The sequence below is a fragment of the Cellulosimicrobium sp. GQ32 genome, from assembly GCF_059758455.1.
The window spans coordinates 748,615-806,285 of sequence record NZ_JCAXEP010000001.1; the positions used below are offsets into that span (position 1 = coordinate 748,615).

At 75.0% G+C, this 57,671-nt stretch carries 49 protein-coding genes and 1 pseudogene (2 of these 50 only partly in view); 21 read left to right on the plus strand and 29 right to left on the minus strand.

Annotated features, from left to right (window positions below):
- Window positions 1-1,461 carry the 5' portion of a bifunctional copper resistance protein CopD/cytochrome c oxidase assembly protein gene (locus AC6CH9_RS03180; RefSeq protein ID WP_498153611.1) on the minus strand. The gene continues 687 nt to the left of window position 1, outside the view, so only the first 1,461 of its 2,148 coding nucleotides appear in the window; it begins with the start codon at window positions 1,459-1,461; the stop codon falls past the left edge of the window.
- 140 nt (window positions 1,462-1,601) lie between these two features.
- On the minus strand, window positions 1,602-2,108 hold the full coding sequence (locus tag AC6CH9_RS03185; RefSeq protein ID WP_498153612.1) for a PPOX class F420-dependent oxidoreductase: 507 nt from the start codon (window positions 2,106-2,108) through the stop codon (window positions 1,602-1,604).
- Window positions 2,109-2,343: 235 nt separating this feature from the next.
- Here AC6CH9_RS03185 and AC6CH9_RS03190 point away from each other — a divergent pair, with 235 nt between their 5' ends.
- The 8 genes from AC6CH9_RS03190 to AC6CH9_RS03225 all read left to right on the plus strand — a co-directional run bounded on the left by AC6CH9_RS03190 (window position 2,344) and on the right by AC6CH9_RS03225 (window position 9,891).
- Entirely contained in the window at window positions 2,344-3,342 is a 999-nt protein-coding gene (locus tag AC6CH9_RS03190; protein WP_047231854.1) for an AAA family ATPase, read from the plus strand.
- Window positions 3,343-3,374: 32 nt separating this feature from the next.
- Window positions 3,375-4,277: a DUF58 domain-containing protein gene (locus tag AC6CH9_RS03195; RefSeq protein ID WP_498153613.1), complete on the plus strand. Its 903-nt coding sequence runs from the start codon at window positions 3,375-3,377 to the stop codon at window positions 4,275-4,277.
- Complete coding sequence (locus tag AC6CH9_RS03200) at window positions 4,264-4,767, plus strand: hypothetical protein (protein WP_498153614.1); 504 nt, start codon at window positions 4,264-4,266, stop codon at window positions 4,765-4,767. The genes AC6CH9_RS03195 and AC6CH9_RS03200 overlap by 14 nt, the downstream gene beginning before the upstream one ends.
- Entirely contained in the window at window positions 4,761-5,855 is a 1,095-nt protein-coding gene (locus AC6CH9_RS03205) for a vWA domain-containing protein (protein WP_498153615.1), read from the plus strand. The genes AC6CH9_RS03200 and AC6CH9_RS03205 overlap by 7 nt, the downstream gene beginning before the upstream one ends.
- Window positions 5,856-5,862: 7 nt before the next feature.
- A complete protein-coding gene (locus AC6CH9_RS03210) occupies window positions 5,863-7,047 on the plus strand; it encodes a vWA domain-containing protein (protein ID WP_498153616.1) in 1,185 nt (394 codons plus the stop codon).
- Window positions 7,044-8,087, plus strand: coding sequence for a hypothetical protein (locus AC6CH9_RS03215; RefSeq protein ID WP_498153617.1), 1,044 nt, complete (start codon window positions 7,044-7,046; stop codon window positions 8,085-8,087). Before AC6CH9_RS03210 ends, AC6CH9_RS03215 begins: the two co-directional genes overlap by 4 nt.
- A 336-nt stretch (window positions 8,088-8,423) precedes the next feature.
- The gene (locus AC6CH9_RS03220) at window positions 8,424-9,059 is read left to right on the plus strand and encodes a nitroreductase family protein (protein ID WP_498153618.1); all 636 of its coding nucleotides are present in this window, start codon (window positions 8,424-8,426) and stop codon (window positions 9,057-9,059) included.
- Between the two features lie 109 nt (window positions 9,060-9,168).
- Window positions 9,169-9,891, plus strand: coding sequence for a GNAT family N-acetyltransferase (locus tag AC6CH9_RS03225; RefSeq protein WP_498153619.1), 723 nt, complete (start codon window positions 9,169-9,171; stop codon window positions 9,889-9,891).
- 7 nt (window positions 9,892-9,898) lie between these two features.
- Here AC6CH9_RS03225 and soxR read toward each other — a convergent pair whose 3' ends face one another.
- Window positions 9,899-10,369 carry a redox-sensitive transcriptional activator SoxR gene (gene soxR, locus AC6CH9_RS03230; protein ID WP_498153620.1) on the minus strand — a complete coding sequence of 157 codons (471 nt, stop codon included), beginning with the start codon at window positions 10,367-10,369 and terminating at the stop codon, window positions 9,899-9,901.
- 146 nt (window positions 10,370-10,515) lie between these two features.
- Here soxR and AC6CH9_RS03235 point away from each other — a divergent pair, with 146 nt between their 5' ends.
- Both AC6CH9_RS03235 and AC6CH9_RS03240 read left to right on the plus strand, forming a co-directional pair.
- Entirely contained in the window at window positions 10,516-11,523 is a 1,008-nt protein-coding gene (locus AC6CH9_RS03235; RefSeq protein WP_498153621.1) for a zinc-binding dehydrogenase, read from the plus strand.
- Window positions 11,520-13,004 (plus strand): MFS transporter, encoded by a 1,485-nt coding sequence (locus AC6CH9_RS03240; RefSeq protein ID WP_498153622.1) that lies wholly within the window; start codon window positions 11,520-11,522, stop codon window positions 13,002-13,004. The genes AC6CH9_RS03235 and AC6CH9_RS03240 overlap by 4 nt, the downstream gene beginning before the upstream one ends.
- A 31-nt stretch (window positions 13,005-13,035) precedes the next feature.
- Here the strand turns inward: AC6CH9_RS03240 and AC6CH9_RS03245 are convergent, their stop codons facing one another.
- The 18 genes from AC6CH9_RS03245 to hisC all read right to left on the minus strand — a co-directional run bounded on the left by AC6CH9_RS03245 (window position 13,036) and on the right by hisC (window position 35,578).
- Window positions 13,036-13,893: a sirohydrochlorin chelatase gene (locus AC6CH9_RS03245; protein WP_498153623.1), complete on the minus strand. Its 858-nt coding sequence runs from the start codon at window positions 13,891-13,893 to the stop codon at window positions 13,036-13,038.
- Window positions 13,890-14,981 carry a uroporphyrinogen-III synthase gene (locus AC6CH9_RS03250; RefSeq protein ID WP_498153707.1) on the minus strand — a complete coding sequence of 364 codons (1,092 nt, stop codon included), beginning with the start codon at window positions 14,979-14,981 and terminating at the stop codon, window positions 13,890-13,892. Before AC6CH9_RS03250 ends, AC6CH9_RS03245 begins: the two co-directional genes overlap by 4 nt.
- Before the next feature lie 125 nt (window positions 14,982-15,106).
- The gene (cobA, locus tag AC6CH9_RS03255; RefSeq protein ID WP_498153624.1) at window positions 15,107-16,408 is read right to left on the minus strand and encodes a uroporphyrinogen-III C-methyltransferase; all 1,302 of its coding nucleotides are present in this window, start codon (window positions 16,406-16,408) and stop codon (window positions 15,107-15,109) included.
- Entirely contained in the window at window positions 16,405-16,866 is a 462-nt protein-coding gene (gene nirD, locus AC6CH9_RS03260; RefSeq protein WP_498153625.1) for a nitrite reductase small subunit NirD, read from the minus strand. Before nirD ends, cobA begins: the two co-directional genes overlap by 4 nt.
- On the minus strand, window positions 16,863-19,592 hold the full coding sequence (gene nirB, locus AC6CH9_RS03265; protein WP_498153626.1) for a nitrite reductase large subunit NirB: 2,730 nt from the start codon (window positions 19,590-19,592) through the stop codon (window positions 16,863-16,865). Before nirB ends, nirD begins: the two co-directional genes overlap by 4 nt.
- A 255-nt stretch (window positions 19,593-19,847) precedes the next feature.
- On the minus strand, window positions 19,848-21,575 hold the full coding sequence (locus tag AC6CH9_RS03270) for an FAD-dependent oxidoreductase (protein WP_498153627.1): 1,728 nt from the start codon (window positions 21,573-21,575) through the stop codon (window positions 19,848-19,850).
- Complete coding sequence (locus tag AC6CH9_RS03275; protein ID WP_498153628.1) at window positions 21,572-23,866, minus strand: molybdopterin oxidoreductase family protein; 2,295 nt, start codon at window positions 23,864-23,866, stop codon at window positions 21,572-21,574. Before AC6CH9_RS03275 ends, AC6CH9_RS03270 begins: the two co-directional genes overlap by 4 nt.
- 13 nt (window positions 23,867-23,879) lie before the next feature.
- Window positions 23,880-25,388, minus strand: a complete 1,509-nt coding sequence (locus AC6CH9_RS03280; protein WP_498153629.1) for an MFS transporter — start codon at window positions 25,386-25,388, stop codon at window positions 23,880-23,882.
- Between the two features lie 187 nt (window positions 25,389-25,575).
- Entirely contained in the window at window positions 25,576-26,277 is a 702-nt protein-coding gene (locus AC6CH9_RS03285; protein WP_498153630.1) for a DUF6766 family protein, read from the minus strand.
- Between the two features lie 85 nt (window positions 26,278-26,362).
- Window positions 26,363-26,851, minus strand: a complete 489-nt coding sequence (locus tag AC6CH9_RS03290) for a hypothetical protein (RefSeq protein ID WP_498153631.1) — start codon at window positions 26,849-26,851, stop codon at window positions 26,363-26,365.
- Between the two features lie 97 nt (window positions 26,852-26,948).
- Window positions 26,949-28,412, minus strand: coding sequence for a dihydrolipoamide acetyltransferase family protein (locus AC6CH9_RS03295; protein ID WP_498153632.1), 1,464 nt, complete (start codon window positions 28,410-28,412; stop codon window positions 26,949-26,951).
- A gap of 54 nt (window positions 28,413-28,466) precedes the next feature.
- A complete protein-coding gene (locus tag AC6CH9_RS03300; protein ID WP_498153633.1) occupies window positions 28,467-29,459 on the minus strand; it encodes an alpha-ketoacid dehydrogenase subunit beta in 993 nt (330 codons plus the stop codon).
- Window positions 29,456-30,661 carry a pyruvate dehydrogenase (acetyl-transferring) E1 component subunit alpha gene (gene pdhA, locus AC6CH9_RS03305; RefSeq protein WP_498153634.1) on the minus strand — a complete coding sequence of 402 codons (1,206 nt, stop codon included), beginning with the start codon at window positions 30,659-30,661 and terminating at the stop codon, window positions 29,456-29,458. The genes AC6CH9_RS03300 and pdhA overlap by 4 nt, the downstream gene beginning before the upstream one ends.
- Before the next feature lie 220 nt (window positions 30,662-30,881).
- Window positions 30,882-31,148: a DUF805 domain-containing protein gene (locus AC6CH9_RS03310; RefSeq protein WP_498153635.1), complete on the minus strand. Its 267-nt coding sequence runs from the start codon at window positions 31,146-31,148 to the stop codon at window positions 30,882-30,884.
- Window positions 31,149-31,281: 133 nt separating this feature from the next.
- Window positions 31,282-31,977, minus strand: a complete 696-nt coding sequence (locus AC6CH9_RS03315) for an ABC transporter ATP-binding protein (protein WP_498153636.1) — start codon at window positions 31,975-31,977, stop codon at window positions 31,282-31,284.
- Between the two features lie 10 nt (window positions 31,978-31,987).
- A complete protein-coding gene (locus AC6CH9_RS03320) occupies window positions 31,988-34,033 on the minus strand; it encodes a bacteriocin-associated integral membrane family protein (RefSeq protein WP_498153637.1) in 2,046 nt (681 codons plus the stop codon).
- A 62-nt stretch (window positions 34,034-34,095) separates the two neighbouring features.
- Entirely contained in the window at window positions 34,096-34,386 is a 291-nt protein-coding gene (locus AC6CH9_RS03325) for a lactococcin 972 family bacteriocin (RefSeq protein WP_498153638.1), read from the minus strand.
- A 112-nt stretch (window positions 34,387-34,498) separates the two neighbouring features.
- Complete coding sequence (hisC, locus tag AC6CH9_RS03330) at window positions 34,499-35,578, minus strand: histidinol-phosphate transaminase (RefSeq protein ID WP_498153639.1); 1,080 nt, start codon at window positions 35,576-35,578, stop codon at window positions 34,499-34,501.
- Window positions 35,579-35,670: 92 nt separating this feature from the next.
- Here hisC and AC6CH9_RS03335 point away from each other — a divergent pair, with 92 nt between their 5' ends.
- A complete protein-coding gene (locus tag AC6CH9_RS03335; protein ID WP_498153640.1) occupies window positions 35,671-36,060 on the plus strand; it encodes a phage holin family protein in 390 nt (129 codons plus the stop codon).
- A gap of 35 nt (window positions 36,061-36,095) precedes the next feature.
- Here the strand turns inward: AC6CH9_RS03335 and AC6CH9_RS03340 are convergent, their stop codons facing one another.
- Together AC6CH9_RS03340 and AC6CH9_RS03345 are read right to left on the minus strand one after the other, a co-directional pair.
- Window positions 36,096-37,790 carry an esterase/lipase family protein gene (locus AC6CH9_RS03340; RefSeq protein ID WP_498153641.1) on the minus strand — a complete coding sequence of 565 codons (1,695 nt, stop codon included), beginning with the start codon at window positions 37,788-37,790 and terminating at the stop codon, window positions 36,096-36,098.
- Window positions 37,787-38,101, minus strand: a complete 315-nt coding sequence (locus tag AC6CH9_RS03345) for a hypothetical protein (protein WP_498153642.1) — start codon at window positions 38,099-38,101, stop codon at window positions 37,787-37,789. Before AC6CH9_RS03345 ends, AC6CH9_RS03340 begins: the two co-directional genes overlap by 4 nt.
- A gap of 184 nt (window positions 38,102-38,285) precedes the next feature.
- Between AC6CH9_RS03345 and purB the strand changes: the two genes are divergently transcribed.
- Window positions 38,286-39,773 carry an adenylosuccinate lyase gene (gene purB / locus AC6CH9_RS03350; protein ID WP_498153643.1) on the plus strand — a complete coding sequence of 496 codons (1,488 nt, stop codon included), beginning with the start codon at window positions 38,286-38,288 and terminating at the stop codon, window positions 39,771-39,773.
- Window positions 39,774-39,874: 101 nt separating this feature from the next.
- Here purB and AC6CH9_RS03355 read toward each other — a convergent pair whose 3' ends face one another.
- Together AC6CH9_RS03355 and AC6CH9_RS03360 are read right to left on the minus strand one after the other, a co-directional pair.
- Entirely contained in the window at window positions 39,875-41,038 is a 1,164-nt protein-coding gene (locus AC6CH9_RS03355; protein WP_498153644.1) for a hypothetical protein, read from the minus strand.
- Window positions 41,035-41,439: a PadR family transcriptional regulator gene (locus tag AC6CH9_RS03360; protein ID WP_498153645.1), complete on the minus strand. Its 405-nt coding sequence runs from the start codon at window positions 41,437-41,439 to the stop codon at window positions 41,035-41,037. Before AC6CH9_RS03360 ends, AC6CH9_RS03355 begins: the two co-directional genes overlap by 4 nt.
- A gap of 136 nt (window positions 41,440-41,575) precedes the next feature.
- Here AC6CH9_RS03360 and AC6CH9_RS03365 point away from each other — a divergent pair, with 136 nt between their 5' ends.
- The 4 genes from AC6CH9_RS03365 to AC6CH9_RS03380 all read left to right on the plus strand — a co-directional run bounded on the left by AC6CH9_RS03365 (window position 41,576) and on the right by AC6CH9_RS03380 (window position 47,312).
- Window positions 41,576-42,919 (plus strand): glycoside hydrolase family 6 protein, encoded by a 1,344-nt coding sequence (locus tag AC6CH9_RS03365; protein WP_498153646.1) that lies wholly within the window; start codon window positions 41,576-41,578, stop codon window positions 42,917-42,919.
- A gap of 192 nt (window positions 42,920-43,111) precedes the next feature.
- A complete protein-coding gene (locus tag AC6CH9_RS03370; RefSeq protein WP_498153647.1) occupies window positions 43,112-44,758 on the plus strand; it encodes a glycoside hydrolase family 10-like protein in 1,647 nt (548 codons plus the stop codon).
- Between the two features lie 185 nt (window positions 44,759-44,943).
- Window positions 44,944-45,396, plus strand: coding sequence for an NUDIX hydrolase (locus tag AC6CH9_RS03375; protein ID WP_498153648.1), 453 nt, complete (start codon window positions 44,944-44,946; stop codon window positions 45,394-45,396).
- A gap of 128 nt (window positions 45,397-45,524) precedes the next feature.
- The gene (locus tag AC6CH9_RS03380) at window positions 45,525-47,312 is read left to right on the plus strand and encodes a hypothetical protein (RefSeq protein WP_498153649.1); all 1,788 of its coding nucleotides are present in this window, start codon (window positions 45,525-45,527) and stop codon (window positions 47,310-47,312) included.
- A gap of 21 nt (window positions 47,313-47,333) precedes the next feature.
- Here the strand turns inward: AC6CH9_RS03380 and AC6CH9_RS03385 are convergent, their stop codons facing one another.
- The gene (locus tag AC6CH9_RS03385) at window positions 47,334-48,542 is read right to left on the minus strand and encodes an SH3 domain-containing protein (protein ID WP_498153708.1); all 1,209 of its coding nucleotides are present in this window, start codon (window positions 48,540-48,542) and stop codon (window positions 47,334-47,336) included.
- 186 nt (window positions 48,543-48,728) lie between these two features.
- On the opposite strand from AC6CH9_RS03385, the gene AC6CH9_RS03390 reads away from it, so the two are divergent.
- Window positions 48,729-50,063 (plus strand): CoA transferase, encoded by a 1,335-nt coding sequence (locus AC6CH9_RS03390; RefSeq protein WP_498153650.1) that lies wholly within the window; start codon window positions 48,729-48,731, stop codon window positions 50,061-50,063.
- Window positions 50,064-50,123: 60 nt separating this feature from the next.
- On the opposite strand, the gene AC6CH9_RS03395 is transcribed toward AC6CH9_RS03390, so the two are convergent.
- The 3 genes and pseudogenes from AC6CH9_RS03395 to AC6CH9_RS03405 form a co-directional block, all read right to left on the minus strand.
- Window positions 50,124-51,059: a Ppx/GppA phosphatase family protein gene (locus tag AC6CH9_RS03395; protein ID WP_498153651.1), complete on the minus strand. Its 936-nt coding sequence runs from the start codon at window positions 51,057-51,059 to the stop codon at window positions 50,124-50,126.
- 98 nt (window positions 51,060-51,157) lie between these two features.
- Window positions 51,158-51,913, minus strand: a pseudogene (locus tag AC6CH9_RS03400) (glycoside hydrolase domain-containing protein); the annotation flags it as partial.
- A gap of 100 nt (window positions 51,914-52,013) precedes the next feature.
- Entirely contained in the window at window positions 52,014-53,435 is a 1,422-nt protein-coding gene (locus tag AC6CH9_RS03405; RefSeq protein WP_498153652.1) for a glutamyl-tRNA reductase, read from the minus strand.
- Window positions 53,436-53,485: 50 nt separating this feature from the next.
- Between AC6CH9_RS03405 and hemE the strand changes: the two genes are divergently transcribed.
- The 4 genes from hemE to AC6CH9_RS03425 all read left to right on the plus strand — a co-directional run.
- Window positions 53,486-54,646, plus strand: coding sequence for a uroporphyrinogen decarboxylase (gene hemE / locus AC6CH9_RS03410; protein ID WP_498153653.1), 1,161 nt, complete (start codon window positions 53,486-53,488; stop codon window positions 54,644-54,646).
- A complete protein-coding gene (locus tag AC6CH9_RS03415; protein WP_498153654.1) occupies window positions 54,643-56,124 on the plus strand; it encodes a protoporphyrinogen/coproporphyrinogen oxidase in 1,482 nt (493 codons plus the stop codon). The genes hemE and AC6CH9_RS03415 overlap by 4 nt, the downstream gene beginning before the upstream one ends.
- A 174-nt stretch (window positions 56,125-56,298) precedes the next feature.
- Window positions 56,299-57,417, plus strand: a complete 1,119-nt coding sequence (gene hemC / locus AC6CH9_RS03420) for a hydroxymethylbilane synthase (protein ID WP_498153655.1) — start codon at window positions 56,299-56,301, stop codon at window positions 57,415-57,417.
- A protein-coding gene (locus tag AC6CH9_RS03425) for a uroporphyrinogen-III synthase (protein WP_498153656.1) crosses the window boundary here: on the plus strand, window positions 57,414-57,671 show its 5' portion. Its footprint extends 783 nt past the window's final position; 258 of the gene's 1,041 nt are visible here — the first part of the coding sequence; it begins with the start codon at window positions 57,414-57,416; its stop codon lies off the right edge, out of view. The genes hemC and AC6CH9_RS03425 overlap by 4 nt, the downstream gene beginning before the upstream one ends.

A 57,671-nucleotide genomic window follows, 5' to 3' on the forward strand; every position in this document is an offset into this window, starting at 1 on the left:
CATGTGCGCGCTGAACAGCACGTGCCCGTACATGGCCGGCCCGCCCGAGGTCACCCAGAAGAGGATGAGGATGCCGATGCACCACGAGACCGTGCGGCCCACCGACCAGGAGTCGCCGCGCTTCGCGAGGCGACGCACCCAGCGCAGGTAGACGACGAGCGCCGCGACGCACGCGAACGCGGGCAGCAGGTCCCAGCGCCACTCGGTGAACCAGCGCGCGAGCGTCGGCTCCGGCGGCAGCGCGTGCCCCGTCACCTGGTACGCGGCGGAGGTGTCGAGCGGCTCCTCCTGCGGCACGGGCGGCGCGGTCGACCCGAGCGCGACGGCGACGCCGGACACCGCGCCCATGATCGCGAGCTCGACCGCGACGAGGCGCCAGAACAGCCAGCGCGTGCCCTCCGCGGCGGCGCCCTTCGCGCCGGTGGACGACGACGTCGCCGCCTTGCTCGACGAGCCGTTCGACGAGACCTTCGCCGCGGGCTTCGAGGAGCCCGTCGACGAGGCACGGTCGGCGCCCGGCCGAGCGACCGCCGTCGGGCCGGCGAGCCGCCGCACGACGAGCTCGCGGTGCGCGAACCCGACGGCCCCCAGGACGAGCAGGAGCGCGAGCTTGGTGAGGAGGAGGATGCCGTAGTCGGTGGTGAGGCCCGCGAGCGTGTCGACGCGGATGCTCGCGTTCGCGATCCCCGAGACGGCGACGGCGACGTAGCACCACAGCGCGATCGCGGAGTACCGCGCGACGGACGCCGCGAAGTCCGCGCGTCCCAGCCCGCCGCGCACGCGCACGACGGCGAGCGTCCCCAGGCCGCCGACCCACAGGGCTGCACCGGCGAGGTGGAGGAACATCGAGGAGACGGCGAGCTCGTGGCTCACCGCGCCCGCGGCGTGCCCCGTGTTGGCCTGCATCGCGATCGCGACGAGCGCGAGCGCGGCCGTCCACATCGCGCCCGTCGCGCCGCGCACCGCGAGCGCGGCGGCGGACGTCAGCGCCGCGACGACGATGATCGCGAGGTAGTTGCGCCCGAGGCTGACCTGCGAGACGAACAGGCCGAGCTGGTCGCCGAAGGTCGGGCCCGTGATGGGCGTGCTCGAGATCGAGGAGTAGCGCAGCACGACCTGCACGACCGACAGGACGGCCCACGTCGCCGCCGACGCGCCCGCGACACCGAGCGCCTTGCGGACCGGCGTCCCGGCGGGCAGCACGCACGCCGCGAGGACGAGCGAGCCGAGCGTCAGCGCGACGGCGAGCTCGGTGAGGACCGTCACGACGGGGGTGCCGAGACGCGCGAGCGCGCCCGGGTCGGGGAAGCCGGCGGGCACGGTGAACGCGGCCGAGAACGCGCCGGCGGCGAGCACCGCCACGACGGCGACGACGACGGCGAACGGACCGGCGAGGACGAGCCACCACGGGTTCGCGGGTCGGGCGTCCGACGGCGCGCGGCGCAGGGCAGTCGTGGTCACCGCACCAGGGTATCGAGCGCGCGGACCCCTCCGGTCATCGCCTGTGGACGACCCGGTCACAGGGGTGGACCGGCAGCCGGAGACGCGTCCGATCGACCTCACGGCCACGGCGTCACGACCGCGTCGACGGCCTCACCGGGTCACGGCTGCGGGAGCCGGGCCATCCCGTAGACCCGCGTCGCGCGCACGCGCAGCACCTGCCGACGGTCGGCGACCATCGCGCGCCGGAACTCCTCCCAGTCGGGGTGCTCGCTCCCGGACGCGGCGCGGAACGTCTCGACGAGCTCGTCGGCGGCGGCGTCGTGCGGGTCCAGCGCGACCGCGCCCAGCTCGGCGTCGCCCTCGACGACGGCGTAGCTCCAGAAGTCCTCGGCGCTCACCTGGAGCGAGACGCGCGGGTCGCGCGCGGCGTTGCGGGTCTTGGCGCGGTCCGCCGTGACGGAGACGCGTGCGACGCCCGCTTCCGCGTCCCACGCGTACAGCACGTTGGAGAGCTGTGGTCGGCCGTCCTTCTTGACGGTCGCCAGGACGCCCTGGTGACGAGCGGCGACGAGGTCGAGGAGCGCGGGCTCCCCGAGCCCGGCGGCGACGTCGGGAGAGGTGGCGGCGGCTCTGGCGTCGGTCGTGCCGACGGCGTCGGTGCTCATGACAGCCCAACCCCGCGGCGCCCGCACGACATTCCCGACATGCCCGTGCCGTCCGCGACGCACCCGCCGGGTGGGGACCTCTCCCCACCCGGACCTGTGGACGACGCCCGGTCCGGTGGGGGTCGCGCTGGCATACTGGGCCGGGTTCGCCGGGGGCTCGCGACGCTCCGTCCACCCTTCCGGCCGCGCACGGGACCACACCCGCACGACCCACGCACGACCCGGAGGACGATCGATGGCCGCAGGGCACGGCAGCATCTCGACGCAGGACCTCGACCGCGCGAGCCACCTGCTCAAGCGCGTCGGCCAGGTCTTCGACCAGCGCGTCGTCGGCCAGGACGCGCTGCGCACCGCGCTCGTCAGCTCGCTCCTCGCGGGCGGCCACATCCTGCTCGAGTCCGTGCCGGGGCTCGCCAAGACGACGGCGGCCCAGACGCTCGCCGCGGCGGTCGACGGGTCGTTCCACCGCATCCAGTGCACGCCCGACCTCATGCCGAACGACATCGTCGGCACGCAGATCTTCAACTACGCGACCGGCGAGTTCACGACCCAGCTCGGCCCGGTGCACGCCAACGTCGTGCTGCTCGACGAGATCAACCGCTCGTCCGCCAAGACGCAGTCGGCGATGCTCGAGGCGATGCAGGAGAAGCAGACGTCGATCGGTGGGGAGAACTTCGCGCTCCCGGACCCGTTCATGGTGCTCGCGACGCAGAACCCCATCGAGGAGGAGGGCACGTACGTGCTGCCCGAGGCCCAGATGGACCGCTTCCTCATGAAGGAGGTGCTCACCTACCCGACGCCGCCGCAGGAGCTCGAGATCCTCCAGCGCATCGCGACCGGGCAGATGACGCAGCCCCTCACCGCCCAGCCGATCTCGCTCGACGACGTCCGCTTCCTGCGCGGCCTGGTCGACGACGTGTACGTGGACGACTCGATCAAGCGGTACGTCGTCGACCTCATCAACACGACGCGCCTCTCCGGCCCGCGCCCGATCCCCGGCCTCGACCGCCACGTGCGCGTGGGCGCGTCCCCGCGCGGCGGCATCGCGCTCATGCGCGTGGGCCAGGCGCTCGCGATCCTCGCGGGCCGCGCGTACGTCATCCCGGACGACATCAAGGCCGTGCGCTACTCGGTGCTGCGCCACCGCCTGGTGCGCACGTTCGACGCGCTCGCGAACAACGTGCCGCCGGAGCAGCTCGTGGACGCGGTGTTCGACGCCGTCCCGACGCCCTGAGCGACCCCCTCACCTTCTCGAGAGAGCACCACGTGCCCGACGTCTCCCGTCTCGCCCAGGTCCGGGCCCGGCTCGACCTCCCGGTCGCGCGCCGGGCGTCCGGCCTGCTCGAGGGACGGCACCGGTCGGTGTTCAAGGGGCACGGCCAGGACTTCGACGACCTGCACCTGTACGCGCCCGGCGAGGACGTCGGCGACATCGACTGGAAGTCGTCGGCGCGCGCGGGCCTCCCGATCATCCGCCGGTTCGTGCGCGAGTCGAACCTCAACCTCGTGCTCGTCGTCGACACCGGCCGCACGATGGGCGCGACCGCCCCGAGCGGCGAGACCAAGGCTGAGGTCGCGAGCTTCTGCTGCGCGCTCGTCGCGTACCTCGCGCGCGACCGCGGCGACCGGGTCGCGCTCGTCGCGGGAGACGCCCGGCGGCTGGTCCAGCTCCCGCCCCGCGCGAGCACGCAGGACCTCGAGGTGCTGCTGCGCACGGTGGAGGACCTGTGGCGGCCTGACGCCCCCGCGAGCGACCTCTCACGCCCGCTCGACCGCGCGAGGTCCGCGTTCCGGCGCCGCTCGCTGGTCGTGGTCGTGACCGACGAGGCGCGGCCCGGGGCCGAGCACGAGCAGCTCCTGCGGTCGTTGCGCGTGCGCCACGAGGTCATGGTCGTCCAGGTGGCAGACCTGTCCCCCGTCGGTGCGGGCGCGGGGCCGCACGCCACCGGGGAGGTCGCGGACGTCGACGGGACGCTGCGCCTGCCGGCGTTCCTGCGCGGGCGGGCCGCGCTCGCCGAGCCCGCGGCCCAGGCCCTCGCCGCGCGGCGGGCCGAGGTCGCGGAGCGGCTGCGCACCCTCCAGGTCGAGGGCGTGCTCGTCGAGGGGTCGGACGACGTGGTGCAGCGGTTCGTCGAGCTCCTGGGGAGGCAGAAGCGTGCCCGTCGATGAGCTCGTCGACCCCGTGGGCTACTCGGGGTGGTGGACCGTCCTGGGGATCGTGCTGATCCTCGCGGCGGCCGCCGTCGTGTTCCTGGTCGTCTGGCTGACGCGCGCGAGCGCGGCGGAAAAGGCCGCGCCGCCGCCCGCGCCCCTGCTCCCCACGGGCCCGTACGACCCGTACGCGTCGCTGCGCGCCGAGTACGAGCAGCGGCTCGATGCCGTCGCCGAGCGGTTCCGCGCGGGCGAGCTCGACGAGCGCGGGCTGCACCTCGCGCTCTCGGCCGAGATGCGCGGCTTCGCGACCGGCAGGCTGGGTCAGGACGCGTCGTCCATGACGCTCTCGGAGATCCAGCAGATCGGCGAGGCCGGCCGCCTCACCCAGCTCATCGCGCGGTACTACCGGCCGTCGTTCGCGGACCACGACAACGACCCCGCGGCCCGGGCGACCGACGCCGAGGACTCGATCGACCGCGCGCGATCGGTGGTGCGCGGATGGTGAGGCACGCGCTCGCGACGAGCACCGCCGTCGTCCCCGGGCCGCAGGGCGCTTCCATCCTGTGGCCGTGGCTGTGGGGCGCGCTCGTCGTCGCCGTCCTCGCCGCGGGCGCGGTCGCCTGGTGGCTCGCCCGGCGCCGCCGGGCGCGCGACGCCGACGCCGACCTGCTCTGGGTCGCGAACTCCGACTACCTCGCGCGCGTGCCGGCGTTCGCCGCGTGGGTGCGGCGCTACCGCGTGCTCCAGGGGCTCACGGCCGCGGGGCTGCTCGTCGCGGTCGTCGGCGCGGGCGCGGTCGCGGCGCGGCCGGTCGAGACGGACGTCGTCGTCGACCGGCTCGGCACGCGCGACATCGTGCTGTGCCTGGACGTGTCGGGCTCGATGATCGAGTACGACGGCGCGGTGCTCAAGGTGTTCCAGGAGCTCGTGGACAACTTCGAGGGCGAGCGGATCGCGCTGTCGATCTTCAACTCCTCGTCGCGCACGGTCTTTCCCCTCACGGACGACTACACGCTCGTGCGGGAGGAGCTCCAGGCGGGGATCGACGCGCTCGACAAGGACCCGGCCACGTTCGACTACACGGGCGGGTCGGACGACGCGGAGATCCTCGAGTACGCGCAGTTCACCGCCGGGACGACGGCGAACCTCTCCGGGGCGAGCCTCATCGGCGACGGGCTCGCGAGCTGCGCGCTCCAGTTCGACGCGGAGGGCACCGAGCGCTCGCGCTCGATCATCCTCGCGACCGACAACTACGTCTCCGGCGAGCCGATCTACACGCTCCCCCAGGCGGCCGACCTCGTCGCGTCGCGCGACATCACGCTGCACGGGATCTTCGGCGGGTCGCAGCGCTACGAGGGCACTCCCGAGGAGAGCGAGTACCGCAGCACGGTCGAGGACGGCGGCGGGCTCTACTTCCTCGCCGACGACCCGGCCGCGGTGCAGGGCATGGTCGACGACGTCGTCGCGCAGCAGGCCGTCGAGCTCGACGCGTCGCCCGAGGTGATCGTCACGGACCGGCCCGCGGGCTGGTTCCTCGTCGCGGTCCTCGGCGTCGCGCTGCTGCTCGTCGTCGCGTGGCGGGTGAAGGAGTGACGGGCCGATGAACCTCGCCGGACTGACGCTCCAGCCGCTCGTGCCCCTCTGGGCGCTCGCGCTGCTCGTCCTGCCGCTGCTCGGCCTCGCCGTGTGGCAGGCCGTCGTGGCCGGACGCCCCGGGCCCGACGGCGCCGCGCGACCGGGCGCCCCGCGCGCGGCCTGGCTGCGCCGCGCCGGTGCGGTCGTGCTGCTCGGGATCATCGGGCTCGCGCCGTCGGTCGCGTCGACGGACCGCGACACGTCGGTCGCGAACGTCGACATGTTCTTCGTCGTCGACCGCACGGGCTCGATGGCGGCCGAGGACTACGGGCCCGAGGGCGGCCAGGAGCGGCTCGACGGCGTGCGACATGACATCGCGAGCCTCACCGAGGCGATCCCGGGCGCCCGCTACTCGATCATCTCGTTCGACTCGCAGGCCTCGCGCCAGCTCCCCCTGACGACGGACGCGCGCGCGATCACGTCGTGGGCCGACACGTTCCACCGCGAGATCACGCGGTACTCGCAGGGATCGCTCACGGACCGGCCCCTCGACGAGCTGCGGTCCGCGCTCCAGGGGTCCGCGGAGCAGCATCCGGCGAACGTGCGCCTCGTCTTCTTCCTCACCGACGGGGAGCAGACGGCGGAGGGCGAGCCGCGCTCCCTCGCCGAGCTGGCCCCGCTCGTCGACGGCGGCGCGGTGCTCGGCTACGGCACCGCCGAGGGCGGGCGCATGAAGGAGTACGACCCCGACGTGGACCCCGAGGACGCGGAGTACATCATCGACTGGTCGCAGCCGAGCCAGGACGGCGAGCCGGTCGAGGCGCTCTCCGTGCTCGACGAGGAGTCGCTCACCGCGCTCGCGGACCAGCTCGGCGTGCCGTACGTGCACCGGCAGGAGCCGTCGGAGACGGCGTCGCTCGTCGCGGGCGTCGACCCGCAGCAGGTCGCGGCCGACGGACGACGCGACGTCACGGCGTACCGACCCGTCGTCTGGCCGTTCGCGCTGGCGCTCGTCGCGCTGCTCGGCCTCGAGGCGTGGTTCTGGTCGCGCTCGGCCAGCCGCTCGCTCGTGCTCCCGGCGACCGCCCGGCCGTCGGCGAGCGGCGGACCGGCGCCCGGCCTGGGTGCCGGGGAACCGGACGGGAAGGGCGACGGCGACCGGCCGGCGCCGGGCACGCCCACGGCGGGCCGGGCGGAGGCGCGCCGATGACCTGGACCCCGCCCCCGACACCGCCGACCAGCACGCGCAAGCCCCGCCCCACGGGGGTCGCCGCGCTGCGTGCCGCACGTCTGCGCCGGCGCACGTGGTGGCTCCTCGGCACGCTGCCCGTGGTGCTCGCGCTCCTCGTCCTCGGGGTCAAGCTGGCGCTCCTCGCCCCGATCGCGGCGACGGGCAAGGACCGCTACGACGGCGGGGACGCGACGACCGCGGCCGACTACTACGGGATCCAGCGGGTCCTCAACATCGTCGAGCCGTGGAAGGCGCACTACAACCACGGGACGGCCCTCGCCCGGTCCGAGGACTCGTGGGCGCTGTACGACGCGATCACGTCCCTGGACCGCGCGTACGACCTCGCGGAGCACGAGAGCCCCGAGGAACGCTGCATGATCCAGACGAACCTGTCGCTCGCGTACGAGATCCAGGGCGACGGCGACATGGCGTACGCGGACGGCAAGGCGGCGGAGCTCGCGCTCGTCGAGGAGGCGATCGCCGCCCGCGACGCGGGGTTGCCGTACGACGAGGAGGTCCTCGACCCGTACGGCGACGGGAGCGAGGAGCCCGACCCGGAGGAGCTGCGCCAGGACGTCCAGGACTGGTACGAGTACGCGGAGCAGGAGTACGCGACCGCCGAGCAGATCCGGGGCTGGCCCGACTGCGGGGAGTCCGAGCAGACCCCCGAGCAGGAGCAGCAGGACGAGGCCGCGCAGCAGCGCCTCCAGGACAAGCAGCAGCAGGCGCAGGAGTCCCAGCCGGAGAACCAGGGCGGCGGCGACACCCCGGAGGGTGAGGGCTCGGAGGGCGACGAGCAGTCCGAGGCCTCGGGCGGAGAGGGCTCCGAGGGCGAGGACCAGCAGAGCCAGGCCGAGCGCGAGGAGCAGCAGCGCCAGGAGGAGCTCGAGGAGCAGGGCTCCGAGGCGCGCGACGAGCAGGAGCGCCTCGAGCAGGAGTACCGCGACCTCTACGGCGACCAGCCCGGCACCGGCACCGACCCGGGCGACGGCAGCGGGAGCGGCACCAAGAACTGGTGAGCGCTGCCGTGCGCTCGCGCGTGCGCGGCGTCGTCGACCACGTCGAGCCACCATCCTGCCCGCCCGCGGGAGACGCGGTCGAGGCTGGAGAGCTGGTTGGACAGGTGGAACGGCTCGGCGTGCACGGGGTCGACGACGGCCACGAGGCCGACGCGCTCGGTCCACTCCGCCGCGAAGGCACCCGGCCTCGACCGCGGTGAGCCCGCCCTCGGGGCCGGGTGCGAAGGTCAGCGCGTGCGGTCTGTGGGTCAGGACGCGCCACGGGTGTGACCACCCTGCGAGACGGCGGCCGGGACCCGCGAACGCGCCGGATGGTAGCCCGTACCCTCGGCGACCGTGACCACACCTGAGGATCTGTCCATCCTTCGAGCGCTCCACTCCACGCCGTCGCGTCGGTACCTCTCGCCGGAGCCGGTGCCGGACGACGTGCTCGACGCGATCCTCGACGCCGCGGTCCGCGGCCCCAGCGGGGGCAACCGCCAGCAGTGGGCGTGGGTCGTCGTGCGGGACCCCGCGACCAAGGCGCAGATCGCCGAGTGGTACCGCGAGGGCTGGCGCGCCGCGTACGGGGACCGCCGCGACGCCGTCCTCGGGGCCGCGACCGACGACGCGGGCGTGAGCGACGCGGGCTTCCGCGCCGTCGAGCACCTGGCCCTGCATCTGGAGGAGGCGCCGGTGTGGGTCGTGCCGGTGCTGCGGAACGCGGCGGGCTCGTCGGACCCCCGGCTCGGCGCCTCGATCTACGGCGCGGTGCAGAACCTCGTGCTCGCCGCGCGCGCCTACGGGATCGGGACGACGCTCACGACCTTCCACACGGTCCGCGAGACCGACGTCGCCACGCTGCTCGGCCTGCCCGACGACGCGTTGACGATGGGCCTGGTCCCGCTCGGCTACCCGGCGCGCGGGCGCTGGTCCGAGCCGCGTCGACGGCCCCTCGCGGAGGTCGTCCACCGGGACCGGTGGGAGGGCTGAGCGCACGTGGAAGAGGCACGCGCCCGCGAGCGTTCGCGCCCAAGGGCACGCACGGCCGCACGACCGTGACGACGGCACGCACCCGGGCGACCGGGCGAGGAGGAGCACGATGACCGCGACGAGCACGCAGACCGACGCCACCGGCGTCGACGACGCCGCCCTGGACAACCCGTCGTGGAGCGCCCTCACCGGCGCCCACGCGCACCTCGCCGAGGGCGACGACCTCGCGCGCCGCTACCCGGCCGACGTCTCGCCCATCACGGGCGTGCGCTCGTGGGACGAGCCCGGGGTGTGGGACGCGATCGCCGCGCTCGTCGGGCCGGGCGGCCGCTTCTCCGCGCCGCCCGAGGGCGTCGAGCTGCCGGAGGGCTGGACGCTCGAGGCCCGTGTCGAAGGGGTCCAGCTCGTCGAGACCGAGCGCCTGGTCACCCGGCCCGACCCGGAGGCGGTCGTGCTCGGCGCGGCCGACGTGCCGGACATGCTCACGCTCGTGGAGCGCGGCCGCCCCGGGCCGTTCGAGGCCCGCACCTACCTGCTCGGGCGCTACGTCGGGTTCCGGGACGACGCCGGCCGGCTCGTCGCGATGGCGGGCGAGCGCCTGCACCCCACGGGCTGGACGGAGATCAGCGCCGTCACGACCGACCCCGCGCACCGGGGACGTGGCCTCGCCTCGCGCCTCGTGCGCGACGTCGCGTTCCACGTGCAGGAGCGGGGCGACCGCGCGTTCCTGCACGCCGCGGCCGAGAACGTCGGCGCGATCGGCGTGTACGAGCGGCTGGGGTTCGGGCTGCGCCGCCGCACGAGCTTCGGGTCGTTGCTCGCGCCGAACTGACTCCCGCTCAGTCCTCGATCCCCTCCACGAGCAGGGTCCGCGGGCCGGGCCCCTCGTCGGCGAGCGCGTCGTGCGGGTTGACGAGCACGCACCGGCGCAGCGACAGGCACCCGCAACCGATGCAGTCGGTGAGGTGGTCACGCAGGCGCGTGAGCTGTTCGATGCGCGCGTCGAGGTCGGCGTGCCACCCGGCCGAGAGGCGGTGCCAGTCCTTGGCGGTGGGCGTCCGGTCGCCGGGCAGCGTCGCGAGCGCGGCGCGGATGCGCGCGAGCGGGATGCCGACGCGCTGGGACGCGCGCACGAACGCGACCCGGCGCAGCGTCTCGCGCGCGAAGCGCCGCTGGTTCCCTGGGGTCCGGCGGCTCGCGATGAGCCCCTCGCGCTCGTAGAAGTGCAGCGCGGACACGGCGACGCCGCTGCGCGCGGCGAGCTGGCCGACGGTGAGCTCGTCGCTCGGGGACGGGACGACGTCGGGCACGCGGGCTCCTCGCCGGACGGCCGCGACGAGGACGCGCGGCGGGGTGCTTGACCTCAACAAATGTTGAGGTTCGAGACTAGCAGGGCGCGCCCGACCGGGTCGCGTGCCGCCGCCCCGGCGCGGCCCCCAGCCCCTGAGGAGCACCCGTGGACGCCATCCGCCTGCACGCGTTCGGACCGCCCGAGAACCTCGTCCTCGACCAGGTCCCCGACCCCGTCCCCGGGCCGGGCCAGGTGCTCGTCGCCGTGCGCGCGCACGGTGTGCACCTGCTCGACACGACCCTGCGCCGGGGCGAGGCCGCGGGCGGCCCCCTGCCGCTCCCCGTGCTCCCGACCATCCCCGGGCGCGAGGTCGCCGGGGTCGTGGCCGCCGTCGGGCCGGGGGTCGACGCCGCGTGGCGCGGCCGCCGCGTCGCGGCCCACCTCGGCGCCACCCCCGACGGCGGCGGGTACGCGCGCCTGGCCGTCGTGCCGGTCGAGGCGCTGCACCGCGTCCCCGACCACGTCACCGCGCCCGACGCGATCGCGATGATCGGGACCGGCCGCACCGCCGTCGGCATCCTCGACCTCGCCGAGCTCGACGCGACCGACACCGTGCTCGTCACCGCCGCGGCCGGCGGGCTCGGCACGCTCCTCGTGCAGAGCGCGCTCGCGGCCGGGGCGCGGGTCGTCGCGCTCGCGGGCGGCCCGGAGAAGGTCGCGCTCGTGCGCTCGCTCGCCGGGGAGGCGCACGCCGATCGGCTCGTGGTGATCGACTACCGGGCCGAGGGCTGGCTCGACGACGCGCGGGCCGCCGTCCGGCAGCACGCCCCCGGCGGTGCGACCGTCCTGCTCGACGGCGTGGGCGGTGACCCGGGGACGGCCGCGGCGAGTCTCGTCGCGCCGGGCGGACGGCTCGTGCTCTTCGGGTGGTCGTCGGGCGAGCGCAACCGCGCGGCGGACGACCCCGGCGACGGCGGCCCCGAGGTGCGGTGGGCCGTCGGGCCTCAGGCCCGCCCGTGGGGCGACCTCTTCACCCTCCAGGAGCGCGCGCTCGCCCTCGCCGCGGACGGGACCTGGCACGTCGTCACGCACCAGGTGCCCCTCGCGGAGGCCGCCCGGGCGCACCGCGAGCTCGAGGAGCGCGCGACGACCGGGAAGGTCGTGCTCGTATGACGCGCACCCCCGCCTCGGTGCCCGCCGCCACGTACGACGCGGACGCGCCCGCGCCCGGACCGGAGCCCGCGACGCCGCGCGCCGACGGACTCCCCGGCGCCGGCGAACGTCCCGCCACGCTGCCGGCCGCGACCCAGCGCGTCGTCATGTCCGGGATGTTCGCGCTCGTGCTCCTCGGGGCGTTCGAGGCGCTCGCCGTCGCGACCGCCATGCCCACGGTCGCGTCCGCGCTCGACGGCCTGTCCCTGTACGCCGTCGCCTTCGCCGGCACGATCGCGGCGAGCGTGGTCGGGATGGTCGTCGGCGGTCGCTGGGGCGACCGGTCGGGGCCGACGGCGCCCCTGCTCACCGGCGTCGGCCTGTTCCTCGTCGGCCTGCTCGTCGCGGGGCTCGCGCCCAGCATGGAGGTGTTCGTCGCCGGGCGCGTGCTCCAGGGTCTCGGCTCCGGGACCTACCTCGTGGCGCTGTACGTCCTCGTCGCGCGCGTCTACCCCGAGGACCGACGGCCCCGCGTCTTCGCCGCGTTCGCCGCGGCGTGGATGGTCCCGTCGATCGTCGGCCCCGCGATCGCGGGGCTCGTCGTGCAGCACGCAGGCTGGCGCTGGGTCTTCCTCGCCGTGCCGGTCCTCGCCCTCCCCGCCCTCGCCCTCATGTGGCCCGGGTTGCGGGCCGTGTCCGCGGCGCGCGCACCCCGGGAGGCGACCGACGCCGCGCCCTCCGCCCGGGCGACCGGTCGCGCGCCCCTGTGGTGGGCGATCTGCGCGGCGGCAGGGGTCGGGCTGCTGCACGTCGCGGGCCAGCACGAGGGGCCGTTGCTCCCCGTCCTCCTCGTCGTCGCGCTCGGGGTGATCGCCGCTGCCGTCCCCCGCCTGCTCCCGCGCGGGACCCCCCGTGCGGCGTCGGGCCTGCCCGCGGTGATCGCGATCGGCGCCCTCATCGGTGCGGCCTTCACGGGGACCGAGGTCCTCCTGCCGCTCCTCCTCTCGCACGAGCGCGGCCTGTCCCCCGCCGCGGCAGGCGCGGTGCTGACGTTCGGGGCGGTCGGGTGGTCCGCCGCCGCGTGGGTGCGCGGGCACGCGCGCTGGGCCTGGCCGCACGTCGCGTACGTCCGGCTCGGGACGGCGCTCATCACCCTCGGCGTCGGTGCCGTCACGCTGCTGGCCCTGCCCGGCGTACCGACGATCGTCGGCATGCTCGCCTGGACCGTCGCCGGCACGGGCATGGGCTTCGTCAGCCCCACGGTCTCGGTCCTCACCCTGGAGCTGTCCGCGATGCACGAAGAGGGTGCCAACAGCTCCGCCCTCCAGGTCGCGAACGCCCTGGCCGCCGCCGTCGCGCTCGCGATCACCGGCTCCCTGCTGTGGTCCCTGCGCGACGCGCTCGGCCTCGGCGCGTACGTCGTGTGCTTCGGGATCACCGCGGCGGTCGCGCTCACGGCGTTCCTCGTCGCGCCGCGCACCCGACCGACACCGGCGAGGTAGGACCCCGCTTCTCCCGCGGGCGGGCCCGGGGTCACCTCGGCGGGGCGAGGGTGGCCGCGGCAGTGGCGTAGCGGTCGAGGACGATCGCGGTGAGGCGCGGGTCGGGGGCGAGCGGGGCGGTGACGACGTCGCCGCCCGCCTCGAGGACGCGGTCGTAGAAGAAGCCCGGCGCGAGGAGGTAGGCCGCGACGACGACGCGTCCGCCCGGGGCGAGATCGGCGCGGGCGGCGGCGACGGCGTCGGGCACGGAGGGCTTGGCCATCGCGCCGTAGCCGACCGTCACCGGGCCGGGCACGCGCTCGCGCAGGCCCGCGGCGAGCTCCTCGACGTCGCGCGCGGCACCCGGGCGGCTCGACCCGGCGGCGGCGATCACGACGGCGTCGTCCGCACGCAGGCCGACGTCGGCCAGCCGGTCGGCGAGCAGGTCCACGAGGCGGGGGTCCGGACCGAGCGGGGTCGACGCGGCGGCGCGACCGGCGCCGGGGCCGCGGTCCTTGACCGCCGCCGCGACGTCGACGCTCACGTGGAACCCGCCGGAGAGCAGCAGCGGCACGACGACGGCGTCCCCGGGGTGCGCGGAGCCGTCCGGGTCGTCCGTCGCTGCGGCCGGGGCGACGACCGACGTCACGACGTCCGCGACCTCGGGCTGCTGCACGTCGACGAACGCCTCCCGCACGTCGAGGTCGGGCCGCGCCGCGCGGACGTCGTCGAGCAGCGCGCGGATCACGTCGCGACCCGTGAGGTCGTTCGTGCCGTGCGAGCAGCCGACCAGCACGGGCGCGGCTCCGGACCTCCCGCCGTCGGCAGCCTCCGGCCCGGGGTCGGACGACGCCGCCCCCGAGGGGTCGGACGACGCTCCCGAGGGGAAGGCCAAGATCTCCGCGCTCATGCGAGCTCCAATCGGTATCCGCGCTTGACGACGGTCTTGACGAGGTCGCGCCGACCGGTCGCCTCGCGCAGGCGGGCGACGGCGACCTCGGCGGCGTGCGGGTCGCGCGAGTCGCCGGGAAGGACGTCGAGGACGTCGTCGCGCGTGACGACCTCGCCACGGCGCGCGGCGAGGAGGCGCAGCACCTCGAGGCTGCTGGGCGAGAGGGGCAGCACGTCGCCGTCGAGCACGGCGACGCGCGAGCGGATCTGGAGCGCGCCGGCGACGGTCGCGAGCGCGACGGTCTCGGCCTGCTCGTAGTGTGCGACGAGCGTCCGCACGAGCGCGCCGAGGCGTCCGCGCTCGGGTTGGAGCGGCGTGACGCCGCGGTGCTCGAGCGGCTTCGCGGTGATCGGCCCGACGGCTGCCGCGACCATGGACCCGTCCTGGAACCGCGACACGACGAGGCGGCCCACGCCGTGCTCCTCCGCGGCGCTCAGCCACGCCTCGGCGCCGGGGGCAGAGGTGAACACGACGGCGTCGATCTCCCCGACGGCCGCGGCCTCGACGGACGCACGCAGCGCCTCGGGGTCGGGCGGCGGCCCCCAACGATAGACGACGAGGCTCGCGACCTCGGCGCCCGCCTCCGCGAACACGACGTCGAGGCCGTCGGCACCGGCGCCGTGGTGCTGGACGGCGATGCGCAGCCCGGCGACGCCCTCGCCGAGCAGCACGTCGGCGATCTCCGCGGACGTCTCGGACTCGGCGACCCAGTCGGCGGTGAGACCGGCGGCCTGGATCGCGCCGCGCGCCTTGGGCCCGCGCGCGACGATCCGCGCGTCGGCGAGCACCTCGAGCAGGCGGTCGGCGAGGCCGTGCGCGTCCGCGGCCTCGACCCAGGAGCGGAAGCCGATGCCCGTGGTGACGACGACGACGTCAGGCGGGTGCTCGACGAGGTCGCGCGTCCCCGCGAGGAGGTGCTCGTCGTCGGCGTGCGGGATCATGCTCAGCGCGGGCGCGTGGCGGACCTCGGCACCTCTGCGCTGCAGGGCGGCGGCGAGCTCGCTCTTGCGGCGGTCGGCCGTGACGAGCACGGTGCACCCGGCCATGACCTGGCCGAGGGCGGGGCGATCGACGTCGGGGACGGACGCGAGACCGACCCGAGCGTCCGAGATCGGCCCTCCGTGGGTCGACGTCGCGACGGGCGGGTCGATCTCGGTGCTGCCGGTGCCGGTCACGCGACCGTCGCCGGGTCGAGCCGTCCCTCGGCGGCGACGTCGCCCACCACGATGATCGCCGGGGCCCGGACCCCGACCTGGGCGGCGCGCTCGACGACCTCGCCGAGCGGCGCCCGCGTGACGCGCTGGCGCGGCGTCGAGCCGCTCTCCACGATCGCGACGGGCAGCGCGGGGTCGGCCCCGGCGCCGAGGGCCTGGGCCGTGATGCGTGCGAGCTGCGAGACACCCATGAGGACCACCAGCGTAGCCGTGCGGTCGCGCACCCCGGCGAGCGCGGCCGCGTCGAGCCCGTCGTGCCCGCTGGTCACGTGGAACGCCGCGACCGTCCCCCGGTGCGTGAGCGGGATGCCCGCGAGCGCCGGCACGCTCAGCGCGCTGGACACGCCCGGCACGACGTCCACCGGCACGCCCGCCTCCCGGCACGCGACGACCTCCTCGCCGCCGCGCCCGTAGACGAACGGGTCCCCGCCCTTGAGCCGCACGACGCGCCGGCCGCGCCGCGCCTGCTCCACGAGGATCGCGTTGATCTCGTGCTGCGGCACGGGGTGGCTCCCGGGCGTCTTGCCGACGTCGACCACCTCGACGCCGGGCGCGAGCTCGTCGAGCACGTCGACGGGTCCGAGCCGGTCCGCGACGACGACGTCCGCCTCCGCGAGCGCCCGACGGCCCCGGACGGTGAGCAGGTCGACGGCGCCCGGTCCCCCGCCGACGAGCGTCACGCTCCCGAGCCCGCCGGACGCCGGACGGCGGCGCCGCTGGTCGGCCCCGCCGGAGCGCAGGTGCTCGGCGATCGCGTCGCGCACCGCACGCGCCCGCCGCGGGTCCGCGCCGCTCCGCTCGACCGAGCCGTCGGCCGCTCGTCGCGCCCGAGCGCGGCCGTCCGCCGACGGACGGGTCGGGGGGACGTCCGTGACGACCCCGACGAGCACGTCGCCGCTGTGGGTCGTCGCAGGCGTGCGCGCGGTGCCCTCGTGGGCGGCCCCGGCGTTGACGCACCAGGTGCGGCGCGCGGCGGCCCACGCCGCGACGTCGCGGTTGGTCCCCGAGTCGTCCGTCGCCGCGAGCACGAGCCACGCGTCCTCGACGTCCGACTCACGGACCTCGCGCGGCACCCAGGTGACTCCCCCTCCGCCGAGTGCGGCGACGAGGTCGCGCAGGTCCTCGCAGACCTGCGGCGCGACGACACGGACGTGCGCGCCGTCGTCGGCCATCGCCCGGGCGCGGCGGGCGGCGACGGGGCCGCCACCCGCGACGAGGACCGTGCGCCCGGCGAGGTCGAGGCCCAGGAGCGTGGTCACGGCGCACCGTCCGCGGCCTCTGTGCCGGCACCGGCCTCGGCCAGGACGCGCGGCCGCGCACCCACGTGCACGACGCCGTCGCGCACCTCGACGGGCCACGTCACCAGGTCCGGGGCGAGGCCCTGGACGGGCACGTACCCGGCGGCCTCGAGGCACCGGCCGGTCGCGAGGTCGAAGACCTGCTTGTACATGGGCCCGGCGACCGTGGGCACGCCCCCGCGCGTTCCGACGATGCCGCGTGACATGACGTTCGCGCCCGAGTACGGGTCGCGCTGCTGCACGACGCGCACTGTGTCGTCGGGGAGGCGGAACAGCGCGACCTGCACCCCGCCCACGAGGGCGGCGGCGCCGCGCTCGACGAGGAGGTCGCGCAGGAGGCACACGCGCTCCCACCCCGCCGCGTCCGACGTCGCCGTCTCCCCGGGGTGCACGGCCTGCTCTGCTGACACGACGCTCATCGACGGACCTCCAGGGTCGTGCCGGCGATCACCACGGGGCCGGCGGGGACGGTGGCGAGACCCGCGGCGCGGGCCTCGTCGAGGGCGGCGCGCTCGTCCGCCGTCGCGGGCCGGATCTGGCCGCGCTCGGTGACGTACGCGAGGTCGGGGTCGGGCTCGGCGGGCGCGTTGACGAACGAGCCGAAGCGGCGCAGCTTCTCCGGGTCCTCGAGGACCGCGCGCCACTCGTCCTCGTAGTCGCCGACGTGGCGGGCCATCGCGGCGTCGAGGTCGGCGCCGAGGCCGAGCGAGTCCTCGACGACCACCTCGCGGATCGCGTCGAGGCCGCCCTCGTAGTCCTCGACCCACGCCGCCGTGCGCTGCAGGCGGTCGGCCGTGCGGACGTAGTACATGAGGAAGCGGTCGATGGTGCGGACGAGCGCCTCGTCGTCCAGGTCCTCGGCGAGGAGCTGCGCGTGCCGGGGCGTGAACCCGCCGTTGCCGCCGACGTACACGTTCCAGCCCTTGTCCGTCGCGATGACGCCGACGTCCTTGCCGCGTGCCTCGGCGCACTCGCGCGCGCACCCGGAGACGCCGAGCTTGAGCTTGTGCGGGGAGCGCAGGCCGCGGTACCGGAGCTCGAGCTCGACCGCCATGCCCACCGAGTCCTGCACGCCGAACCGGCACCACGTGGACCCGACGCACGACTTCACGGTCCGCAGCGACTTGCCGTACGCGTGCCCGGACTCGAACCCGTGCTCGACGAGCCGGCGCCAGATGTGCGGGAGCTGCTCGATGCGCGCGCCGAACATGTCGATGCGCTGGCCGCCCGTGATCTTCGTGTAGAGCCCGAAGTCCTTGGCGACCTGGCCGATGACGAGCAGACCGTCGGGCGTGATCTCGCCGCCGGGGATGCGCGGGACGACGGAGTACGTGCCGTCCTTCTGCATGTTCGCCATGACGTGGTCGTTGGTGTCCTGGAGCGTCGCCTGCTCGCCGTCGAGGATGTGCCCGTTGCCGAGCGAGGCGAGGATCGACGCGATCGTGGGCTTGCAGATGTCGCAGCCGCGCCCGGCGTCGCGCACCAGCACCGCGCCCTGCGTGTCGGTGACCGGCTCGGGCACCCGGCCGAACCGCCCGACGATCTCGCTGAACGTGTGGAGGTCCGCGACGCGCACGGCGTCGAAGAGCTGCGCGCGAGAGAGGTCGAAGTGCTCGCACAGCGCGTTCGAGACCTCGACACCGGCCCGGGCGAGCTCGGTCGTGGTGATCTTCTTGACGAGCGGCAGGCACGACCCGCAGCTGGTCCCCGCGCGCGTGCACGCTTTGACGCCCGCGAGGTCGGTGCACCCGTGCTCGGTGACCGCGCCGCGGATCGTGCCCGCGCTGACGTTGTTGCACGAGCAGACCGTGGCGTCGTCGGGCAGCTCCAGGCTCGGCGCCCCGCCCCCGGACCCCTCGGGGAGCAGGAACAGCCCCGGGTCGCCGGGGAGCTCCGTGCCGAGCATCGGCCGCAGCGACGCGTACGGCGCGGCGTCGCCCACGAACACGCCGCCCAGGAGCGTGCGCGCGTCGTCGGAGAGGACGAGCTTCTTGTAGACGCCCGCGACCGGGTCGGCCCAGACGAGCTCCATCGCACCCTCGGTCCGGCCGAACGCGTCGCCGAAGCTCGCGACGTCGACGCCCTGGAGCTTGAGCTTGGTGGCGGTGTCCGCACCGGGGAACGTGGCCCCGCCGCCCAGCAGGCGGTCCGCGACGACCTCCGCCATGGCGTAGCCCGGCGCGACGAGGCCGATGCAGCGGCCCTCGATGCACGCGACCTCGCCGATCGCCCACACGTGCGGGTCCTCGGTGCGGCACGCGAGGTCCACGACCGCCCCGCCGCGCTCGCCGACCGCCAGCCCCGCTGCGCGCGCGAGCTCGTCGCGCGGCCGCACACCCGTCGCCATGACGACGACGTCCACGTCGAGCCGCCCGCCGTCGGCGAAGTCGAGCCGGCCCACGTGCCCGGTCTTGCGGGAGACCTTCATCTCCTTGGTCCCGGTGCTGCACCGGACCGCGATGCCCATGTCGTTGATGAGGCGCTTGAGGGCCTCGCCGCCGCCCAGGTCGATCTGCGCGTCCATCAGGTGCGTGCCGAACTGGACGACCGTGGCCTGCGCGCCGAGGGCCTTGAGCGCTCCCGCGGCCTCGAGGCCCAGGAGGCCGCCGCCGATGACGGCGCCGCGCACCGGGCGCTCCCAGCCACCCTCGGTCGTGGCGTGGCGCCGCTTCTCCTCGACCCAGCCGCGCAGGGCCGCGACGTCGTCGATCGTGCGGTAGACGAACACACCGGGCAGCTCGTTGCCGGGGATCGGGGGGCGCGCGGCGTTCGAACCGGTCGCGAGGACGAGCTCGTCGTAGGCGTGCACGCGCCCGAGCCGGTCGGTGACGGTCCGGGCCTCGCGGTCGATCGACGTCACCGCGCAGTCGCGGTGCAGCGTGACCAGCGGGTCGTCCCACAGGGCCGGGTCGCCGAGCGTGAGCTCCTCGGCGTCGCGCGCCGAGAAGTAGCTCGTCAGCGCGACGCGGTCGTACGGCTTGCGCGGCTCCTCGGCGAAGAGCGAGACGCGCCACGCGCCGTCGACGTCGCGCGCGCGCAGCGCCTCGACGAGCCGCTGCGCCACCATGCCGCCGCCGACGACGACGAGGTGCCGGGGCGCGCCGGGGGCCGGGGCGGGGGCGGGATCGGTCTGAGGTCCGGTCACGGCGGGCTCCTGGGGGCGTCGGGGCGGATCGGTCACCGTCCGCGGGGTCCGACGAGAGCGAGGAGAGGCCCCGGGACGGTGCTGACGACGCTACGGACGGGCGGTTTCGCGACCGTGCCCCGTCCGTTGCCCGTCCGTAACGGTGTTCTCACCCGGCCGCGCACCGCCGTGTGAGGTCGGCGGAGCGGAACGAGATCGGCAGGTCGTGCCGAGTTCGGCGGTCGTGACTGCCGATGACGGCAGGGCCCGCCGACCTCACGCGCTGAGGCCGGCGCGCGCCGGGGCTGCCTCGTCCTGCGGCTGGTCCGGGTCCGCCGTCGCGAGCCAGTCGACCAGCCCGCACACGACGTCCTTGCACCCCCCACAACCGGTGGTCGCGCGCGTGGCACGGGCGACGTCGTCGACGCTGCGGGCGCCGTCGTGCCAGCACCCGACGACGTCGCCCTTGGTCACGCCGTTGCACGTGCACACGGTCGTGCGGTCGGGCATGTGGGTCGGGGACGACGCCGGCGCGGGAGCCTGCGCGACGGGCCGCAGCAGCAGGTGGGCCGGGTCGACCGGCACGGGGACCCGGCGCGTGTACGTGGCCGTGAGGTCGGCGCCCACCTCCGGCGCGCCGACGCACGTCGCCCCGACGAGCAGGCCGTCCGCGACCACGACCTCGACGTGCCGTCCCGACGCGGGGTCGCTCAGCGTCACGGAGCGGTGCGCAGGGTCGGGCGCGCGGCGCTCGCCGCACACGCCCATCGTCACGATCTCGAGCCCTGCGGCCTTGACGCGCACGACGTCGGTCCCGGCCGTCGCGCGCCCGCCGACCCCGGAGCTCGCCGGGAGCGGGCGCGCGACGACGTTCATGGCGAGGCGCAGCGCCATGCTCGGCCGGTCGGCGTCGACCCCCAGGCGGACGCGCGGACGGCCCGACGCCGCCCCCTGCGCGGCGCCCGGTCCCCCGGCGCCCGCTGCGGCGAACCGCTCCGCGAGGTGCTCCGCGAGCCGGCGCGACTGGTCCCATCCCTGCGCGATCAGCCCGGTCCCGCCCTCGGGCGGCTGCGCGCAGTCGCCGATCGCGAACACGCGCGGGTCGTCGGGGCTCGCGAGGTCGTGCCCGACGACGACGCCCCGGTCGACCGCGACGCCCGCCGCGCGCGCGAGCCCGGCCTCGGGCGCGGTGCCGCACGCGAGCACGAGCAGGTCGGCCTCACAATCGACGAGCCGCGTCGGGTCGTCCTCTCCCCCGGCGCCGGCACCCGGGCGGGCCGACGACCCGGCGGGAGCCCCGCCGTCGGGTACCCGGAGCGTCACGCCCCGGACGGAGCCTTCCGTCACGCGGACCCGCTCGGTGCGGGCACGGGTCCAGGTCCGCACGCCGAGCCCCGCGAGGCTGCGCGCGACGACGCCGCCCGCGGCGCGGTCGAGCTGGCGGTCCATGACGCTCCCGCCCCCGTGCACGAGGCTCACGGCGACGCCGCGGCGCGCGAGCCCGCACGCGACCTCGAGCCCGAGGACGCCCGCCCCGACGACCACCGCGTGCCGGGCGTTGACCGACGCCGCGACGATCTCGCGCGCGTCGTCGAGCGTGCGCAGCGCGTGCGCGCCGCGGGGCAGGCCGCCCGGGCGGTCCGTCAGACCCGGCAGGTCGGGGATCCGGGCGGCCGCGCCCGTGGCGAGCACGACGACGTCGTACGGGTACGCCCCCTCCCCCGTGACGACGCGGCGCGCGGCGCGGTCGATCGCGATGGCCTCGGTGCCGCGCCGGACGGTCACACGGGCGTCGTCCGTGCCGGGCAGCCCGATCGCCGCGACGTCGACCTTGCCCGCGACGACCTCGCTGAGCAGCACCCGGTTGTACGGGTCGTACTCCTCGGCCCCCAGCACGGTGACGTCGACGGCCGCCGTCCCCGCGGAGGTCCCGCACCGTGCCACGAGGTCGCTCGCGAACCGCGACCCGACCATGCCGTTGCCGACGACGACGACGCGCGTCATGCGCCCACCTCCTGGGTACCGGGTGCGCGCCGCACGTCCACGGCGCACACCTTGAACTCGGGCATGCCCGAGATCGGGTCGGTCGCGTCGGTCGTGACGCGGTTGACGCTGCCCTCCCCGCTCCAGTGGAAGGGCATGAAGACGGTGTCCGGCCGGATCCGGTCGGTCCACCGCGCCACGGCCTCGATCTCGCCGCGGCGCGTCGTGAGGCGGGCGCGGTCGCCGTCGCCGACCCCGAGCCGCAGGCCGAGGACCGGGTGCAGCTCGACGAACGGCTCCGGCACGAGGCGGTCGAGCTCGGGCACGCGGCGCGTCTGCGCACCCGACTGGTAGTGCTGGAGCACGCGCCCGGTGACGAGGTAGAGCGGGGCGTCGGGGCGTACGTCGTCGCTCGGCCCGACGTGGTCGACGACGACCATCCGCGCGCGCCCGTCGGGCGTCGCGAAGCGGTCGAGGAACATCCGGGGCGTCCCACGGTGGTCCGTGGCCGGGACCGGCCAGTACAGCCCCGGGCCGCCGTCGCGCTCGTTCGCGTCGAGGCGCGCGTGGCTGAGACCCGAGTAGTCGGCGGCCCCGCCCGCGGAGGCCCGCGCGAGCTCGTCGAAGACGACGGCGGGGTCGGTCGGGAAGGAGACGTCCGAGCCCAGGCGCCGCGCGAGCTCCGCGAGGATCCACAGCTCCGAGCGCGCCTCGCCGGGCGCGTCGACGGCGCGCCGGCGGCGGATCACGCGCCCCTCGAGCGACGTCATGGTGCCCTCCTCCTCCGCCCACTGCGTCACGGGCAGCACGACGTCCGCGAGGAGCGCCGTCTCCGACGGCACCAGGTCGCACACCACCAGCAGGTCGAGGGCGCGCAGGTTGGCGGCGACCTGGTCCGCGTCCGGCGCGCTGACCACGACGTTCGACCCGTGCACGAGCAGCGCGCGCGGACGCCCGTCCTCGGCGTACGTCGAGCCCGTGCCGTCCGGTCCCCGCCGCTCGCCGAGCGAGCGCAGCAACGTCACGGCCGGCATGCCCGGGCCGGGGATCGTCGCCGGGTCGACGCCCCAGACGGCCGCGACGTGGGCGCGGGCCGCCGGGTCGTCGATCTTGCGGTACCCGGGGAGCTGGTCGGCCTTCTGGCCGTGCTCGCGCCCACCCTGCCCGTTCCCCTGGCCGGTGATCGCGCCGTAGCCGGAGCCGACACGGCCCGGCAGCCCGAGCGCGAGCGCGAGGTTGATCGCGGCCGTCACCGTCGCGGTGCCCTGCGACGACTGCTCGACGCCGCGCCCCGTGAGCACGTACGCGCCCGCGCCGCCGCGAGCGGGCGACGCCGCGGCGAGCAGCCGGGCCACGTACCGCAGCCGCTCGGCCGGGACCCCGCAGACCGTCTCGGCCCGCTCGGGCCACCACGCCAGGACGGAGCGCCGGACGTCGTCGGACCCCGACGTACGCGTGGCGAGGTACTCCGCGTCGGCGAGCCCCTCCGTGACCACGACGTGCAGCAGCGCGAGCAGCACGACGAGGTCGGTGCCGGGCACGGGCTGGAGGTGCACGCCCTGGTCGCCCACCGGCCCCGCGCCCGGAGGCGGGACCATGCGCCCGGGCGAGCGGCCGTCGTCAGGCCCGCCGGCACGGTGCCCGACGACGCCCCCGGGCTCGCCCGTGAGCGCCGCCGTCGCGCTGCGGCGCGGGTCCACGACGACGAGCCCGCCGCGCGAGCGCACGCCCGCGAGGTGCTGGACCGACGGCGGCATGGTCTCGGCGAGGTTGGACCCGAGCAGGACCACCGCGTCCGCGCCGCCGAGGTCGGCGAGCGGGAACGGCAGGCCACGGTCCGCGCCGAAGGCCCGGTTGGCGCCCGCCGCCGCCGACGCCATGCAGAAGCGCCCGTTGTAGTCGATGTTCGCGGTGCGCAGCACCGTGCGCGCGAACTTGCCGAGCGCGTACGCCTTCTCGTTCGTCAGGCCGCCGCCGCCGAAGACCGCGACCGCGTCCCGGCCGTGCTCGGCCTGGACGCGCGCGATCCCGGCCACCACGACGTCCAGCGCCTCGTCCCACGACGCGGGGTGCAGCGCGCCGTCGCTCCCGCGCAGCAGCGGGGTCGTGATCCGGTCCGTCGCGCGGAGGACCGTCGCGCTCGTCCAGCCCTTCTGGCACAGTCCGCCGCGGTTGGTCGGGAAGTCGCGCGGCGCGACCGTCACCGGGAGCGGGGCCGAGGCCGCCCGGTCGTCCGGCGGGGACAACCGCATGCCGCACTGGAGCGCGCAGTACGGGCAGTGCGTGTCGGCGGTCGTGGGAGCGGACGGCACCCGTGGCCTCCGCTCAGATCCCGGCCGACGCGAGCGCCGACCCCTTGCGCAGGTACACGGTCCAGGCGACGGCCGCCATGACCGCGTACATCCCGATGAACACCCACAGGGCCGGGACGAGCGAGCCGGCGAGGCTCGTCGACGCCGCGAAGCCGCGCGGGATGAGGAAGCCGCCGAAGGCGCCGATCGCGCCGGCGATCCCGATGCACCCGGCCGCGGCCTTGCGGGCGCGTGCCCGGGCCTCGTCCAGCGCGGCCGGGTCCGTCGCGAGGGCGCCGTCGAGGGCTCCTCCGGGGACCGCGCTCGCCTGGAAGACGGCCGGGATCATGCGGTACGTCGAGCCGTTGCCGATGCCCGTCGCGACGAACAGGACCAGGAAGGACGCGAAGAAGAGGACGAAGCTGTGCGACTGGAGCGCCTGGATCGCGCCGAACGCCCCGAGCGCCATGACCCCGTACGACGCGATGGTGACGCGGGTGCCGCCCAGGCGGTCCGCGACGATCCCCCCGAGCGGGCGGGAGACCGAGCCGACGAGCGCGCCGAGGAACGCGATCGAGAGGGTCACCTCGGGGAACTGGCCCTTGAGCAGCATGGGGAACGCCCCGGCGTACCCGATGAACGACCCGAACGTGCCGATGTAGAGGAACGAGATGATCCACGTGTGCTTGTTCCGCGTCGCGGCGGCGAACGACCTCGGGTCGGCCTTCGCGGTGGACAGGTTGTCCATGAACCGCCACGCGAGGAACGCCGCGAGCAGGATGAACGGGATCATCATGAGACCCGCACGCTCGAGCGCGACGCCCGCCCCGGCGACGATGACGAGCGGCACCGCGAGCTGCACGACCGCCGTCCCCAGGTTGCCACCCGCGGCGTTGAGGCCCAGCGCCTTGCCCTTCTCCCGCTCCGGGTAGAAGAACGAGATGTTCGCCATCGACGAGGCGAAGTTGCCGCCGCCGAAGCCGGCGAGCGCCGCGACCGCGAGCATGAGGCCGAACGGAGTCGCGGGGTCCTGCACGACGACGGCGAGCGCGATCGTGGGCGCGAGGAGCAGCAGCGCCGACACGACCGTCCAGTTGCGGCCGCCGAACAGCGGCACCGCGAAGGTGTACGGGATGCGCAGCGTCGCACCGACGAGGCTCGGCACGGCGATGAGCCAGAACTGCTGGTCGACCGTGAACGTGAACCCGGCGGCGGGGAGCTGCGGCACGACGATCGACCACAGCGCCCAGACCGCGAAGCCGAGGAACTCCGCGAACACCGAGATCCACAGGTTGCGCGTCGCGACCCTCCGGCCGCCGTCGCGCCAGAACGTCGGGTCCTCCGGGTCCCAGCGGTCGATCCACCGACCCGAGCGGTGGGTGGGGACGGTCGCCGTGCGGCCGGCCGTCGTGGCGGTCGTCGGCCCGACGCCGGTCGCGGCCCCGGGCGCGGAGGGCGCGACGGTCGTGGTGGTCGTGGTGCCGGAGGGGTGCTCTGCGGACTGCTCACCCTCGTGGGTCGTGGGGCTCGTGGGCGCGGACATGGCGGCTCCTTCAGCAGGTCCCGGTCAGTACCCAGGACGCTAGGAACGCCGTGTTTCCCCGGCGCGCGACCACCGTTAAGCCCGTGTGAGGTCTTCCGCACACCCGGTGCGGCGCCGCTGTGAGCGCCCCGCGACCGGGGTGACGCGCGGTCGTGCGGACGAGGTGGTACGGCGAGAGCAGCCCGGGTCAGCCCTCGACGCCTGTCGCCTCGTGCGACGAGCCGACGGGCTTCGACTCGGGCGACCCCCGCTCGCGCAGGTAGATCGCGAGCACGACCATGCTCAGCACCGCCAGCATCTCGGACTGCCAGTTCTGGAACGTCCGGCTCCAGAAGTCGGGCATCGAGAGGTACTCGGTCCAGGGCACCGGGTCCTCGAGCTCGCGCAGCTGCTCCTCGCTGAACGCGACGGCGCCCGCCGCCGACTGCGCCGCCCACGAGCCGAGGAAGATCGCGCCCATGACGAGCGAGAGCGAGCGCGAGTAGACCGCGAGCCGCCAGCCTCCGGCGCGCGCCCAGGCCGGGGAGTCAGGCGTCGCGTGCTCGCCCACCTTCTGGTCCTCGTCGGACTCGCGGCCGGCCTCCTCGAGCTTCTTGGACTCGGGCGAGCCGCGCTGCACGAACCAGACCGTCGCGGTGATGAACAGGAGGAACTGGAGGTACTCGGACTGCCAGTTCTCGGTGACGTCGACCCAGAACGCCGACGACGCCACGTACTGGCCGAACGTCACCGGGTCCAGCCCCGCCGCGCGCTGGTCCGTGTTGAAGACCGCGACCCCGCTCACCGCCTGGGCGACGAGCGACGCGAGGAACGCGGCACCGAAGAAGAGGCTCAGCGAGCTCGCGCGCAGCCCGCCGAGGACGCCGCCCTTGCCGGAGCTGGCGCTCATCGGTGCACCGCCGCGAGCACGAACGTGACGGCGAGGCCCGCGCAGACGAGCACGAGCGTGGCCCAGAACATCAGCCGAGGGACCCTCACGCCTCGACCTCGCAGTCGTAGGGGCGGTCCTCGCGCGGCGTGCAGCCCGCCGCGGTGACGACCCAGCCGTCGCCCGACACGGCGAGGAAGACCGTGTCGGTCGCGGTGACGACCTGCGCCTGCCGTCCGGCCACGTGGACGTCCTCGACGACGAGGTCGTCCCCCGCCGCGGCGAGCGCGGCGAGCGGACCGTCGGGCGCGGTGACCACGTCCGCGCACGGCTCGCCCTCGTCCGCGGCGAGCGCGTCCGCCGCGTCGGGCAGGATCAGGGCGCACGCGGCGGTGCCGTCACCCCCGGCGACGGCGGCGGCGAGCTCCTCGACGACCGCCCGGGCGTCCGCCGTGCCCGGCCCGGCGCACGCGGCGAGGCCGAGCGCCGCGAGACCGACGAGCGCGCCCGTGGGGATCGCGACCCGAGCCCGGCGCCGGCCTCTCGGCCCGGCTACCGCCGTCGGCCGGGCCGCCCTGCCCCGAGCGCTGCGCACGTGACCTCCCTCGAACGACACCGGTGAGGTTCACCGGCTCCTCCGAGGCCCATGCTCGTCGTTCGCCGGGTGCCCGCAAGCGGAGCACCCGAAGGGATCAGCCCCAGACGAGGCCGCGGGCCGGGTCCTCCAGCACCTTCGCGACGTCGGCGAGCACGCGCGCGCCGAGCTCGCCGTCGACGAGTCGGTGGTCGAAGCTCAGCGCGAGCTGCGTGACCCAGCGCTTCTTGATCTTGCCCTTGTGGACCCACGGCTGCTCGCGGATCGCGCCGAACGCGAGGATCGCGGCCTCGCCCGGGTTGAGGATCGGCGTCCCGGTGTCGATGCCGAACACGCCGACGTTCGTGATCGTGATGGTGCCGTCGGACATGTCGGTGGGCGACGTGCGGCCCGCCCGCGCGGTCGCGGTGAGGTCCGCGATCTCGCCCGCGAGACCGTGCAGGTCGAGGCGGTGCGCGTCCTTGATGTTCGGCACCACGAGCCCGCGCGGCGTCGCGGCCGCGATCCCCAGGTTCACGTAGTGCTTGTAGACGATCTCCTGCGCGGCGTCGTCCCAGCTCGCGTTGATCTCCGGGTGGCGCCGCACGGCGAGGAGCAGCGCCTTGGCGGTGACGAGCAGCGGCGTGACGCGCACGTCGGCGAACTCCCGGTCCTCGCGCAGCGTGTGCACGAGCCGCATGGTCTTGGTGACGTCGACGGTGTGGAACACCGTGACGTGCGGGGCGGTGAACGCGCTCGTCACCATCGCCTCGGCGGTGCGCTTGCGCACCGACTTCACGGGCACGCGCGTCTGGCGCCCGTCCGGGGTGACCGCGCCGGACGCGAGCCATGGCTGGTCGTCGTCGGCGTACGTCGCGAGCGGCTTCGCCTTCGCCTGCTCGTGGTACGCCTGCACGTCCTCGCGCGTGACGATCCCGCCCGGCCCGGTGCCCGCGACGCTCGCGAGGTCGACCCCGAGGTCCTTGGCGAGCTTGCGCACCGGCGGCTTCGCGAGCACCGGCAGGTGCACGTGCCCGACGGCGGCGGGCGCGGGGGTCGGCGTGCTCGCCGCGGGCACGGCGGCGGGCGCCGGGGCAGGAGCCGCGACGGCTGCGGCCGGCGCGACGGCCGGGTCCGTGTCCGGAGCGCGGCGGCGGCGACGGGCCGTGCCCGGCTCCACCGTGCCGTACCCCACGAGCACCGAGCCGGAGCCGCCGGCTGCGGCGGGCGTCGCGCCGTCCGTCGCCGTGCCCGTGGGCGAGGCGGGCGCCGAGGCCGCGTCCGCGCCGTCGGGCACGACGCCGGCCGGCGCGCTCGGCGCCGGCACGGCACCGGACGGGTCGGTGTCCACGACGATGATCGGCACGCCGACCTCGACCGTCGTCCCCTCGGGCGCGAGGATCTCCGCGACGACTCCCGTGTACGGCGACGGCAGCTCGACGAGCGACTTCGCCGTCTCGATCTCGACGATCGTCTGGTTGACGGTCACCGCGTCGCCGACGGCGACGTGCCAGTGCACGATCTCGGCCTCGGTGAGGCCCTCGCCCGCGTCGGGGAGGTTGAACTTCTCGAAGGTGGGCACTGCGTGGTCCTCCTGGTGGTCCCGGTCGGCGCTGTCGAGGTCGCTACGGTCGCGTCAGAACGCGAATGCGCGGTCGACGGCGTCGAGCACGCGGTCGAGGCTCGGCAGGTAGTCGTGCTCGATCTTGGCGACGGGGTACGGGGTGTGGAACCCGCCGACGCGCAGCACGGGCGCCTCGAGCGAGTAGAAGCACTCCTCGGTCACGCGCGCCGCGACCTCGGCGCCCGAGCCCAGGTAGGTCGGGGCCTCGTGCACGACGACGCAGCGGCCCGTCCGACGGACGGACTCCACGACCGTCGCCGTGTCGAGCGGGGAGATGCTGCGCAGGTCCACGACCTCCAAGCTGCGGCCCTCCTGCTCGGCCGCCGCGGCGGCGCGCAGCGCGGTCGCGACGGTCGGCCCGTAGGCGACGAGCGTGAGGTCGGTCCCGGGGCGGACGACGCGCGCGCGGTCGAGCACGGTCGCGCCCTCGCCACGCCCGGCGGTCTCGACCGGCCCCTTCTCCCAGTAGCGGCCCTTGGGCTCGAAGAAGAGCACCGGGTCGGGCGACGCGATGGCCTCCTGGATCATCGTGTACGCGTCCTGCGGCGTGGACGGCGACACGACGCGCAGGCCCGCCGTGTGCGCGAACAGCGCCTCGGGGCTCTCGCTGTGGTGCTCGACGGCGCCGATCCCGCCGCCGTACGGCACGCGGATCACGACGGGCACCTGGAGCTTCCCGCCCGAGCGGTAGCCCATCTTCGCGAGCTGCGTGGTGATCTGGTCGTACGCGGGGAAGATGAACCCGTCGAACTGGATCTCGCAGACCGGGCGGTAGCCGCGCAGCGCGAGGCCGATCGCCGTGCCGAGGATGCCGGACTCCGCGAGCGGCGTGTCGACGACGCGGTCCTCGCCGAAGTCCTTCTGGAGCCCGTCCGTCACGCGGAACACGCCGCCGAGCGCGCCGATGTCCTCGCCCATGAGCAGGACCTTCGGATCGGTCTCGAGCGACCGGCGCAGGCCCTCGTTGATCGCGCGGGCGAGGGTCAGGGTCTTGTTCTCGCTCATCGGGCCACCTCCGCGGCCGGCTCCTCGAAGGACTGCTGGTAGTCGGCGAACCACGCCTTCTCGCGCTCGACCACGGCGTTCGGGGTCGCGTAGACGTGGTCGAACATGCTCGACGGGTCGGGCGCCGCGAGCGCGCGGACCTCGTCGCGCAGCCGCTCGCCGAGCGCGTCGGCCTCGGCCGCGACGTCGGCGGCGAACGCGTCGTCCCACGCGTCCTCGGCGCGGAGCAGGTTCTCCAGCCGGTCGATCGGGTCGCGACGACGCCAGTACTCCTCCTGCGCGCGCGAGCGGTACTTGGTCGGGTCGTCCGACGTCGTGTGCGCGCCCATGCGGTACGTGAACGCCTCGACGAACGTCGGGCCACCGCCCGTGCGCGCGCGCTCGAGCGCCTCGGCCGTCACGGCGTAGCACGCGAGGACGTCGTTCCCGTCGACCCGCACGCTGGGAACGCCGAACCCCCCGCCGCGGCGGTACAGCGGCACGCGCGACTGCTTGGTCGTCGGCTCGGAGATCGCCCACTGGTTGTTCTGGCAGAAGAAGACGACGGGCGCGTTGTTCACCGCGGCGAACACGAGCGCCTCGTTGACGTCGCCCTGCGACGTCGCGCCGTCGCCGAAGTACGTGACGACGGCCGCGTCGCGCTCCGGGTCGCCCGAGCCGACGAGGCCGTCGCGCTGGACGCCCATCGCGTACCCGGTCGCGTGCAGCGTGTGCGACCCGATGACGAGCGTGTACAGGTGCACGTTGTGCTCCGTCGGGTCCCACCCGCCGTGGTCGACGCCGCGGAACAGCCGCAGACGCGCCGTCGGGTCGATCCCGCGGACGTGCGAGACGCCGTGCTCGCGGTAGGACGGGAAGACGTAGTCCTGCGGGGCGAGCGCGCGCCCGGAGCCGATCTGCGCCGCCTCCTGACCCTTCGACTGCGCGAACAGGCCGAGCTCGCCCTGACGCTGGAGCGACGTCGCCTCGTCGTCGAAGCGGCGCGTGAGCACCATGTCGCGGTAGAGGCCGCGCAAGGCGGCGGCGTCGAGGTGCGCGACGCGCTCGCGGTAGCCGTCGGTCTCAGGAGTCGTGACGCGGGCGCCGGCCGGGGTCACGAGCTGGAGCAGGGGGGCGTCGTCGGGACCGCCCGCGACGTCGGGGAGGTCGGGGGGCGTGCTCGCGCCGTCCCGCGCGGCGGTTCTCGCGTCGTTCTCGGTCACGCGACTCTCCTTCGGTGCGGCCGGGCCCTGCGGCCGGCCGCTCGGGGGCAGGAGGCGCCCGGTCGGGGCGCCGTCGGAACCTACGTCTCCGTAGCCTACGCAAGCGTAGGCTACGACACCGTAGGTTCGGCTGCCGACGTGTCGCCCAACATCCGCCGTGGCGGGCTGTAGAGAACCTCCAATCCCCACCGGACGACCCCCGCGCCCGCGGGGGCCCGCCCTACCGCGGGTACGCGCCGCCCGCGCGCAGCGCGTCGCGCTCCCGGATGACGGGCCAGCGCGAGAACGCGAAGACGAGGAACATGACGACGTTGAGGATCGGCACGAGCCCGACGAGGATCCACCAGCCCGAGTAGCCGGCCTTCTGGATGATCCGGACGTAGGCGATGAAGAAGATCACCGCCACCGCGACGTAGACGACGACGGCCGCGCCCCCGAAGAGCCAGCCGTAGTCGTCGACGAACTGGTCGTACTCGCTGTTGTCCATGGTCGCGAGTCTTCTCGCGCCGACCCGACCCGGCAACCGCGCCGCCGCACCGGGCGGCGCGCACGGCGATGCGCCAAGAGACGCGCACAGGGATGCGCACAGGGATGCGCACGGAGACGCGCGAGGCGACGCACTACGAAGCGACGTCGCCCTTCGACCCCAGGAGCGCACGCGCCACGTTCTGCGTCGAGGCGCCGAGCTCCAGCACGGCGTCGCACGCACCCTCGACCCGTGGGTTGTGCGTCGCGACGACCACCGCGCACCCGTCCTCCGCGAACCCGCGCAGCAGGGCGACGATCGCGTCGGCGTTCACCTCGTCGAGCGCCCCGGTCGGCTCGTCCGCGAGCACGATGCGGGGCCGCTTGATGAGCAGGCGAGCCACCGCCACCCGCTGCTGCTCGCCGCCCGAGAGCTCGTAGACCATCGACGCCCCGTAGCCGCCCAGCCCGACCCGATCCAGAGCCTCCTCCCGCAGCGCGGCGCGCTCGGACCGGCGGGCTCCCCTGCCCGGGAACGCCACGTCGAGGTTCGCCGCGACGGTCTCGTTGTCGATGAGCGCGTAGTTCTGGAAGAGGTACCCGAGCTGGTCGCGGCGGAAGAGCCGCCGTTCGCGAGCGCCGAGGGCGGTGACGTCGCGCCCTTCGACGGTGATCGTCCCGACGTCGACCCGGTCCAGGAGACCCAGGCAGTTGAGCAGGGTCGTCTTGCCCGACCCACTCGATCCCACCAATGCCATCATCGAGCCGGACTCCACGCTCAGCGTGAGCCCCGACCAGATCGTCCGCGCGCCGTAGGACTTGCCGGCGCCCACCACCTCGATCATCGTCATGCTCCTTCGGTCACGAATCACTGGACCGCGTGCGCAGCAACCGCCGCTGCGCCACGGCGAGGGCGGCCACGAGGAACGCCGCGGACAGGAGGCACACCGCCGCCACCGCGACCGGCTCCCAGCCGCCCAGGAGCGGCGGCTCGCTGCCCGGAACGAAGGCGCCGACCGTCGCCGGCGTCCGGGGCGGGTTCCACGCCACGTACACCACCAGGGCCACCGCCGAGAGGAACTCGACGACGAGCGTCGTGCGGAACCTCGACCAGAACGACCACCCGGAGATGTACCTCGCGAAGATCGCCTGGGCATTCCTCCTCGTCCAGGCGCTCGCGACGACGACGCCGGTCAGGAGCACCACGCACGCGCACGCGGCGATGTTGGTGAGCCCGAGGCGCAGGACGCGGACGAGGTCCTGGTACTCGTCGGCCGCCGCCTGGGCGACCGGGGTCGTCGAGAGGATGTAGTCGCGCACGCCCGCCTCCGAGGCTCTCTCGAGCGCGTAGGCGGGGTCGAGGAAGACCACTCCACCCGTCGAGGCGTACGCGTCGTACGCATCGGCGCTGATCGTTCCCGAGCGGTGGTCCACGACGAGCAGGACGGGGTCCTCGACGAGCGGGGGCGCACCCGGGTCGGCCGCGTTCCCGTAGTCGAACAGGACCGTGCCGTCGGGCAGCGCGACGCCCCGCTCGACCGGGCACCGGGCTCCGAAGAAGTCGGCCCACTCGTCGACCGCGGCCGCGACGTCGGCCCGCTGCGCGGGCTCGAGCGAGCCCGGGAGGTGGAGCTCGAGGCACGTGTCGTCGTCCGCGACCAGCCGCTCCCCGTCCGCGCCGACGACGCGCTGCTCACGCAGGTAGGTGTGATTCACGACGAGGACGGGCTGCTCGTCCGCCACCACCGTGACCGCGCCGAACGCCGCGACCGGCTGGCTGAACGCGACGACGACCTCGCCCTCGTCCTCCCCAGCCGCCACGAGGCCGCCCAGAGCCTGCGTGTACTCCTCCGCGCGCGCCCGGTCCCCACCGCCGAGGCCCAGGAAGACGGCACCGCCCGCACTCTGCCACGCGTCGCGCGCCGCCTGCTGCGCGACGATGAGCTGGCCGGCGTTGACCGCCGAGAAGATCGATGCCACGAGGACCGCGGCGGCCACGAACCGGACCGAGAACACCACCGGGACGACCCAGCCGCCCACCGACTCGCCCTTGACCGCGGCGGCGAGCGGGATGCGGAGCGTGGCCGCCACGCACACGGCGTGCGAGAGCACGGTCACGGCCAGGAGGACGACGAGCACGCTCAGGGCGAGGCCGAGGAAGGTCGTCCACTGCGCGAAGCGGTTGTAGACGCCGAGGACGACGGTGCAGACGGCGGCCGCGACCACGAGGTGGACGACCAACCGGCGCGCGAGGGACACGAGGTCTCGGCGCAGGATCCGCGTGAAGGGTGCGCCCTGGAGGCGTTGGACCGCATACGCGCGCGAGCCCAGCAGCGCACCGCAGCCCGCGAGCAGCGACGTGGCGACCACCGCGATCGCGTAGCTCGCGGGGAGCGGCGTCCCGCCCAGGTAGCGGTTCCACTCCCGGAGCGTCGGGTAGGAGTCGGCGGTCACCGACACGCCCTGCTCCTGGAGCGCGGACGCCAACGTCGTGGCAGCGTCCAGCCCGCACGTGAGCACGAACGAGCCGACCGGGCTGGCCGTCCCGAGCTCGCTCCCGGGGTGCACGCGGGTCGTCACGCCGCGGCTGAAGTCGGCGTACCCGTGCGCGACCCACCGGCTGCCCGGCTCGGACAGGCGGTCTCCGAGGACGTGCAGGTGCCGGACCGACGGATCCGTCAGGTCGAACGACACGCGCGCGACGGTGCAGTCACGCTCGTGCGCGAACGTCGTCATCGCGTCGTACACCTCGGCGCTGGACGCGGTGGGGCCCAGGGAGCCGACGCGCAGCTGCGAGACCGCGCCCTGCACCGCGAACTCGCTGTAGGCCTGGAGGGTGAAGAAGGTGAGGAAGACGGTGACTGCGACCGCGAGGCCGTAGGCAAGTCTGAGGCTGCGGTTCAGCATGCTCGCTCCACGCAAGGCAAGGAGGAGGGGCGGCGACGGGTCGCCGCCCCTTCCTCACCGTGCTAGCCGCACTGGTGCCAGTAGGAGTGGTCGACGCGCAGCGGCCAGTCCTTCGCGCTCACCTTCGCCCAGAGCCCACCTCGGATGTTGGTGACGCGGTAGAGCTTGCCGTTGTCCACCGACGCGCCGTGGCACGCCGTGTTGTGGTGGTAGTGCGAGTAGACGGATCCGGCGCTGGTCCCGTAGTTCCAGACACCGCCTCCCACCACCTGCGAACCGGCGAACGCCACCGCGGGCGTCAGCGCGATCATCCCGGCGACCATCGCCGTCGTGAGCACTCGTCTGAACGTCATATTTCCCCCTTCGGAACATGATTGCTACTGAAAAGTAGCAATGCTCTCATGAGGCGTCCCACGTGTCCGCATCGCGGACGCGACGTGGAGGAGGATCGGCGAAGGGCGGGGCCTACCGCCAGGTGGCGCTCACGCGGAGGAAGAGGTCCGTCGCCTCCGGCTCGCCGACGCTCACGCGCAGACCCTCGCCCGCGAACGGGCGCACGATCGCCCCGGCCGCGCGGGCTTCCTCCGCCCGCTGCATGGTGCGCTCGCCCAGGTCGAACCACACGAAGTTCGCCTGCGACTCCGGCAGCACCCAGCCCTGGTCGCGCAGGCCCCCGACGAGGCGCGCACGGTCGGCGACGAGGTGCTCGACCCGCTGGAGCAGCTCGTCGCGCGCCGCGAGCGACGCGATGGCCGCGCGCTGCGCGACGTGGGAGACGCCGAACGGCGTCGACACCGCACGGATCCCCGCCGCGAGCCGCGGGCGCGCGACGGCGTAGCCCACCCGCAGGCCCGCCAGGCCGTACGCCTTGGAGAACGTACGCAGCAGCACGACGTTCGGGTGCTGCGCGTACACGGCGAGGCCGTCGGGGGCCTCGGGGTCGCGCACGAACTCGAGGTACGCCTCGTCGAGCACGACGAGCACGTCGGACGGCACGGCCGCGAGGAACGCGTCGAGCTCCTCGCGGTGCACGACCGGACCGGTCGGGTTGTTGGGCGTGCAGACCATCACGACGCGCGTGCGCTCGGTGACCGCCGCGGCCATGGCGGGCAGGTCGAGCCGGCCGACGTCGGTCCCGGTCCGCAGCGGTACCTGGAGCGAGGTCCCGCCCGCGACGGCGACCGCGATCGGGTACGCCTCGAACGACCGCCACGGGTACACGACCTCGTCGCCCGGCTCGACGACCGTCTGGAGCACGTGCGCGAGCACCGCGACCGAGCCGTTGCCCACGACGACCTCGTCGGCACCGACGCCCAGGTCGGCAGCGAGCGCCTCGGTGAGCTCGGTCGCGTACATGTCGGGGTAGCGGTTCACGTCCGCCGCGGCGTCGGCGATCGCGGCGACGACCGACGGCAGCGGAGGGTACGGGTTCTCGTTGGAGGAGAGCTTGAACGCCGCGGCGCCCGGGGCGACGCGGGCCCCGGGGACGTAGGCCGGCAGCGCGGCAACGGCGGGACGCAGGGGGACGCGGGGTTCGTGGGCCACGGTCCTCGATCATGCCACCTGCCCGCCACGGACCCGACGGCGCACGGCCCGGCGCCGTGCCCGCGCGCCGCCCGGGTGGCAGGATGCCCGGTATGAGCTTCGTCGTCCGCGTCCTCGTCACCGGCCTCGCGATCTGGCTCACGAGCCTGTTCATCGACGAGCACTTCCAGATCGTCGGCTCCGACACCGTCGGCGGGCAGGTCGTCATCATCCTCGTGGTGGCGCTGCTCTACTCGCTGGTGAACGCCGTCATCAAGCCGATCGTGCAGATCCTGTCCATCCCGCTCTACATCCTCACGCTGGGGCTGTTCTCCCTGGTCGTCAACGCGCTGATGCTCATGCTCACCGCGTGGATCACGGAGCAGACGGACTGGGGCATCCGCATCATCGGCGGGTTCTGGTGGGCCCTGCTCGCGGCGCTGATCATCGGGCTCATCAACTTCGCCGTCTCGGCCGTCGTGCCGAAGGCGCAGGAGCGCTGACCGGGAGCACGTCCGACCGCGACGGCCACCGGCCGTCATCGCACCTCGTCGGCCGCGCCGTCCGGGCCCGGCGCGGTGAGGTCGCCGGCACCAGGACCACCGGTCGCGGGGAACCCCGGCAACCCCGGTAGTCCGGGCGACGGCGGACCCGGCGACGGCACTCCGGGCAGCGGGACGCCGGGCGCGCCCGGGAACGGCGCGCCCGGGGCCCACGGGAGCGTGAGCGACCGCGGGACCGCCAGGTCCCCGATGCAGAACGTGGTGTCCGGGTCAGGCACCAGGCGCGCCTCGTAGACGAGGGGCTCCTCCGCCTCGCCGTCGAGGAGTCGCTCGACGTCGGACAGGTGCTCCTCGAGCCCCCGGTCGCCCACCTCGACCGCGGCGTCCAGGACCTCCTGGTGGAAGTGCACGCTGTGCGGGAGCTCGATCGAGGGGCCGCCGTCCGGTGCCAGCAGGACGCCGGTGACCGTGACCTGGTCGGGCGTCGCGGGGTTCTCGTCGCCATCGGTGTCGGAGACACCCTCCCCCTGCGTCTCGATGTGCGTGGCCTTGATCCCCGGAGGCAGCCCGTGGTGGGACACGGGGGACCCCGCTGTCACGACATGGCGCACGTTGTACGTGCCGATGCTCGCCGCCGCGACCGTCGTCGCGACCATGCCGCCCTGGCTGTGCCCCACGAGCACGACGTCGTCGCCCGGGTCGATCCCGGCCTGCCGCATCGCCGCGATCGTGGCGCGGGCGCTGTCGGCCTGGGCGCGCACGGCGAGGTCGTCGTCCGCGAGGTCGTAGTTGGACGTCATGTTGAAGACGGTGCGAAGGTTGGTCGGCCAGATCTGGGTGCCGGGGATGGCGACGACCCAGGTCGGCGTCCCGTCGTCCTTGACGATCTTCTGGATGCTCAGCGTCGAGTCCGCGTCGAGCGCCGACACCGCACCGAGGGCGGAACGCATGTCGACGGGCGTCGGCAGCGCGCGGCCCGTGTCGACGAGGCGGACCTCGGGATCGGGGAGGAATCGGTCCCGCAACGGCTGCATGAATCCGCGCAGCACGGACGCTGCGTTACCGACGGTGGGCATCTGGTACCAGGCACGGTCCTTGTCGGCGAGACCGATCACGCGGCTCAGCGCACGGATCGTGGCCGCGTGGAACGCGCCTCCGGTGGAGACGATCGCGCCCGCCGACGGCCGGCCCAGGAGGACGGAGCGCAGGAACCCGACCGATCCCGCGCTCAGGACGAGGCCGAGCCCGGCCGCGGCGGCCCCGGTCGGGCTCATGCGTCCCCCGGCCAGGAGCGCGAGGTCCTGCCACAGGGCAGCCGTGGCGGCGTCCCCGTCGTCGTACACGCGGACGGCCTGGTGCAGTCGCGCTGCGAGGAACCGCAGGCCTCCCGCCTGCTGCTCCGCGACGCGGATCGCGAGGTCGAAGGCCTCGAGCGCGGCCGTGCGGGCCGCACGCACCTCGGCCGACCAGTACGGCGTGGCGTGGACGTCCCAGCCCGACGTGGCCGGGAACGGCGCGGGCGCCGCGAAGCGGCCCCCGAACGAGGTGGGGGTCGCGGTCGCGACGTCCAGCGAGTCCCGCGCGTCCCGGAGCGCGGCCTCGGCCCTGGCGACCAGGTCCGCCCGCGCGCCCAGCGCCACCGCCTGCGCGACGACCGCCACCGTCTCGACCGTGGTCGCTTCCGTGCCACCGCGCACCACGACCACGGGTGCCGGGCGGGGGACGCTCACGGCACGCCCGCCGCAGCGAGCTCGGCCCGGATCCGCGCCACCTCGACGTCGGCGAGGACGGTGAGCGCGTCGAGACGCAGGAGGCAGCTGTCGAGCAGCATGCCCAGCCGGAGCAGACCGCTTTGACGCTCGGCTGCGGCGACGTCGTACGACGCCCGGGCGTGACCGGCCCACGGCAGGTCGGGCGCGACGAGCGCGGCACCCGCTCGTGCGACGTCGTCCTGGGAGGTGAGGACCCGGGTCCGGGCGAGGGTGACGCCGTACGGCGCGACGATGCACGGCGGTGGTGTCGGTGGCGACGAGAAGGACATGGCGGGGACCGTACGCAGCCGCTCGCCCGGACGCGGCGACCTCCTCCGTGGTTGTGGACGGGCCTCTCGGAAGACGGCCCTGGGGACGGCCACGGCCCGCGCGACGCCTACGGACCCCAGGAACGCCTGCCCGGACTGCGGGAGGCGCGGGCCGCCGTCGGGCGCGCGTGGGAGAATCAGGGGCGTGCCCGAGAACCCTGCCGCAGACGCCCCTGCCCGCGTGTCGCTCGCCGAGGTGACCCCGCCGATCGCGCTCGGCCCGCTCGACGGCCGCTACCGTGCCGCGGTCGCCCCGCTCGTCGACCACCTCAGCGAGGCCGCGCTCAACCGCGAGCGCGTCCACGTCGAGGTCGAGTGGCTGATCACGCTGTGCAACGGCGTCCAGGCGGTCGACGAGAACGCGGTCCGCCCGGTCGTGCCCGGTGCTCCTCAGCTCTCCGACGCGGAGGTCGCCTACCTGCGCCGCATCCCCGCGACGTTCGGCGGAGAGGAGATCGCCGAGCTCGCCGCGATCGAGCGCGAGACGGTGCACGACGTCAAGGCCGTCGAGTACTTCGTCAAGCGCCGCCTCGCCGCGGCGCCCGACGCCCTGGGCTCGGACACCGTTCTCCCCGGCGTCGGCGAGCTCGTCCACTTCGCGTGCACCAGCGAGGACGTCAACAACCTGTCGTACGCGCTCATGGTGCGCGGCGCCGTCGAGCAGGTGTGGCTCCCCGCCGCGACGGCGCTCGCCGACCAGCTCGCGGACATGGCGCGCGACCTCGCCGACGTGCCGATGCTCTCGCGCACGCACGGCCAGCCCGCGACGCCGACGACGCTCGGCAAGGAGCTCGCCGTCCTCGCGCACCGCCTGCGCCGCCAGCTCCGCCGGGTCGGTACGGCCGAGTACCTGGGCAAGCTCAACGGCGCGACGGGCACCTACGGCGCGCACGTCGTCGCCGTCCCCGGTGTGGACTGGCCGTCGGTGTCGAAGCACTTCGTCGAGGGCCTCGGCCTCACGTGGAACCCGCTGACGACGCAGATCGAGTCGCACGACTGGCAGGCCGAGCTGTACGCGGACGTCGCGCGGTTCAACCGGATCCTCCACAACCTCGCGACCGACGTGTGGACGTACATCTCGCTCGGGTTCTTCACGCAGATCCCCGTGCCGGGCGCTACCGGGTCGTCGACCATGCCGCACAAGGTCAACCCGATCCGGTTCGAGAACGCCGAGGCGAACCTCGAGATCTCGTCCGCGCTGCTCGACACGCTCGGCGCGACGCTCGTGACGTCGCGCCTCCAGCGCGACCTCACGGACTCGACGACGCAGCGCAACGTCGGCCCCGCGTTCGGCCACTCGCTCCTCGCGATCGACAACGTGCGCCGCGGCCTCAAGGCTCTCGCCGCGAACGCCGACCTCATGGCGGCGGACCTCGACGAGAACTGGGAGGTGCTCGGCGAGCCCATCCAGTCGGCCATGCGCGCGGCGTCGGTCGCGGGCGTCCCCGGCATGGAGAACCCGTACGAGCGCCTCAAGGACCTCACGCGCGGCCAGCGCGTCGACGCGGCGCGGCTCCGCGAGTTCGTCGCGGGCCTCGGCCTGCCCGACGACGTCGCGCAGCGCCTCGCGAACCTCACCCCGGCCACGTACACGGGCCTCGCGTCCCGCCTGGTGACGGCCTACCTAGACTGACGGGCACTGCGCCGAACACGACATGAGGGCCGTTATCCGATGGATAACGGCCCTCATGTCGTTCTCGTGAGCGCGCAGCGTCGTGCTCGGCGGCGCGGCTGTCAGACGGCGGTCGGCTCGCCCGGGCGCGGCGTGGCTGGTTCCGGCGCCCCTCCCGCGGCGGCGAGCAGCGCGCGGTGCGTGGCGCGCGCCTCGGAGAGCTCGTCGAGACGGTTGACGGCCCAGCGCAGCACGAGCGTCACGGCGGTCGCGAGCCCGAGCAGGGCGAGGACGTTGCCGAGGTCCGCCGTCTGGACGCTCACGGTGCCGGACCAGAAGAAGGTCGAGCGGCTCAGCACCATCGCGAGCGCGAGCCCGCCGAGCACCGGGACCGCCTGCCGAGTCCGGCGCCCCAGCAGGGCGGCGCCGAGGAGCACGACCACCGGCGCGGCGAGCGCCTGGAGCGTCCACGAGACCAGAGCGCCGCCCGACCACCACGGCGTCCCGAGGCGCGCCGCGTCGGAGTAGGTGGCGGCGACGAAGGCGCCGAGGACCAGCGCCATGGCCCCGACCGTCGCCGCCCGGAGGGCCGCCGGCTCGGCACCGACCCGGCACGTCCGTCGCGCGGCGAGGACTCCCGCGTACGCGACGAGCCCGACGACCCACGGCGCGTCGAGGTACGCGGCGTAGGCGCTGCCCGACGCGAGGGCCAGGACGATCGCGACCACCCCGACGACGGCAGCGAGCACCGCCGTCGCGAGGCCGACGCGCCGCGCACCGGCCAGCGTGAGGGCCACCGCCGCGAGCCACAGTGCCCACGTCAGCGCCGTCGGGACGGTCGCCACGAGCGGCGCGATGCTGTCCGGGCCCCGCACCACCCGGACGATCGCGGCGGCGAACGCGAGGACGCGCGCCGCCATGACCACGAGCACGGCCGGGAGCAGCACGAACAGGAGGCCGGTCGTCGCGCGCCGCTGCCGCGGCGTCGAGCCCAACGGCGCGAGCAGCCACTCCCGGGCGGCGGCGCGCAGGAGGTCCCACCGCTCGGCACGGGTCGGGCGCGACTGTCCCGGCCGCGCGCCGTCGAGCAGGTGACCGAGCATCTCGGCCTCGTGCTCCCGCCGGTACGTGTACGGGAAGAGCCGCAAGAGGCGGCGGTAGTCCCGGACGAGGACGGGCGCGACGAGCACCGTCGCGCCGGGCTCCGCCGTCGACTCCCCCGTGACCTGTGCGGACGCCGTCCCGTCACCCGTCGCACGGAGATCGGCCTCACGGCCCCCGCTCATGCCGGCACCGCCCCGCCGTCGGCGAGGCCGCCGGCGACGTCGCGCGCGGGGGCGCCGCCTCGCGCCGCCGCGGAGGCACGGCGTCGGGCGCCGAGGCGCTCGAGCGCGCGGCGCGCCTGTGCCTCCGCACGCTCGGCCTCGGCGGCGAGGCGCGACCCGCCCTCGGTGGTGAGCCGGTAGTAGCGGCGCAGGCGCGAGTCGACGACCTCCTCGTGGTCCACCTCGACGAGGCCGGCGGCGACGAGCCGGTCGATCGCGCCGTAGAGCGTCCCGGCACGCAGCGTGACGCGCCCGTCGGAGCTGGACTCGACGTCCTGCGCGATGCCGTAGCCGTGCAGCGGACCGGCCGCGAGCGCCGACAGGACGAGGAACGCGGGTTCCTGGAGCGGTTTGAATGACATGGCGACGAATATACCCTCGTGACAAGCCTATAGAGCGCGACACTCCGCAGCGCGAAACGTTTCGCACCCTGCCCGGCGCTCCCCGACAGTCCCTACCGTGGCGGTGTCCTGACCCCGAGGCGACGGAGCCCCGAGCATGAGAGCGACCCCCTCCACCCGACGACCACGTACGGCGACGTTCGTCGCCGCTGTCGCGACCCTCGCGACGCTGGGCGCCACGGCGACCGCCGGCGCGGCGCTCGCGACGTCCGGCGCGGCCACGCCCTCCGCGACCTGCACCGTCGACTACCGCATCACGAGCTCCTGGTCCGGCGGCTTCCAGGCCGACGTCACCGTCACGAACCTCGGCGCTCCGCGCTCGGGCTGGGAGCTCGCCTGGGACCTGCCGGCCGGCGAGAGCATCAGCCAGCTCTGGAACGGCACGCTCGTGCGCGACGGCGGCCGGGTCACCGTGGGCGACGTCGGCTGGAACGCGTCGCTCGCCACGGGCGGCAGCGCCTCCTTCGGCCTCGTGGGCACGGCCGCGTCCGCTCCGGCCGCGCCCGCGAGCTTCACGCTCGACGGCGTCGCGTGCGGCGGCGACGCCCCGCCCGACCCCACCGACCCGCCCGACCCCACCGATCCGCCCGGGACGCCGGGGGACGTGACGTTCCACGTGGACGAGACGAACCAGGCGTGGGAAGCCTGGCAGGCGGCGTCGGGCAGCGACCGGGACCTGCTCGCGAAGATCGCGCTCACGCCGCAGTCGTCGTGGGTCACCGACGCGGACGCGCAGGTGTCGCGCGCCAAGGTCGCCGCGTTCACCAGCGCGGCCGCGGCCGAGGGCACGACGCCGCTCCTGACGGTCTACGCGATCCCCGGCCGCGACTGCGGGTCGCACTCCGGCGGCGGCACCGCCGAGGCGGCATACCGGAGCTGGGTCCAGACGGTCGCGTCGGGCATCGTCGGCGAGCCGTGGGTCGTCCTCGAGCCCGACGCCCTCGCCCAGCTCGGCGACTGCTCCGGCCAGGGCGACCGCGTGGGCATGCTCCGCGACGCGGCGCGCATCCTGACCGACGCCGGCGCGCGCGTCTACGTCGACGCGGGCCACTCCGCGTGGCTGAGCCCGGCGACCGCCGCGGCCCGCCTCCAGCAGGTGGGCCTCGACGACGCCGTCGGGTTCGCGCTCAACACGTCGAACTACCGCACGACAGCCGAGTCGCGAGCGTACGGCGAGCAGGTCGCCGCGCTGCTCGGCGGGGACGTGTCGTTCGTCGTCGACACGTCGCGCAACGGCAACGGGAGCAACGGCGAGTGGTGCAACCCGCGGGGTCGCGCGCTCGGCGACCCGCCGCGGGCTGTCGACGACGGCACGCACCTCGACGCTCTGCTGTGGGTCAAGCTGCCCGGCGAGAGCGACGGGTCGTGCAACGGCGGGCCGCCCGCCGGCCAGTGGTGGCACGAGGTCGCGCTCGAGCTCGCACGCAACGCGACTTGGTGATCGGACGCCCGTCGAGCCTGACCCTGCTCGCCCTCGAACACGACATCGCTGCCGCTATCGCCCGGATAACGGCAGCGATGTCGTGCTCGGCGCCTCCGGGGGGCCTGAGAGATGCTGTTGGAAACCTTCACAGAGTGATCTATCTGTGAAAGTATCTTCCACACGCCTCGATCGATCCGGAGGATCTCAGCAATGACGCTCGACGCTCCCTCGTCCCCCGCCTCGCCCCACGACCTGCCGCGCGCGGGCGTCGGACGACGGCAGTTCCTCACGCTCGCGACCGCCGGGGTGGCGGCGAGCACGCTCACCGTGACGGTCGGCGCGCTCACCCCGGCCGCCGCGCTCAGCGCACCCGGCATCGCCCACGCCGCGGCGACCGCCGCCCCGGCGCCGCGCAAGCGCGAGCTGCGCGCGATGTGGATCTCCAGCGTCGTGAACATCGATTGGCCGTCCGCGTCCGGCCTGACGGCGGACCAGCAGAAGGCCGAGCTCCTGCGCTGGCTCGACGTCGCCCGCGACTTCCGGCTCAACGCCGTGTTCGTCCAGGTCCGCCCGGCGGCTGACGCGTTCTGGCCCAGCCCTTACGAGCCGTGGTCGCAGTACCTCACGGGCGTGCAGGGCCGGGACCCGGGCTACGACCCCCTCGCGTTCGTCGTCGAGGAGTGCCACCGGCGCAACCTCGAGATCCACGCCTGGTACAACCCCTACCGCGTGTCGATGCAGGCCGACCCGGCCAGGCTCGTCCCCGAGCACCCCGCGCGGCAGCACCCGGAGTGGGTGTGGGCGTACGGGGGCAAGCTCTACTTCGACCCGGGCCTGCCCGCGGCGCAGGAGCACATCAAGAACGCGATCCTGCACAGCGTCGAGAACTACGACATCGACGGCGTGCACTTCGACGACTACTTCTACCCTTACGCCGTCGCGGGCGAGACCATCCCGGACGCCGCGACGTTCGCGGCCCACGGTGCGGGCTTCGACCGGGTCGAGGACTGGCGGCGCCACAACGTCGACACGTTCGTGCGGTCCATCTCGCAGCGCATCAAGCAGGCGAAGCCGTGGGTCAAGTTCGGCATCAGCCCGTTCGGCATCTGGCGCAACGCCTCCACGGACCCGCGCGGCTCGCAGACGGGCGGCTCGCAGTCGTACGACATGCAGTTCGCCGACACGCGCAAGTGGGTCCTCGAGGGCTGGCTCGACTACATCAACCCGCAGATCTACTGGCAGTTCGGGCTCGCCGTCGCGGACTACGCGAAGCTCGTCCCGTGGTGGGCCGACGTCGCCGCGCAGTCCGGCACGCACCTGTACATCGGCGAGGCGCTGTACAAGGTGACGTCCGGCGTCTTCACCGACCCGGCCGAGTTGTCGAACCACCTGACCTTCTGCGGCGAGCAGGAGCACCCCGTGCACGGCAACGTGTACTTCTCCGCCAAGCACGTCCCGGCCGACCCGCAGGGCTCGATGACGCGCGTCCGCGACGACCACTACCGGTACCCGGCCATCGTCCCCGCGATGCCGCACCTGCCAGGGACGAAGGTCCGCACGCCCTTGCTCGCGTGGGCGGGCTGGCGCGACGACGGCATCCGCGTCCACTGGACCGACGCAGGTGGCCGTCGGTTCGCGGCGACGTCGTTCGCGATCTACCGTGCTGACGGGTGGGTGAAGCACGTCGACACCGAGAACCCGGCGAACCTCGTCGCGACGCAGCGGGCCGAGGGACGGGTGGTCCAGGACTTCCTCGACCCGACCCCGGTGCGGGGGCGCCGCTACACGTACGCCGTGACCGCGCTCGACCGGGTCTGGAACGAGTCCGCACCGAGCGCGGTCCGCTGGTCGGTGTGACGATCGTCGTGCCGGGCCTCGGCCCGGCACGATCGCCCTTCGCCGGAACTGGGGCCGCGCGAGGGGCAGGCCCGACGGCGCGTGGCTCGCTGGGTGCGCCACGCGCCGTCGGGGGTCCCGGTCGTGAGCCGTCGATGCCGGACGGCGTCGCAGAGACAGCACGGTGGAGATGGCACAGTGAGGGCGTGACTCCGCACGGCCTTCCCCGCACCGACTCCTCCCCCGAGCCCGCGACGCTGCCGCCGCTGCGCACCGTCGGCTGGGTCAACGTCCGCGACGGGCGCCTGCTCGCCGTCCGCACGACCGGCAAGGACCGCTTCTTCATGCCGGGCGGCAAGGTCGAGCCCGGCGAGTCGGACGCCGAGGCCCTGGTGCGCGAGATCCACGAGGAGCTGGGCGTCCGCCTCGACCCGGCGTCGGTCCGCCCCGCCTTCGTCGCCGAGGCCCCCGGTCACGGCCTCGGCGGGCGGGTCGTACGCATGCACTGCATGTACGCCGAGCCGGTCCCCGGCTCCCCCGAGCCGGCGCCGAACGCCGAGATCGCGGAGCTCGCGTGGCTCACGCCGGCCGACGCGCACCGCGTCCCGCCGGCGGGCCGGATCGTCCTCGACCGGCTCGCGGGGGTCCTCTCCGCCTGACCCCGCGCGGTGCGCGCGTGCCGCGCTCGGCGTCCCATGGGGACCTCGCCCCATGAGCCGGGCGAGACGCGGCGGCGGCCGCCCGCGTACGCTCCGGATGCACGATCCGCAGCGACAGAGGGACGACCATGGGGTTCTACGGTGCCGACATCGGCGAGCTGCGCGCGCTCGCGCAGAGCCTCACGACGGCGTCCGAGGCGCTCACCACGACGCGCAGCACCCTCGACTCGACGGTGAGCGGCGCCCGCTGGGCGGGCCCGGACGGCGACGAGCTGCGTGGCCGCTGGTCGGCCGAGCTCGGCCCCGCGCTGGCCGCCGCGACCGCGACGCTCCGCGACGCGGCGGACAAGGTCCGCAAGAACGCCGACCAGCAGGAGAGCGCCAGCTCCGACGGCACGGGCGGCCCGGGCGGGGGCGGCAGCGGTGGGCCCGGCGGTGGTCCGGGCTCCGGTGGCGGCCCAGGCGGGGGCGGCGGCTCGGGCTCGGGCGACGGCAGCCCGGGCGGCCCGAAGGTCACGGTGAAGGGCGACCACGAGTCCGGCACGGACAACTCGAGCCTGGGCAACCCCGCGACGGAGGGCACCGACGCGAAGGTCGGGTTCGGCGTGTCCCACGACCCGGAGAGCGGCGAGACCACGTACTCGGGCAGCGGCTCGCTCTCCGACTGGATGAAGACGACGAACGGGTCGAAGATCTCGTTCGGCGTGAACGGCGGTGCGGAGTACACGGTCGGGGAGAAGTCGGAGGACGGCTTCACCACGTACACGTCCAAGTCCGACGTCTCGATCGGCGTCGAGGGCGGCGTCGACAAGGGCGGCACGGGCGTCAGCGGCGGGTACACGACCGGCGTCACGTCCGAGTACACGGTCAAGGTGCCCGACGACGCGGGCGTCACCGACCCCGGGAGCATCAACCCGTTCGACCCCCGGAGCATGCCTGTCGGCTCGTCGGTCACGATGGACGGCGGCAGCTACTCCGAGACCGAGCTCAACGCGGCGTTCCGCCACATCGCCGTCGAGTCGTCGGTCAAGGACGCGAGCGGCGTGACGAGCCTCATCGAGCGCACGGGCGACGACACGGTGCGCGTGACCGCGGGCCCCACCGAGGCCATCGCGAACCACGCGGGCCTCGGTCTCGACTTCGACGCCGTGAAGGTCATGCTCGGCAACACGACGTCGCTCGACGGCGCGTCGCTGCGCAGCGCCGAGTTCGACCTGTCGACGCCGGAGGGCCAGGCCGCGTACGACACGTACCTCGTCACCGGCGAGATCCCCGCCGATGCGTCGACCGGGATCTCCGGCACCACGAAGATCGAACGGGTCGAGTTCGACTCGACGTCGACCGTCGGCTTCGACACTCCCGTCGGCGGGGCCGAGTGGGAGATCGGCAAGAACACGGGCTCGCTCGTCGCGACGACCAACCCCGACGGCAGCACGGAGCAGCTCCTCACCGCGACGTACGGCGACCGCGGCGACTTCCGCATGTCCCAGGCCTTCGACGCGTCAGGGACCGAGGACGTGTCCGCACGGACGTACTCGTTCGACGTCACGGCCGACGACATGTCGTCGCAGTACTTCAACACGAAGGAGTTCTCGGGCTTCTCCCCGTCGAGCGAGGTGTCGTCCGGCCAGCAGGTGACGATGACGCTCACGGAGTCGCAGATGAACCGCCTCGCGGACAGCGTGCGCACGGCGGTCGAGAACGACAGCCTGGGCATGCAGACGCGCATGATCGTCACCGACTACGACATGAAGCCGCTCACCGACCCGTACCAGCTCGCGACCAGCCTCGCCCGCGCGGCGGACTCCGACCTCGAGCTCGTCATGATGATCTCGGAGATCAACGCCGCGGGCGACGGGTCCGCCACCGACCGCTCGGCGGCCCGGTTCCCCGGCACCGTCACGGTCAGCCGCTGACCCGGTCACGCCACCGGGGCGTCAGCGCGGCTTCGTGGCCGAGAGGTAGGACGTGGACACGTAGCCCGTACGGCCGCCCACGGTCACCTTGAGCCAGCCCTTCGACGCGGTGCCCGCATGCGTGACCGCGGTGCCGCGGGACAGCTTGGTGACCACCTTGGCCGACGTCGACGGCGTCGCCCTGAGGTTGAGCACCGACGCCGTGACGTACGACGTCTTGGCCTTCGGAGGCGCGGGGGCCGGAGCCGGCTTCGCCGGGGCCGACGGCGCGCGCGTCGACGTGTACTGGGCGGAGACCCACCCCGTCCGACCGTTCGCGGTGACCTTGAGCCAGCCGCCCGAGGTGGACGTGACGGAGAGCTTCGTCCCCTTCGGGAGCCGGGCGAGCACCGACGACGACGTCGTCGCCGACGCCCGGAGGTTGAGCGAGGCGGCAGTGACGTAGCGCGTCGCGACGGGCCGGGAGACGGGAGCCGTGCTGACGGGCGGGGGCTTGGTCGGGCCGACGTACGCGGCCGAGACCCACCCGGTGTAGCGGCCGTACGTGACCTTGCGCCACGAGCCGCTGCCGTCGCCGGGCTTGCCGACCACGGCGGCACCGCGCGGCACGAGAGCCAGCACGGCGGTGTTCGTCCCCGCGCCCTTGCGGAGGTTGACGGCCGTGTTCGCGTAGTACGTGCACGACTTCGCCGTCGGCCGAGCAGCGACCCTGGTCGCGCTGCGGCCGAGGTCGACCCCCTTGCCCTTCAGGTAGGCGAGGGGGTCGGTGTGCGACGCGCCCGACCCGTAGGTGCCGTTCCAGACCTCGAGGTGCAGGTGCGGGGCGGTCGACGTCCCCGTCGAGCCGACGTCCGCGATGCGCTGCCCCGCCTTGACCTTCTGCCCGACCTTGACGTACTTGTCGCCGTCGATGACGTGCCCGTAGACGCTCGAGACCGTCTTCCCGCCGACGGCGTGGCGCAGCACGACCCACTGCCCGAACCCGCTGACGCTGCCCGCCCGGAGCACGACGCCGTCGGCGATGGCGTTGATGCGCGTGCCGGAGGCGGCGCTGAGGTCCTGGCCGAGGTGCCAGGTCGAGGCGTTGGCGATCGGCATGCAGCGCGGGCCGTAGTAGGAGGACACCGCGTAGGTGCGAGCGCCCAGCGGAGTGACGACCGCGCCGGCGGCCGCGCTCGCCCCCGGCGCGACGAGCACCGCACCGAGCCCGGTCGCGAGCGCCGTCGCCATCACCACGCCCACCGCTCCCGACCGGAGTCGCGGGTACCGCATCATGTGTGCCCCCTGCAAAAGTTCGTGACATGCCCGGCGTGTCGGGTTGACACGCCTCCAGCACGGTACGTCGAGACTCGTCGGCGCGCACGCGCAGGTGTGAACGCTCACCCGCACGGAGCGGGTCAGGCGTAGCGTCGTCCCGTGGGAAGCACGACGGCACGTACCGGGCGCGGCCTGCTCGCCGCGACGCTGCCCGTCCTGGGCCTCGCGGTCGCGTCGGTCGTCGCCGTGCGCGACGCCGCGGCCCGCGCGGGCGGGTTCGACGCCGGCCCGCCTCCTGACCCCGAGCGGGTCGCCGCTGCCTTCGCGAGCGACCGGCTGCTCCGCGTCGACGGCGCCCCGGTGGACGGCTTCGCCCCGCTCTCGGGCTTCTTCCGGACGGCGGACGGCTGGGTCCGCACGCACGCGAACTACCCGCACCACCGCGCGCGGCTCCTCGCGCTCCTCGACCTCGCCGACGACGTGGGCAGCACCCCGACTCGCGACGACGTCGCCGCCGCCCTCGCCGCGCGCTCGGCCCAGGACGTCGAGGACCGCGCGGCCGACGTCGGGGCGATCGCCGTGCGCGTGCGCCCGGAAGAGGCGTGGCGCGCGTCCGCGCCCGGTCGCGCCGCGGCGTCGGCCCCTCCCGTGCGGCGCGCGGAGCGCGACGACGCCGCTCCCCCACGCCCGCTCGCACGCGGGCCGCAGCCGCTCGCCGGGCTCCGGGTGCTCGACCTGACGCGCGTCATCGCGGGTCCTGTCGCGACGCGCACGCTCGCCCTGCTCGGCGCGGACGTCCTGCGGGTCGACCCACCGGGGCTCCCGGAGATCGAGGTCCAGCACCTCGACACCGGGCAGGGCAAACGGTCGACGCTGCTCGACCTCGCGACGCACGACGGCCTCGCCCGCGCCCAGGAGCTGCTCGACCACGCCGACGTGCTGGTGACCGGCTACCGCCCCGGCGCGGTCGAGGCGTTCGGGCTGCGGCTACCACCGGGTGCGGTGCACGCGCGCGTCACGGCGTGGGGCGACGACGGCCCGTGGGCCGGGCGGCGCGGCTTCGACTCGATCGTCCAGGCGGTGAGCGGGATCGCCCTCGTGGAAGGGGCGCGGGACGGGGCCGCTCCCGAGGACGCGATCCCGGGAGCCCTGCCCGCCCAGGCGCTCGACCACGCGACCGGCTACCTCCTCGCGGCCGCCGTCGTCGACGCCCTCGCGGACCGCGCGACCGACGGCCGGGGCCGCGACGTCGACGGCGCGCTCGTCCGGACCGGCCACGCCCTGCTCGCGGCCCCCGGCCGCGACCCCGCGCACGACGCACCGCGCACGCCGGGGCCACGCTGCGTCGTCGAGCACCCGGCGCGCCTCGACGGCCGCGAGGTCGTGGCGACGACGACCCGCCCCGCGCTCGACCGCCTCGGCGACGCCCGGGTCGACGACTACCCCACGTCTGCCCGGCCGTGGGGCACCGACGAGCCGCGGTGGACGGCGTGAGCGTCGAGCCCCGACGTCGCGGTCCGCACGCGACCCCTGAGCGTGCGTGCCGCGCCGGCGTCAGCTGTGGTCGAGGCGACGCAGGATCGCGCCCTCGCGCAGCGCCCACGGGCAGATCTCGACCTCGTCGACGCCGAGCGCGCGCATCGTCTCGACCGCGACGACGCCACCCGCGACGATCTGGAACGTGCGCTCGGGCGTGATGCCGGGCAGCGCGGTGCGCCCCTCGGCCGTGATGCGCGCGAGCCGCGGCACCCAGTCGGCGAGCTGCGAGCGCCGCATGCGCCACCGGTCGTCGGGTCCGACGGCCTCGGTCTGCATGCCCGCGAGCCGCGCGAGCGAGCGGAAGGTCTTGGACGTCGCGACCACGTGGTCGGGCGCGGGCAGCGCCCGGAAGGCCTCGACGGTGGGCGCGAGCGTCGCGCGCACGTGCTCGCGCAGCGCCTCGACGTGCTCGGGCGCGGGCGGGTCGTCGGGCAGGAACGCCATGGTCATGCGCCCGGCACCGAGCGGGAGGGACGCGGCGAGGTCGGGCTCCTCGTCGACGCCGGACGCGATCTCGAGCGAGCCGCCGCCGATGTCGAGGACGAGCAGACGGCCCGCGGCCCAGCCGTGCCACCGCCGTGCGGCGAGGAACGTCAGGCGCGACTCGTCCTCCCCGGACAGCACGCGGACCGGCTGGCCCACGCGCTCGCCGATCGCCGCGAGCACCTCGGGGCCGTTGGTCGCGTCGCGCAGGGCCGACGTCGCCATGGGCAGCATCTCGTCGACCGCGGACTCGCGCGCGAGCGCCATCGCGTCGTCGACCGCGGCGAGCATCGCCGCGACGCCCTCGGGTGCGAGCGACCCGTCCGGCCGGAGGTAGCGCATGATGCGCACGACCGTGCGCGCCCCCGCGGCCTGTACGGGGCGCGCCGCGTACGCGGCGTCCACGACCGCGAGGTGCACGGTGTTCGAGCCGATGTCGAGGACGCCCAGTCGCGTGGTGGTGCTCACCCGGCGAGCCTAGCGGCGCGGCGAGGGCCGCCGCCGGGCGGGTTGCCCGACGACGGCCCTCGTCCGGTGCGCGGCGCGCACCCGCGCTGGCTCGGCGCTCAGTCGCAGGCCAGCGCGTCGTACGCCGCGTCGACCGTCGACGTCGTGCCGTCTGCGGCGACGACCGTGACGGTCGCCGTGCCCGCCTCGACGGACGTGGCGCGCGTCGTGAACGACTGGTAGGCGTTCTTGCCCGGCTGCACGTGCCGGACCGTCCGCTCGCCGAACGGCGTCGTGAGCGTGACGTCCACGGGCTCGTCGGCCGTGCTGGTCGCGCGGACCGCGACGAACGCCCGGCCGCCGAGGCAGCGCGCGCTCGCCTCGACCTCGACCGGCGCGGGCGGGGCGACGGCGGAGACCGACGGGATGCGGTCGGCCGCCCCGGTGCCCCACGTGAGGCCAGCGCTGGTGTCGGACAGGTCGAAGTCGAGCGTGCCGCCGTCCTGGAGCGCCGCGACGTCCAACCACGCGGCGGTGTGCGCGACGCCGTCGACCTCCAGACCGGCGACGTAGCTCGGCAGCTTCTCGTTCGCGCCCGTCGCGTCGATGCGCAACGTCGCCCCGGCGTCGGTCGTGAGGGTCGCGGCCTGCACCTTGGGCGCGTTGAGCGCGAGGATGCCGGAACCGGGCATGACCGGCTCGAACCCGAGCGACGCCATGACGTACCAGGCGGCGAGCGTGCCGAGGTCGTCGTTCCCGACGCCGCCGCCCGGGGTGTCCGGGAAGCGGTTGAGGTTCGCGGCGAGGACGTCGTTCGTCTTCCACGGCTGGCCCACGTAGCCGTAGAGCCACGCGTTCATGATCGTCGGCTCGTTGCCGGGGTCGTAGCGCTATGACGGCGCTGTCAATTGCGTGCCCCGGCGAACGGCTCGGTCGAGCGAAGAAGGCGCAGAGCGCCGAACCTGGAGTGACTCCTCAGCGCGCGGCGGGCGCGGGGAGCGGCCCCGGGCTCGCCGGCCGTGCCGTACCCGCCGCTTCGTCGGCGAGCGCCTGCGCGTCCGCGACGACGGCGCGCTCCTCCGCCTGCGCAGCCGCGACGGCCTCGGCGCGGGCCTCGACGATCGCGCGGTGCAGGTCGGCGTGGACGCGACGTCGCACGTCACGCGCGATCTCGTCGGCCTCGTCCGGCTCGACCGGGTCGCCGTCCGCCTCGCGCAGCGCGACGACGTCGGCCACCTCGAGCGCGATGCGCCGCTCCGCGTCGGCGAGCAGTGCCACGACCGCGGTGTCGGCGGCGCGGCCGAGCCGCGTCTCCTCGAACGCGCGCGTCGCGTCGTCCACGATCGCGCGCGCCTGCACGACGAGCTCCGACGCGATCGACGGCGAGTGCGCGGCGAGCGTCGCGAGGTCGTAGAGCAGCACGCCCTCGACGTCCGCGACGCGCGGGTCGACGTCGCGGTGCAGCGCGAGGTCGAGCACGACGGTCGGGCGGGCCGCGGGCTCGTCACCGGCGCGGACCGCGGCGCGCTCGCGCGCCCGGACCACGGCGGCGGCGTCGAGCACGTGCTCGATGGCCTGCTCACGGCGGTCGGCGCCCCCTCCCGGACGCGCGGCGTCCGCCGCGAGCGCCCGCCCGCGCGCGCCCGAGCACGACACCACGAGGTCGGCGTCCTCGAGCGCGGTGACGAGGTCGGTCACGGCCTCGACGCCGCGCGCGGCGGCGAACTCCTCGGCCCGGCCGGACTGCGAGTAGACGCGCACGTCGTCGCACCCGAGCGCGCGCAGCGCCGCGAGGCTCGCGCCCGCGTACGACCCCGTCCCGATGAGGACGGCCCGCACCTGGTGCCACGGCGGCAGCTCGGCCGCCGCGAGGTCGAGGCCCAGCGCGACGACGGAGCGACCCGCGCCGCCGAGCGTCGTCTGCGTGCTGACCCTCTTGGACGTGCGCGACGCCGTCTGGAACAGGAGCTCGAGCGTCGAGGAGGTCACGCCGTCGGCGTGCGCGGTCTCGAGCGCCCGCTTCACCTGGCCGGCGATCTCGCGCTCGCCCACGACCATCGAGTCGAGGCCCGACGCGACCGCGAACAGGTGCTCGGCGACCTCGGTCCCTGCGCGAGCGCGGAACGAGGCGAGCGCCTCGGCCGGGGCGACGCCCGACGCGTCGGCGACCATGCGCGCGACGTGCTCGGTCGCGTGCTGCACGCCCGTCCCGTCGAGGGGCGCGTCCACGTCGAGGTACAGCTCGAACCGGTTGCACGTCGCGAGGACGACGGCACCGGTGATCACGTCGCACGCCGCGACCGCGGAGCCGCCGATCGAGTGGGCCCCGGTGGAGAGACGTTCCAGGGCGTCGAGGTCGAGCTCGTGGTGGCTGGCCGTGAGGGAGAGAAGAGCCACAGTGCCTCCGATTTAATCATTCCACCGGGAGGGAGGCAGAATCGGTAGCTGTGATTCCTGTCGCCCTTTCCTCGGGCCATCCCCTGACCGACGGCCGCACGGACCGTTCGCCGCTCCTGCAGGCGCTGCGCGCGGGCACGACGGGAAATCGCCCGGAAATCACACCGGTGTGGTTCATGCGCCAGGCGGGCCGCTCGCTGCCCGAGTACCGCGCGGCGCGCGAGGGCGTGAGCATGCTCGACTCGTGCCTGCGCCCGGACCTCGCGTCGGAGATCACGCTCCAGCCGGTGCGTCGCCACGGCGTGGACGCAGGCATCTTCTTCTCGGACATCGTCGTGCCGCTGCGGCTCGCGGGCGTCGAGGTCGACATCGCGCCGGGCGTCGGGCCGGTCATGGGCCAGGCGTACCGGACGCCCGACGACGTCGCGCGGCTGGTGGAGACCGAGCTCACCGAGGAGTCGCTCGCCCCGATCCGGGAGGCCGTCGCGCTGACCGTCGACGCGCTCGGCACCACGCCGCTGATCGGGTTCGCGGGCGCGCCGTTCACGCTCGCGGCCTACCTCGTCGAGGGACGGCCGTCGCGCGACCACCTCGCGGCCCGGGCGCTGCTGCGCGGCGACCCGGAGACGTGGCAGCGCCTCGTCGACTGGGCCGCCGACCTCACCGGCACGTTCCTGCGGACGCAGGTTCAGGCGGGCGCGAGCGCCGCCCAGCTCTTCGACTCCTGGGCGGGCTCGCTCTCGCTCGCGGACTACGCGGCGGGCGCAGCGCCGGCGAGCACTCGCGCGCTGACCCACGTCGCCGACCTCGGCGTGCCGGTCGTGCACTTCGGCACCGGGACGGGCCACCTGCTGCCCGCGATGCGCGACGCCGTCGCCGCGGCCGGGGTGCAGGACGTGGCCGTGGGCGTCGACTACCGCACGCCGCTCGACGACGCCGCCCGGTTCCTCGCCGACGGGCACGCCCCCGTCCCGGTCCAGGGCAACATCGACCCCGCGCTGCTCGCCGCGCCGTGGGACGTGCTGGAGGCGCACGTGCGCGACGTCGTGCGACGCGGGCGCACCGCGCCCGGGCACGTGGTGAACCTCGGCCACGGCGTCCCGCCGGACACCGACCCGGACGTCCTCACGCGCGTCGTCGGCCTGGTCCACGCGCTCGGCGCAGACTGGACGGGACAGGACGAGGCGCACGAGGAGGCGACCCGACGGTGAGCACCGAGCCGACGACGTCCCGCACCTCCCCCGGGACCGTCCCCGAGGAGGTGGACGCGGTCGTCGTCGGCGCGGGGGTCGCGGGACTCACCGCGGCCCGGACCCTGCGCGAGCAGGGGCTGCGCGTCGCCGTGCTCGAGGCCGCCGACGTCCCCGGCGGACCCGTCCGCGGCGGCGACCTGCCCGGCCTCGACGGTGTCCGCGTCGACCTGGGAGCCGAGTCCTTCGCGGCCCGGGGCGCGGCCGTCGGCGACCTGGTCGCCGCGCTCGGCCTCGACGTCGTCGAGCCGTCGGGCGCGGGCGCCTGGGGCTACGCCGCCGGCCACGCCTACCCGCTGCCCCGCGCGGGCGTGCTCGGGATCCCGGCCCACCCGTGGTCGACCGACGTGCGCCGCGCGGTCGGCGTCGGCGGGGCGCTGCGCGCGAGCCTCGACCGCGTCCTGCCCCGCCGCTTCACGGACCTGCGCACGCTCGAGACCTTCGCTCGCTCGCGCATGGGAGCACGCGTCACGGAGCGCCTCGTCGCGCCCGTGGCGGCCGGCGTCCACTCGGCGCCGCTCGACCGGCTGGACGTCGCCGCCGTCGCGCCGGGGCTGCGCGAGGCGTTCGAGCGCGAGGGGTCGCTCGCGCGTGCCGTCGCGTCGCTGCGCGCGCTCGCGCCCGCGGGGTCCGCCGTGCGCGGCATCGACGGCGGCATGCACCGGCTCGTCGAAGAGCTCGCGGCGGGCGCCGACGTGCGGCTGCGCCACGAGGTTACGGAGATCGCCCGCAGGGAACCGGGCGGTGGGCCTTCCGGCGGCGACGCGTCCTCCGGATCCTGGGTCGTCGGCGCGCAGACGCCCGACGGGCCGCTCGAGCTCGCCGCGCCGCGGCTCGTCGTGACGACCCCGGCGCTCGTCGACGTGCTCGGCCCGCTCGTCGGCACCGCGGCGGACCTGCTGCCCGACCCGGAGCCCGGCGCGGACGTCCGCCTCGTCACGCTCCTGCTCCGTGCGCCCGAGCTCGACGACGCGCCGCGCGGGACCGGCCTGCTCGTCGCCCCGCCGCACCGGGACGCGGGCCGCGCCGCACCGCCGTCGGACGTCGAGGCCAAGGCGCTGACCCACTCGACCGCCAAGTGGCCGTGGCTGCGCGACCGCGTGCGCGGCGCCGTCGGGCCGGGCCACCACGTGGTGCGGCTCAGCTACGGACGCATCGGCGCGACGACGGAGCCCGACCTCGACCGGGTCGTCACCGACGCCTCGCGGCTGTTCGGCGTGGACCTGCACGGTCGCGTGCTCGGGCACGTCGCGACGCGCTGGAACGGCGCGCTGCCCCCGCCGACGCCCGCGTTCCGGCGCGAGGTCGCGGCGTTCGTCGCGCGCGTGGACGCCGTCCCCGGGCTCGCCGTGACCGGGGGCTGGATCGCGGGCACGGGGCTCGCGGCGATCGTCGGGCACGCGCAGGAATGCGCGCGCGGCCTCGCCGTGGTGGAGTGAGGTAATCCTTACCGGAATCCCGAGAAAGGGGTTCGGCAATTCCTCAGGAATTGTCCTGACACATTGTCGGGACGTTCCTGACCGAGCGTCAGGACCACGTCACTCCCGCGGGCATTTCCCGCGCCGTGACGTGCGCATTTCCGTGCACCGCCGAAGTGGGGAGAGACTGGGACCGTGAGCCCTGCAGGTACCCCTCCCCTCCGCGTGGGCACGCGCGGCAGCGCCCTCGCGACCACCCAGACCGGCCACGTCGCCCGACGCCTCGAGGAGCTGACCGGCCGGGACGTCGAGATCGTGCGCATCCGCACCGACGGCGACGTCCTCACCGGGTCGCTCGCCCAGATGGGCGGCACCGGCGTGTTCGTCACCGCGCTGCGCGAGGCGCTGCTCGACGGCCGCTGCGACGTCGCGGTCCACTCGCTCAAGGACCTGCCGACCGAGCCCGCACCCGGCCTTACGGTCGTGACGCCGGAGCGCGAGAACCCGCGCGACGTGCTGTGCGCGCGCGGCGGTCTCACGATCGCGACGCTCCCGCGCGGGGCCCGCGTCGGCACCGGGTCGCCGCGCCGGGCCGCGCAGCTCCGCTCCGTGCGGCCCGACCTCGACGTCGTGGACATCCGGGGCAACGTCGACACGCGCCTCGCCCGCGCGCTCGGCCCGGACGCCGACCTCGACGCCGTCGTGCTCGCCTACGCGGGGCTCGCGCGGCTCGGCCGGCTCGACGCGGTGTCCGAGGTCGTCGACACCGCGATCATGGCGCCCGCCGCCGGGCAGGGCGCGCTCGCGGTGGAGGTGCGCACGTCGTCGGTCGACGACCCCGTGCTCGCGCGCGCCCTGCACGACCTCGACCACGAGCCGACGCGCCTCGCCGTGCTCGCCGAGCGGTCGCTGCTCGCCCGCCTCGAGGCCGGCTGCGCCGCGCCGGTCGGCGCGCACGCCCTGGTCGAGGACGGCGAGGTCGTCCTGACGGCCGTCGTCGCCCGGGTCGACGGCGTCGAGCAGCTCACGCACTCCGGTCGCACGACGGTCCCGGTCGGCGCGTCCTCCCAGGACGTGCGGGACGACGCCGCTCGCACCCTCGGCGTGCGCGTCGCCGAGGCGCTCCTCGCCGACGGCGCCGCCCGCCTCGCCCCGCTCCGGGAGACCGGGACCGGGTCTGCAGGGTCGGCCGGGTCGGTCGGGTCGGCGACGGGAACCGCCCCGGACGCCGACGCCGCCCCGTCGCCGGACCGCGCCGTCGAGACCGCGCGCGAGCAGCTCCGCGACGGCGGCTACCGCGGCGAGGCGGAATGACCCCGGGCCCCCTGCGCGACCCGTCGCGCGGCCCCGCGCCCGTCGTGCCGCCCCCGCCGGAGCGGCCGACGCCGCGCGGCGACACCGAGACCGCCAGTCAGGCGTCGGTCCCGCATGCCGCGAGCGCGCCGCTCACCGGCCGTACGGTCCTCGTCCCGCGCGCGCCCGAGCGCGCCGCCGGGCTCGCTGCGATGCTCCGCGGCGCCGGCGCGAACGTCCTCGTCAGTCCCGCGATCGAGCGCGCCCGGGTCGAG

Excerpts from the sequence above, each read along its gene's own strand:
- AC6CH9_RS03185 (WP_498153612.1), bottom strand. The coding sequence starts at position 2,108 with ATGAGCACCGACGCCGTCGGCACGACCGACGCCAGAGCCGCCGCCACC.
- AC6CH9_RS03325 (WP_498153638.1), bottom strand. The coding sequence starts at position 34,386 with ATGACGTTCAGACGAGTGCTCACGACGGCGATGGTCGCCGGGATGATC.
- AC6CH9_RS03270 (WP_498153627.1), bottom strand. The coding sequence starts at position 21,575 with ATGACGCGCGTCGTCGTCGTCGGCAACGGCATGGTCGGGTCGCGGTTC.
- AC6CH9_RS03380 (WP_498153649.1), top strand. The coding sequence starts at position 45,525 with ATGGGGTTCTACGGTGCCGACATCGGCGAGCTGCGCGCGCTCGCGCAG.
- AC6CH9_RS03280 (WP_498153629.1), bottom strand. The coding sequence starts at position 25,388 with ATGTCCGCGCCCACGAGCCCCACGACCCACGAGGGTGAGCAGTCCGCA.
- AC6CH9_RS03300 (WP_498153633.1), bottom strand. The coding sequence starts at position 29,459 with ATGAGCGAGAACAAGACCCTGACCCTCGCCCGCGCGATCAACGAGGGC.
- AC6CH9_RS03250 (WP_498153707.1), bottom strand. The coding sequence starts at position 14,981 with ATGGCCGGGTGCACCGTGCTCGTCACGGCCGACCGCCGCAAGAGCGAG.
- AC6CH9_RS03385 (WP_498153708.1), bottom strand. The coding sequence starts at position 48,542 with ATGGCGACGGCGCTCGCGACCGGGCTCGGTGCGGTGCTCGTCGCGCCG.
- nirD (WP_498153625.1), bottom strand. The coding sequence starts at position 16,866 with ATGAGCGTCGTGTCAGCAGAGCAGGCCGTGCACCCCGGGGAGACGGCG.
- AC6CH9_RS03245 (WP_498153623.1), bottom strand. The coding sequence starts at position 13,893 with ATGAGCGCGGAGATCTTGGCCTTCCCCTCGGGAGCGTCGTCCGACCCC.
- AC6CH9_RS03190 (WP_047231854.1), top strand. The coding sequence starts at position 2,344 with ATGGCCGCAGGGCACGGCAGCATCTCGACGCAGGACCTCGACCGCGCG.
- AC6CH9_RS03225 (WP_498153619.1), top strand. The coding sequence starts at position 9,169 with ATGACCGCGACGAGCACGCAGACCGACGCCACCGGCGTCGACGACGCC.
- AC6CH9_RS03315 (WP_498153636.1), bottom strand. The coding sequence starts at position 31,977 with ATGACGATGATCGAGGTGGTGGGCGCCGGCAAGTCCTACGGCGCGCGG.
- AC6CH9_RS03335 (WP_498153640.1), top strand. The coding sequence starts at position 35,671 with ATGAGCTTCGTCGTCCGCGTCCTCGTCACCGGCCTCGCGATCTGGCTC.
- AC6CH9_RS03355 (WP_498153644.1), bottom strand. The coding sequence starts at position 41,038 with ATGAGCGGGGGCCGTGAGGCCGATCTCCGTGCGACGGGTGACGGGACG.
- AC6CH9_RS03370 (WP_498153647.1), top strand. The coding sequence starts at position 43,112 with ATGACGCTCGACGCTCCCTCGTCCCCCGCCTCGCCCCACGACCTGCCG.
- AC6CH9_RS03365 (WP_498153646.1), top strand. The coding sequence starts at position 41,576 with ATGAGAGCGACCCCCTCCACCCGACGACCACGTACGGCGACGTTCGTC.
- AC6CH9_RS03360 (WP_498153645.1), bottom strand. The coding sequence starts at position 41,439 with ATGTCATTCAAACCGCTCCAGGAACCCGCGTTCCTCGTCCTGTCGGCG.
- AC6CH9_RS03345 (WP_498153642.1), bottom strand. The coding sequence starts at position 38,101 with ATGTCCTTCTCGTCGCCACCGACACCACCGCCGTGCATCGTCGCGCCG.
- AC6CH9_RS03285 (WP_498153630.1), bottom strand. The coding sequence starts at position 26,277 with ATGAGCGCCAGCTCCGGCAAGGGCGGCGTCCTCGGCGGGCTGCGCGCG.
- AC6CH9_RS03210 (WP_498153616.1), top strand. The coding sequence starts at position 5,863 with ATGAACCTCGCCGGACTGACGCTCCAGCCGCTCGTGCCCCTCTGGGCG.
- AC6CH9_RS03310 (WP_498153635.1), bottom strand. The coding sequence starts at position 31,148 with ATGGACAACAGCGAGTACGACCAGTTCGTCGACGACTACGGCTGGCTC.
- AC6CH9_RS03320 (WP_498153637.1), bottom strand. The coding sequence starts at position 34,033 with ATGCTGAACCGCAGCCTCAGACTTGCCTACGGCCTCGCGGTCGCAGTC.
- AC6CH9_RS03205 (WP_498153615.1), top strand. The coding sequence starts at position 4,761 with ATGGTGAGGCACGCGCTCGCGACGAGCACCGCCGTCGTCCCCGGGCCG.
- AC6CH9_RS03215 (WP_498153617.1), top strand. The coding sequence starts at position 7,044 with ATGACCTGGACCCCGCCCCCGACACCGCCGACCAGCACGCGCAAGCCC.
- AC6CH9_RS03240 (WP_498153622.1), top strand. The coding sequence starts at position 11,520 with ATGACGCGCACCCCCGCCTCGGTGCCCGCCGCCACGTACGACGCGGAC.